We start from the raw sequence: 57671 nt of genomic DNA, 5'->3' as shown, positions 1-57671 counted from the left end.
CTCCAGACTGACTGCCGTGCCGCCCGCCTCGCCCTTGATGTCGGCCATGTCGTCCAGCTCCTTGCCCAGCATCTTGCTGACAAGCTCCACACGAGGCAGGTCCTCAATGACGTATTCCCCCACAAGCGTTCCGTCCCGGAGGACGGTGATCCGGTCGCAGACCTCATAGACCTGCTCCAGGAAATGGGTGACAAAGATAATGCCCACCCCCTTGGCCCGAAGATCCCGCATAAGTCCGAAGAGCTTCTGCACCTCCTGATCGTCCAGGGAGGAGGTGGGTTCGTCCAGAATCAGCACCTTGCACTCCATATCCACCGCCCGGGCGATGGCCACCATCTGCTGCACCGCGATAGAGCAGGTGCCCAGCTGCTGCGTGGGGCCGGCGGGGATGCCCAGGGATTTCAGGATCTTGCCCGCGCCCTGGTTCATCTGCTTCCAGTTGGTCATAGCCCCCTTTGTGCGGCCGATGTACATATTCTCCGCTACGCTCAGGTTCGGACACAGGGTGATCTCCTGGTAGACCGTGCTGATGCCCGCGTTCTGAGCGTCCTGGGGGGAACGGATGAGCGCCGCGCCGCTGACGCCCTTGATGTAGACCTCGCCTCCGTCTTTGGGATACACGCCGGTAAGCACCTTAATCAGGGTGGACTTTCCCGCGCCGTTCTCGCCCATCAGCGCATGGATCTCCCCCTCCCGCAGGGTAAAGTCCACATCCTGGAGAGCGCGCACGCCTGGGAAGTACTTGCAGATGCCGCGCATTTCCAATACCGCGCCTTCCTGCATAGGGATTCGCCTCCATTCTTCAAAATTCAACACGCGGCGCGGCTGACATGCCGCGCCGCGTGCCGGTCACATGATTCTGTGATTCAGATCTTCTGAATATCAGGTTCCGTAGGTGTCCACGTCGGCCTGGGTGATGGTAGCGGCCTCAAAGCCCTGCTCGGGAGTGTAGATGATCTTCTGCGCAGGGGCAGTGCCTGCCACCAGGTCCTTGATGATGCTGTCGACAGTCTCAGCCTGCAGGGGGTTGCACAGGCCCATGTAGTTCCAGCTGCCCTCCAGAACTGCCTCCATAGCCCACTTATCGCTGTCAAAGCCCATGACGATGACATCGCCATTCTTGCCGTGAGTGATGCCGGCGGCGTCCAGAGCGGCCACGGCGCCCCGGGCCATGCCGTTATTCTCAGCATAAATCACATTGAAGGGCTTACCGGAGTCGATGACAGACTGGGTGATGGTGCGGGCGGTAGCCTCGTCCCAGTCGGCGGTCTGCTGGGTGACATAATTCCAGCTGGCCTCGGCGCTGACCTTCTCGTCCAGAGCGCCGGTACGGCCCAGCTGGGCGTCAGAGCCCATGTGGCCCTGGATGTGGATGATGTTGTACTCACTCAGGCCCTGGGCGGCCAGCCAGTCAACGGCGGTCTTGCCCTCGGCGGGCATGTCGGAGACAACGGCGGCTACGTACATGCTCTCATCGGCCTCCAGCATACGGTCAAAGAGGATGATCTGGGTGCCGGCAGCCTGAGCGTCCTGAAGGACGCTGTCCCAGCCGGTGGTGGAGGCGGGGGACAGGAGCAGGAAGTCCACTTCGTCCTGGATCATCTGCTGAGCCGTGGCGATCTGCTGGGCGGCATCGTTGTTGTTGTAGAAGGTGGCCTTATAACCATTGGCCTCGGTGAACATTGCACGCATGGCCGCGTCGTTGGCGGTGCGGTAGCCGGACTCGTTGGGGTCGTTGTTGATGACGCCCACGGTAATCAGGCCGCTGTTGGTATCCCCGGCGGGCTGGGCGTCGGGAGTGGAGGCAGGGGTCTGGCTTCCGCTGTCGGCGGGAGTGCCGCCGCTGTTCCCGCCGCAGGCGGCCAGGGCCAGCACCATGCAGAGCGTCAATACGAGACACAAAACTTTTTTCATTGTTTCTTCCTCACTTTCTAATTTTGCGGACCCACTGTCCGGAGCGGTTGGGCATCCGGTGGTTCCATGCCTGCATTAAAGACGATTTCCGCTGCAAAGTCAATACATTTTTAGCTATTTTCACCATTTTTGTATGTATAAATAATACAATTTTTATGTATTATCACATAAATCAATACAAATTTTCAGAAATTTTGCGGCGCAATTTTTCCTTTTGTTTATTATTTTACGATTTGTTATGCTTTTTAGTTTGTTTTCTTCCTGTGCAAGACAAAAATAGGGCGTTTTTTTGGACTGGCAGGTTGCCCAATTCGGAGGAAATCGTTGATTTCCTTCCGGAAAAAGGTGAAAAATCTCCCATTTCTGCCTGGGATATTCCCAGGGCCGGCGGGAGATTTTTGCGTTTTCCTCTGGGAGATCCTCCAAAACTCAAAGAAACTTCAACCATTATTTTGGGCAATCCGCCTTCGCCGGCTGGTATAATGATGCTGTTAAGATCAACGACGCCGCCAGAGGAGGGATCGGAATGGCCATGAAATACCGGGTGCTGGCAGACCGGCTGCGGGAGGATCTGATCCGCGGCAGCGGCCAGCGGGGCTGCAAGCTGCCCACGGAGCTGGAGCTGACGCAGCAGTATCAGCTGAGCCGGCAGACCGTTCGTCACGCCCTCCAGCTGCTGGAGGAGGAGGGGCTGATCCAGCGCCGGCAGGGCAGCGGCTCCTACACCACGGGCCTTCTGCCGGGCACTGCGCCGCGGCAGATCGCGGTGGTCACCTCCTTTCTGGACGACTATATCTTTCCCGGCATCCTCCACGACACCTCCGAGGTCTTTTCCCGCCAGGGGTATTCCACCGCCGTCTACGCCACGGAGAACCAGGTAAGCGCAGAGCGGGAGATCCTCCTGCGGCTGCTGGAGGAACCGGTGAGCGGCCTTCTGGTTGAGGGCTCCAAAACCGCCCTCCCCACCCCCAACGCGGACCTGTATCAGCGCCTGCGCCAGGCGGGCACGCCCATGGTCTTTCTCCACGGCGCTTACAGCGAGCTGGGCCGCACCCCCTGCGTCGCGGACGACAACTACGGCGGCGGCTACCGCCTGGGCCGTTATCTGACTGACCGGGGCCACAGGGAGATTGCCGGCATTTTCAAAAGCGACGACATCCAGGGTCCCCAGCGGTATCACGGCGCCGTCTCCGCAATGCGGGACGGGGGGCTGACGATCCGGGACAGCCGCTTCGCCTGGTACGACACGGAGGACCGCCGCCGCCTGATGGAGGAGCGGGGCAGCCGCCTGCTGGAGGACTTTCTGCAAAAGCGGCTGGAGCGCGCCACAGCGGTGATCTGCTACAACGACGAAATCGCTTTTCACCTGATTCGGGCTCTGCTGGCGTCAGGCCGCAAGGTGCCGGAGGAGGTGGCGGTGGTCAGCTTTGACAACAGCTACCTCAGCCAAATCAGCCCCGTACCCATCACGTCTCTCAGCCACCGCAGCCATATGGGCCAGGAGGCCGCGGAGCAGATGCTCCGCCTGCTGCGGGGCGAGCCCGCCCACTCCAAAAATCTGGAGTGGGAGTTGGTCGTCCGCAACAGCGGATAGCGCTGAAAATGAGAAACCGCCGTTTCCCGCTCTTTGAAACCAAAAAAACCCGCGGAAGGCATAGGCCTTCCGCGGGTTTTTTTCGCCAACTTCACACAGGAAAAATTCTCTTATTTTCACCAGGCCTTGTTTGATAAATGGCAAAATGCGCAGCAGTGAGAGATTTTTTTCCGATCAAGGCGGTTTGACGCCGCCATACTTTGTGTATGGCAAGGAAAATCAACGCAGAGCGGCGGAAAAAGATCCCTCACTTGGGCGTTTTGACATTTTTCAAACAAGGCCCATTTCAGTATTTGCGGCTCTCGACAAAATCCGGTGTCAGCCGGTCCTGGGTGAAGACCCGCTCCTCCACGTAGCGGTGCTTCTCCGGGGTTCCGCCGGATTCCATAGTGCGGATGGCCTCCTCTACCAGCGGGCCCAGCAGCGGATTGCACTCCACAGCCAGGGAGATCCTCCCGTTCATGCAGTCCAGCAGCGCGTTCCGGGTGGCGTCGAACGTGATAACATCCACACCGCCCCTGCCGCAGGTATAGCCCCGCTCCTCCAGCGCTTGGATGGCGCCGAAGGCCTCGTTGTCATTTTCGCAGTAGACCACGTCAATCTCTCCCCTGGCAGGCAGACGGTCAAGGTACTCCGTCATCACCTCATAGGCCTTGGCCTGGGTGAAGTCTCCGTCCAGCTGGATCAGCAGCTCCCAGTTCTCATGGACTGCGGCGGCCTCCTCCAGGGCCGCCGTCCGCCCCAGCTGGGCTGTGGAGCCCAGGGTTCCCTGGATGTGGACGACGCGCACCGGTGCCCATTGATCCGGATAGGCCTCCGCCATCCAGTCCACAGCCGACTGCCCCTCCCTCCGGAAGTCTGAGCCGATATGGGCCGCGTAGAGTCCCTCGTCCTCCACGTCCACCATGCGGTCCACCAGAATGACGGGGATACCCGCCTCCCTGGCCTCCTGGAGCACAGAGTCCCAGCCTGTCTCACTGATGGGCATAAGGACGATATAGTCCACCTGCTGCTGGATGAAGCGGCGGATGGCCGTGATCTGATTTTCCTGCTTCTGCCGGGCGTCCTCGAACAGCAGGCGGTAGCCCCGCTCCTCCGTAAATACCGCCTTCATGGACTCGGAATTGGCCACGCGCCAGTCGGACTCCGCCCCCACCTGGCTCATGCCCACTACGACCAGCTCCCCCTCGGCAGAATCTCCGGCAAGATCCTGCCCGGCTCCGCAGGCGGAGCCGACGACGGCCGCCAATACCGCCAGCGCGGTTAAAAGGATCTTTTTCACGTCTCCGCCTCCTCTTTTCCGCCGCGCGGAATGCGCACCGTCACGGTGGTCCCCACGCCCTGGCGGCTGGAGAGCGTCAGCCCATAGGGCGGCCCAAACAGCAGCCGCAGACGCTCGTGGACCGTCACCAGGCCAAACCCTACCCGCTCCCCGGTCTCCAGGGCCCATTTCAGCTCCGCCAGCCGCTCCGCCGCCATGCCCGCGCCGTCGTCGGTGATCTGGATGAGGACATCCGCCCCCTCCCCCCGGCTGGTAACATAGATGCAGCCCTTACCCCGCTTGAGCTTGATGCCGTGATACAGGGCGTTTTCCACCAGCGGCTGGAGCGTCAGCTTGGGGAGCTTGGTCCCCTGTAAGCCGGAGTCGATGCAGATGGTGTAGTCCAAAATGTCCTTGTAACGGGCCTGCTGGATCTGGAGGTAGCTGCGGACGTGCCGCTCCTCCTCCCCCAGGGTGATGACATCCTCTCCGCGGCTCAGGGAGTGCCGGAAGAAGTCGGAGAGGTTGGAGACCATCTCCACCGCCGCCTGGGACCGGTCCGCCTCAATGAGCCAGATGATGGTATCCATGGTGTTGTAGAGAAAATGGGGATTGATCTGGGCCTGGAGCAGAGCCAGCTCCGCCCGGCGGAGGCTGGTCTGCTTCTGCGTAATCTCCTGGATCTGGGCGTTGATCCGGGAGATCATCTGCTCTATGCCCTCGCTGAGGGTGCGGATCTCATACGTCTCCGAGCGCACCGGCTCCCGAACCGCCAGGTCACCGCCGATGACGTCCTCCGCCCGGCGGCTGAGGTCCACCACCGGCTGCGTGACGGACCGGGCCAGCCGGACGCTGTACCGGGCCAGCAGAAGAACCAGGGCGGCCGTCAGAGCCAGCACCAGGAATATCTCCGCCGCGATCTGCCGGGAGATCTGCTGCTGGAGCAGATTCAGCTGGACAGACTCACAGTAGAGATAGTTGTACATGTACTCCTGAATCATGGCGGTGAGCACATAGATGTTGTTCTCCAGCTGCATCTGCCGGTCGTCGTAGTTTTGAGTCTTTTCGATCTGATAGATCTTCTCCTCCAGGTTCTCGCACAGGTCCAGCACGCTGGTGACGGCCCGCAGGCTGTCCTTCTGGCTGGTGGTGCTGAGAAGATCCCGGGCCAGCTCCTGGGCCGCCTTCACCTCCTCAATTGGCAGCCCCTCGGAGTACTGGCTTTCAATCACATAGTAGTACATCTTCAAGTCGATGTTCTCCTTGAAGTCCTGGTTGAACTCCGAGGCGGTCGTCACATTATAAAGAAGACCCGTGTACTGGCTGTTGTAGACCAGCACCAGCGCCAGCATGACCATCAAAATCGCCGCCAAAAACGCGCAGAAGATGGCCACCAGGCGGCGCATCCTGCTTTGAATGGAGTCCCGGCGGCTCATGGGCGCTTTCCTCCTCCCCGGTAATCCCGGGGCGTACAGCCCTGGGTCTTCTTGAAGAGGAAGCTGAAGTAATGCGGGTCCTTATATCCGACAGCCGCAGCCACCTCGCCGGAGCGCTTGTCCGTGGTGCGCAGCAAATTTTTTGCCAGATCCATCCGCCTGCCGGTGACATACTCGGTAAAAGTGGCGCCCATCTCCTGGCTGAACACCGCAGAGAGGTAGTTGGCGGAGATGTTCACCTCCCGGGCCACCTGGTTCAGGGAGAGGGTCTCGTCGGTAAAATGCTGGTCAATATAGGTCACGACCTGCTTGAGAAGGCTCCGGAACTGGCTGCTGGCCGCCCGGTCCCGCAGCTCCGCAGTCCGCAGCAATATGGCGGAGAGATAGTCCTTCAAATCCGCGGCCGTCACGTTCCGCCCCACCAGGCCCAGGCAGGCCAAAGGCGCGAACAGCTCCTGCTGAGACACCCCCAGGGAGGCGGCGAACCGGGCCGCCGTGAAGCGGACGGAGAGCATGAGATACTGGCAGAAGGGCTTGGAGCCGAGGGCCTCCTCCACACTGTGGATGTACTCATCGGCAAAGCTGGGAATCTCCTGGGCGCTGGCGCTCTGCATCACACCTGTGAGGATCGCCGGATCCACTTTGCCCGCGTCCAGCTGGTCCAGCTGGCAGTCGCTGCCGGTACCGGTGAGGAAGCTTACGGTATCCGCCGTCAGGACATGCTGCTGGGGCAGAATGTGCCGGTAGGCCCACAGGCGGGAGACCTCCTCAAAGCAGGCGGGCAGCGTGCTGAGCCGCTGGGTGGGCCGTCCCACGGCCACATACCAGCTCCGCTCCGGGGCATGGGCCTCGTACCGGCTGCGGACAGTATCCACACAGCGCCGGGACAACTCGTCCATCCGGGCGCCGTCCCCCTTCAGCAGCACCGCGTAAGTGGTCAGGTTCCACCGAAAGAGGACATACTCCGGATATTTCAAAAAATGCTCCAGCAGGGCGTCCCGCAGCCGGGCCCCCGGCTCCGAGTACCCCTCCGCCGAGGCGGAGCTCTCCGGCAGTACGGAGAAAAGGGCAATGGTGTAGCACTGGGCCCGAAGGTCAATGTCCAGTCTGCCTGCCGTCTCGTAGATCTGCCGCACCGACAGCTGTCCGGCCACCATCCTCTCAAAGAACACCCGGCGGGTATACTGCTCGTACTCCTCGGCCTCCCGGTGGAACTGGGCCAGATAGCTCCGGTTGGCCCGCTCCCCCTCAATCTTCTCCTTGATCTCCTCCAGCACGCCCAAAAGGGCATTTTTCGTGATGGGCTTGAGGAGGTACCGCTCCACGCCGATACTGATGGCCTGCTGGGCGTATTCAAAATCGTCATAGCCGGAGATGATAACGATCTTCATCTCCGGAAATTCCCGGCTGACCAGTTCGCTGAGGGCCAGCCCGTCCATAAAGGGCATTCGGATGTCGGTAATCAGCACGTCCGGCTCCGCCTGGCGGATCAGGGGCAGGGCCATCTCCCCGTCTCCGGCCTCCCCGGCGAAGGTGTAGCCGCACTGGGTCCAGGGAACCGTGTCCCGCAGGGTCTCCCGGATGATGCTCTCGTCCTCGACTAAAAATGCACGCAGCAAGGTGATTCCCTCCCCCACATGGCCGTCCCGCGCGGTTTCGGCGGCTGGGTCTTTTTTTAAGAATACCATAGACCGCCGCAAAATACTACAAAAGATTTTTCGGCGGGATCTGCCCTCTCAGGTCCTGCTTCGTCAGAGCGGAGATGGAGCCCTCCGGTATTTTCAACGCCTGTTTTTCCAATGGACAGAGGATTTCAAACGCTCCGCCTCACGCCCAGGTCTCCCGGCACAGGCGGATCATCGCCTCCATGGGCCGCGTCAGATACTTATTCCTGTGATAAAGCAGGCGGAAGCGCCGGGTAAACCGGATGCCCTCCACCCAGAACTGGCTCACGCTGCCTGCGTCCAGGGCCGGCCGGATCAGCGACAGGGGCAGCACCGCCACGCCCAGTCCTCCGCCACCCCGCTGACCAGGGTCTGGGTGCTGATGCTCTGCCACAGAGGCCGCGGCTCCACCCCGCCGGCTTTTAGGGTGGACTCCACAAGGTCCCGGCCGGCGCTGCCTCTCTCCCGAAAGAGAAAGGATTCCCCGTTCAGCTGTCCGGCGGACACGGACCGCCCCGCGAAGGCATGCTCCGGGTGACACAAAAACACCAGCTCGTCCCCGCCCAGCAGGATGTCCGCCAGCTTCCCGTGATGGCACTCTCCCTCGATCAGCCCCAGGTCGATCCCGTTGTCCAGAATAGCGGCCTCCACAGTATCGGAGTTCCAGATCATCACCTCGATCCGCAGCTTCGGATACAGCTCCTGGAGCCGCGCCGTGATTCCGGGCAGCTGCACGGTGCCGATGGTAATGCTGCTGCCCAGCCGCAGGGTGCCGGTCTCCTCCCAATCCTGGGAGCGGACCTCCATCTCGTCCAGCAGAGCTACAATGTGCTGGGCGTAGGAGCGCATCTGCTCCCCGGCGTCAGTGAGGAACAGCCGCCGTCCGATCCGGTCGAACAGGGTGACGCCGTAGTGGCTCTCCAGCTCCCGAATCGCCACACTGACGGTGGGCTGGGCGATGTACAGCTTTTCCGCGGCGGCGGTGGCAGATCCCTCCCGGCACACCGCCAGAAAGATCCGCAGGTGGCGCAGGGTCATGTTCCTCCCCCCTCTTATAAGAAAATCACTATATTTTTTATTATATCATAGTATTTCCAAAATGCAAATTTATGGTGTAAACTGGAGACAAAGGAAGTGAGAGACATGGGAAAGATCTGTTGGAAGCTGTTTACCTCCATGCTGGCCCTCAGCGGCCTCACCTTCGGGGGCGGGTTCGTCATTATCCCCCTGATGCAGCGGCGGTTCGCGGATGAGCTGGGGTGGCTGACCCAGGAGGAAATTCTGGACATGACGGCCTTCGCCCGGGCCTCCCCTGGCGCGGTGACCGTCAACGTAGCGGTACAGGTGGGCGCACGAATGGCAGGGGCCGCCGGGGCGCTCTGCGGCGTATTGGGCACCATTCTCCCGCCGCTGGCGATCCTCTCCGCCCTCTCCCTCTGCTATGAGGCGTTTTCCGCCAGCCCTGTTATCGCCGCGCTGCTGTATGGCCTGCGCCTGGCGGTGGCTGTGGTGGTGGCGGACGCGTCGGCCGCCATGGCGATGGAGATCCTCCGCGGAGGAGACCGCCTGCGGCGGGCGGTGATGGGCGCGGTACTTCTGCTGTCCCTGACCACGGGCATTGGGACCATCTGGCTTCTGGCGGGAGGCGCCCTCCTGGGCTGGCTGCTGGCGGGGAGGAACGCATCATGACGGCGATGGCGCTTCGCTTTTTTTACATCGGGCTTTTCAGCATCGGCGGGGGGCTCTCGGCCATCTCCCTGATCCAGGCGGAGATTGTGGACCGTCTGGGCTGGCTGACGGCGGAGGCACTGGTGGACCTCATGGCCATCGCCGAGATGACTCCGGGCCCCATCGCCGTCAACGCCGCGTCTTTTGTGGGCATGCGCCTCCACGGCATCCCCGGCGCAGTGACGGCCACCTGCGCCTGCATCCTGCCCGGATGCCTAATCTCCTTCCTGATCTTGCGGGCAAACGACCAGCTGCGGAAAAACCACCGCTGGCAGTATACATTAAAAATACTGCGGGCGGCGGTGACCGGTGTAATTGTAAACGGCGGGGCGGTAATCGTGAAAAACGCGCTGTGTTCCGGCGGGTCCGGTCTTGTTCTGTTATCCGCGGTCCTGTTCTGCGGAGGTCTGGCAGTCTACCGGCGCCGGAAGCCCTCCCCTATGGTCTTTATGCTGGCCATGGGAACGGCCTGCGGCATTCTGCGGCTGGTTCTTTCCTGGTGCCTGGCATGACAAGCGTTTTCAATTTTTTTTCAGAGGAGCAGACCGATCTCTGCTCCTCTTTTTTCACTGGTTTGAGCGCGCTGTAAAATGCAATCAAATTTTTGCTATTTTATGAGAAAATAATTGTTAAATTTTTATGAATTAGCAATTGATTTTCAGGCACTGTCGTGCTATCCTGTGACCAGGTGTTTCACCTGCAAGTTACAAAGAAAGGTCGAGTTGAAAATGAAGAAGAAACTCCTTGCCCTGCTGCTGGCGGCATTCATGCTGCTGAGCCTGTGCGCCTGCGGCGGCTCCGGCGACGACGCCGGCACCACACCCCCGCCTGCCAACACCAGCACAGGCGATACCAACGAACCCTCTGAGCCCGCCGCCACCGGCTGGACCCCCAGCGAGCCCGTGAACATGATCGTGGCCTACAAGGCCGGTTCCGGCACCGACAACACCGCCCGCGTCCTCAGTGCCTACGCCGACAAGTTCATCGGCCAGACCATCGTGATCGACAACCAGGAGGGCGGCTCCGGCTCCATCGGCTGGACGGCCCTGTCCCAGGCCAAGCCCGACGGCTACACCCTGGGCTTCGTGAACCTGCCCACCCTGTGCTCCAACATCGTGGAGGGCCTGGGTGATTACACCATGGAGGACTTCGTGCCCATCTGCAACCACGTCACCGAGACCTCCGTCATCCTGGTGGCGGCCAACAGCCAGTTCGACACCCTGGAGGACCTGGTGGCCTATGCCAAGGACCATCCCGGCGAGCTGAAGGCCTCCACCAACGGCAACAAGGCCTCCAACCACATCGCCGCGCAGCTGCTGGCTACCACCGCCGGCTTTGAGTACACCGCCATCCCCTACGGCGGCACCGCCGACCAGCTGCTGGCCCTGCGCCAGGGCGAGGTGGACTTCTCCTCCGCCAAGCTGGCCGATTTTGCGGCCTTCACCTCTGAGGTAAAGGTCCTTGGTGTCTTTGACACCAAGCGTCTTGCTGAGTATCCCGACGTTCCCACTCTGGGCGAGGCGGGCTACTATGACCAGTGGTACGGCTCCGCCCGCGCCATTGTGGCCCCCAAGGACACCCCCCAGGAGATCATCGATTTCTACGCCGACGCCTTCAAGCAGACGATGGAGGATTCCGCCTATCTGGACGCTGCCGTCAAGGCCAGCGTTACCACTGAGTACATGGATCCCGCCGCAACCGCCGCCCTGCTGGACGCGCAGTATGTCTTCTGCACCGACACCGTCTCCTCTATTTGGGCCGATTAATTCCATAGAGCTGCGCGGGGCTTCACGCCGTGAAGCCCCGCGTCCTTTTTCACGACTGAAATGTGAGGTTTGAGAGATGAAGAAAACCGATATTGGCGTTGTCGCGTTTATCTACGCGATCTGCGCTTTGTTTTTGGTGATGACCCTGCGCCTCCCTTCCGCCGCCCAGACCTACCCCCTGTTCATCATCATCCTGCTGGCAGCCCTGACCACCTTGTATGTGGCGCAGATGGTTCGAGGAGCGAAAAAAAGCGGCGTCACCACCGGCCTGGAGGATTTCAAGGGATTCCTCCCCAAACAGTTTTTCCCCATCCTGGGTATGGTGGTGCTGTACCTGGTGGTGATGTACTTCGCCGGCTTTTACATCGCAACACTGGTATTCATGGCGGTATGCCTGCTGTTTTTGAAGGTTCCGAAGTGGCAGATCCTGCTGTCCACCGTCGTAATCCTGGCGCTGGTCTACTGCGCGTTTACCCTGTTCCTCAAGGTCAAACTGCCTGTGGGCCTGCTGTTTAAGTAAAGGGGGAGGACGACAATGTTAGAAACGTTAGCCCTGATGGGCCAGGGATTTATCAACGCCCTTGTCCCCGTCAATCTGCTGGCCATGGCCGCCGGCACCACCATCGGCATCGTCATCGGCTGTCTGCCGGGCCTGTCCGCCGCCATGGGCGTGGCATTGCTGCTGCCCATGACCTTCACCATGGAGGCCTCCACGGGCCTGATTATGCTGGGCGCCATTTACTGCGGCGCCATCTTCGGCGGGTCCATCTCCGCCATCCTGATTCACACCCCCGGAACCCCCGCCTCTGCTGCCACCGCCATCGAGGGTTACCAGATGACCCTCCAGGGCAAGGCCGGCAAGGCTCTGGGCACCGCCTGCATCTCCTCGTTCTTCGGTGGACTGCTGTCCTGCATCTCTTTGTATTTCTTTGCCCCTCTGCTGGCCCAGCTGGCTATGAAGTTCGGCTCCCCGGAGTACTTCTGGCTGTCCATCTTCGGCCTGACCATCATCGCCGGCGTCAGCTCCAAGTCCATGGTAAAGGGACTGATCTCCGGTGCGCTGGGCCTTTTGCTCTCCACCATCGGCATGGACCCCATGGAGGGCGTGAAGCGCTTCATGTTCGGCCAGTCCTCCCTCTATGAGGGCATCAACACCACCTGCGCCCTGATCGGCCTGTTCTCCATGAGTCAGGCGCTGATTCTGGCGGAGCAGAAGATCACGCAGCGGGCCCGGGCCACCAAGTTCAGTGACAAGATGATGCTGAACAAGAAGGAGTTCAAGCAGATCGCCCCCACCGTGGGCCGCTCCTGGATCATCGGAAACCTGATCGGCATCCTGCCCGGCGCTGGCGCCTCCATCGCCTGCTTCCTGGGCTATAACACCGCCCGCCAGTTTTCCAAGGAAAAGGAGAAGTTTGGCCACGGCAGCATTGAGGGCGTGGCCGGGTCCGAGGCCGCCAACAACGCCGTCACCGGCGGCTCATTGATCCCCATGCTCACCCTGGGCATCCCCGGAGAGAGCGTCACCGCCGTGCTGATGGGCGGCCTCATCATCCAGGGCCTGACCCCCGGCCCCGACCTCTTCGTGGGCGAGACGGCGAAAATGACCTACACCTTCTTCGCTGGCTTCGTGCTGATCCAGTTCTTTATGCTGGGCATCGGCCTTCTGGGCTGCCGGGGCTTCGCGCAGATCTCCCGCCTGTCCGACGCCATTTTGATTCCCGCCGTCTCCGTCCTCTGCGTGGTGGGCTCTTACGCCATCCACAAGAACTTCGTGGACGTGGTTATCATGATGATCTTCGGCGTGCTGGGCTATCTCTGCCGCAAGTTCGACCTGAACACCGCCGCCATTGTGCTGGCGCTGATCCTCGGGCCCATCGGCGAGAAAGGCCTGCGCCGCTCCCTGGCCCTCTCCGGCGGGAATCCCGCCATTCTCTTCTCCACTCCTGTCTGCTGGGTGCTGATCGCTCTGTGCGTCTTCGGCATCCTCTCCCCCATCCTGATGAACCGCATGGAGAAAAAAGCCGTAGAGCAGGCCGGCGGCGACATCCCCGGCGAGACCGGGGACGACCCCGTCCGCACCCCCGACTGACAGCAGATCTCCATTCAAAATCCCCGCTGTACTGCAGATACAGCGGGGATTTTTTTAACTGTCAAAGCCCCCTCTGGCGGGAAGAAAACGCCGGAAAGCATCCGCGTCCGCTCCTCAGTCCTTCTGGTCCTTCTCCATCATAATATCCAAAATGACCTTATCCGTCTCCACCATCCCCGGCATACTGACCCGGCCCATACTGCGGATAACCTCCTCCGGCGTCGCGGCGCAGATACCGTCCGTGGACTGGAGGACTACGTTGTCCATAGCCAGACAGGCGCACATCAGCGCGGCGTTGGCGGCAGTGGCCAGCTTCAGCGCACATCCGATTTTGCCTCCGTCGCAGACCATACCAGTGAGGTCGCCGCTCATATTGATAATGGCTCCGCCGATCTGCTCATCGCCTCCCCCCATCAGCCAGACCATGGCGGCGGAGGCGGCGGTGGCCGCGGAGACGCCGCAGCCGCAGGTGGCAGACAGCTTCCCGGTGAAGAGCTTGATGTAAACATTCAGCGTGTGGGAAAAGGCCAGGGCCTTCACCAGGCGTTCCTCAGAGGCGCCCAAGTGCCGTGCCATCTCCGCCACGGGGATGACGGCGGTGATGCCGTGGTTGCCGCTGCCCGCGCTGCTCATGACCGCGTAGGGACAGCCGCTCATGCGGCCCTCGGCGCTGCTGGCCACCCGGGTCATGATCCGGCTGAACAGATTCTCCCCCATGACGCCGGAGCTCATCTGCCGGTTCAGCGCGCCGGCAATACCGATGCCGGGGTCGTGCTCCAGACCGTAATCCGCCAGGCCCTCGTTCATCTTCACACCCTCCAGCATAAAGGCCAGCTCCTCCTGGGAGCACTGCTCCACCAGCTCCCGAATCTCCGAGACACGCATCGCTTTCAGCCCCTCGTGAAGCGCGTCGCCGTTCCCGGCGGACCAAGGCTTTTCCATCAGCACCTGGTTGTTCCGCTTGGTAAAGACAATATTGGAATGGGTGCCCCGGATGACGCTGACACCAACGCCGGCGGTGGTGATGACCTCCGCCCGGGCATAGAGCTGGACCTCGTCGTGCTTGATGGTCACGGTGACATGGCGGTCCTCCACCAGCGCAATGGCCTGGTCGGAGACCGCCTCATTGAGGTCCTCCAGGAGCCGCAGTCCCTTCTCCGGGTTGCGGAGACAGGCCCCCAGGGCAGCGGCGTATCTCAGCCCCACCCGGGAAAAGCCGGGAATGCCCACGCTCATACCGTTTTTGTAGATGCCGGGGTTGACCTCCAGCTTCACGGTGACGATCTCACCGCCGATGGCGCGGCAGGCGTCCGCGGCGGCCAGAGCCGCACACACCGGCTCGGTGCAGCCCAGGGCGGGGACCACCTCCTGGCGCAGCAGGGTCAGCAGTTCTTCCTTTGTAATCATATGGGATACTCCTCTCTGGTAAGTTGGTTTTGAAATAGATCCATTTGCTTCAGCTATTTAACAAATTTCATGCCAGGTTTTTTCCCGGGAATTCCCTTGCAATTCGCTATCATTTATGGTTAACTGGTCAAAGAAACTGGTCAAAGGAGACGCTATTGTGATGTCTAAAAAGAAAATCTCCGTCATCGCCCTGGACCCCAGAGCGGCAGAGTCCTACCGGGCCGACATCGCCGGATTGTTCGCGGACGCGGCGGACATCTCCGTCTTTTCCATGCTGGACGGCAGCGCCGCCGGAGTGCTGGACCGGGCGGACCTGTTTGTGGCCTCCACCGACGCCTACGGCTCCCCGGAGGAGCTGCTGCGGCACATCCCCATCGACAGCCAGACCATGGCGGTGGAGGTGTCTTTCCGCTGGAGGGAGCTGCGCAGGCTCAAGGAGCTGCCCGCAGGAAGCAAAGTGCTGTTCGTCAACATGACACAGACCATGGCACGGGAGGCCATCGCCCAGCTGGAGCAGTTCGGAATCACCCACGTCCAATGGGTCCCCTTCTATCCCGGCGCGCCGGAGGTTCCGGACGCCCAAATCGCCGTCACGCCGGATGAAGTCCGCTACGTCCCGCCGGGAGTGGAGACAGTCATCGATCTGGGCCAGCGGGTCTGCACCTCCGGTATGATGATCGAGATCGCCCTCCGCCTGGGGCTGGAGGACCTGCTGGAGGGACCGGCTTTCCAGGAATACGTTCAGGAGGTGGCAACCAGCAACTACAGCTTTGACCGAATGTTTGCCAGGTCCATCCGCCTGGAGAGCCAGTTCCATATTTTGATGGAGAGCCTTGAGGACGGCGTGGTGGGCGTCAACGAAAAGGGGGAGATCTTCGCGTGCAGCCGCCACGCCGAGGAGATGACCTGTGTCAGCGCCGCCCTGGTCCAGGGGCGGCGGTGTGAGGAGGTGTTTCCCTACATCCCCTTTGTCCAGTGCCTGCAAAACCGCCAGATCCTGCCCGCCAGGGTCATGAAGGTCAACGGCGTGGATCTCAGCGTAGAGGTAATCCCAGTCATCCGGCAGAACGCCTGCATCGGCGCCTTTGCCCTGCTGCAGCGCTTCAACGATGTGGAGGTCCGGCAGAACGATCTGCGGAACCAGCTCTTCCGCAAGGGCCACTATGCCAAATACAGCTTCGCCGACGTCGTCGGCCAGTCCAGCGCCATCCAGAAAACCAAGGAGACCCTGGGCCGCATGGCCCGCAGCGAGAGCCCCATCCTGCTGATCGGCGAGACGGGCACCGGCAAGGAGCTGTTCGCCCACGCCGTCCACCGGGCGTCCCTCCGGTCCGGCGGCCCCTTCGTGCCCATCAACGTGGCGGCCTTTCCGGAGAATCTGCTGGAGAGCGAGCTCTTCGGCTATGAGGAGGGGGCCTTTACCGGAGCCAAAAAGGGCGGGCGGCCCGGCCTTTTTGAGCTGGCCCACCGGGGCACCCTCTTTTTAGATGAGGTGGAGGGTATGAGCTCCGCCCTCCAGATCAAGCTCCTTCGGGCGCTCCAGGAACGGGAGGTCATGCGGGTGGGCGGAAACCGGATCATCCATGTGGATGTCCGCATTGTGGCCGCCACCAACGAGGCCTTGGAGCGAAAGGTCCGGGAGGGTACCTTCCGCCGGGACCTCTACTACCGGCTCAACACCCTGCCGGTGCTCATTCCGCCCCTGACAGAGCGGGGCGACGATATGTTTCTTCTGACGGACCACTTCCGCCGGGAGCTGAACGGCGCCTTCCGCCTGACGCCGCAGGTGGAGGAGTTCTTCCGCCGCCACACCTGGCCGGGGAATATCCGCGAGCTGCGGAACGCGGTGGAGTACTTCATCTATACGGGCCATGAGGACATCACCATAGAGGACCTGCCCCCCACGCTTTTCCTCTCCAGAGAGACCGCTCTCCCTCCCGCCGCTCTCCCCGTCCCCGCAGAGGCGGACTCCTCGGACACCTTTCGCTTTGTTCTGGCCCAGCTGTACGCCGCCTCCGAGGCCGGAATGCCCATGGGCCGGGACAAGCTGCTGCAAAAGGCCCGGGAGGCCCATATCCCCCTCTCCCAGCAGGAGGTCCGCTCCATTCTCTCCGATATGGCCGCCCGGGGGCTGGCCCGGGTCAGCAGAGGCCGGGGCGGCAGCCAGCTGACCCCCAAAGGGCGCTCGCTGTGGGAAAACGGTCAAACTTGATTCCAATTAACCAATTCAACCATTTTATTTACCAAAAGCTGCGGAAATACCTGTATCATCCCCCGTGATTCCGCAAAATGTCCGGCGACGGCATTGGCAAATTGCCAAAACCGCCCCCGGACATTTTGTACTTCCACCCAAATTGATTACCGCTTTTTGCTGTCCCCGTTTTTTCTTTTTAATTTGGCACAATATTTGCTGCTATCTCATAGCAAAGACCCAAGAAAACAAACCGTGAAAGGAACTGAACGCCATGCAGTACAATTTCGATCAGATCGTGGACCGCTCCGGCAACCGCTCCGCCAAATACGACGAACGCGAAAAGAAGTTCGGCACCGAGGATGTGATCCCCCTGTGGATCGCGGACATGGACTTCAAAACCGCCCAGCCCATTATTGACGCCCTCACCGCCCGGGCCCAGGAGGGCATCTGGGGATACACCGCCCGCCCGGACAGCTACTTCCAGGCCATCCGGGACTGGCAGAGCCGCCGCAACGGCTGGAGCCCGGACACAAACCTGATGAGCTTCTGCCTGGGAGTGGTTCAGACCCTCAGCGCCATGGTGCAGCTCTATACCCCCCAGGGCGGCAACGTACTGATCCAGACGCCGGTATACGGCGAGTTCTACGATATGACCGAATTCGCCGGACGGACGGTCATTGAAAACCAGATGGCAGAACAGAACGGCAAGTGGACGGTGGATTGGGAGGACTTCGAGGCAAAGCTCCAAATCGCGGACCTGTTCCTGCTGTGCAATCCCCACAACCCCCTGGGAATCGTGTGGACGGAGAGCGACCTCCGGCGGATGATGGAGCTGTGCCTGAAATACCACGTCCTGGTGGTCAGCGACGAGATCCACTCCGACCTCATTTTCCACGGCAAAAAGCACATTCCCACCGCCACCTTGTCCCCCGAGATCGCCGCAAACGTGGTCACCGGCATCTCCGGCACCAAGACCTTTAATCTGGCGGGCCTCCAGGCCAGCACGGTGGTGTTCCCCAACGCCCATATGAAGGAGACCTTCGACAAATTCTGGATGAACATGGACATCCACCGCAACAATGCCTTCTCCCTCACGGCCATGGAGGCCGCCTTCCGGGAGGGAGAGGAGTGGCTGGAGCAGCTCCTTCCCTACCTCAGCGAAAACTTTGACTTTGTGGTGGACTACTGCCAGCGGCGCATCCCAAAGATCAAGACCTACGCTCCGGACGCCACCTACCTCATGTGGCTGGACTGCCGGGACCTGGACCTGAGCAATCAGGAGCTCCACGACTTCATGATCCAAAAGGCCGGCCTGGGTCTCAATGACGGGTACGCCTTCGGCAGGAGCCTGAGCGGATACATGCGGCTCAACGCCGCCTGCCCCCGGAGCGTGCTGGAGCAGGCCCTCCAACAGCTGGAGGCCGCCGTCAACAGCCTCTGAGTCCCCGCCGGCAGGAAAAGAAGAGATACAAAAGAAACGAGAAATGGAGATATTATCATGGCTACACAAAACGGACAGCAATCCCTTTGGCAGCAGTATAAGACCCCCATCCTCCTTCTTGGCGGCATCGCCGCCGGCTCCCTGATCGGCGTGATTTCCCCCGGCCTGGGCCAGACCCTGAAGCCCATCGGCGACATCTTTTTGAATCTGCTCTTCACCATTGTGGTGCCTCTGGTCTTTGTGTCCATCACCTGCGCCGTGGGCAGTATGGCCAACATGAGCCGTCTTGGAAAGATTCTCGGGGGAACAGTGGCCACCTTCCTGGGCACCGGAGCAGTGGCGGCCGCCTGCGTCCTGATCTGGGTGAATCTGTTCAGCCCCTCCGCCGGCACCAGCATCCAGCTGGCCTCCGCCGAGGTGGGCGAGGCCCAGACCGCGGCCCAGATGATCGTGGGCTCTCTGACAGTTAGCGACTTTCCGGAACTGTGGAGCAAGTCCCACATGCTGCCCCTGATTATCTTCGCCATCATCACCGGCTTCTGCGTAGCCTCCTGCGGCGGGGAGAACAGCCCCGTGGGCAGACTGCTGGCCAACCTCAACGACATCATCATGAAATTTGTGGGTGTCATCATGACCATCGCCCCCCTGGGCCTGGGCGCTTACTTCGCTAATCTGGTGGGCGAGTTCGGTCCCCAGCTGCTCAGCGACTATGGCCGCTCCATGGTGGTGTACTATCCTCTGTGCCTGCTGTATGTAGTAATCTTCTTCCCCCTGTACGCCCTGTTCGCCGGAGGAAAGACCGGCCTCAGGCGGATGCTGAAGCACATCTTCACCCCCGCCGTCACCGCTTTCGCCACCCAGAGCTCCGCCGCCACCCTGCCGGTAAACAAAGAGGCCTGCGACAGCATCGGCGTGCCCAAGGATGTCAGCGACCTGGTGCTGCCCATGGGCTGCACCATGCACATGGACGGCTCCGTCCTCAGCTCCATTGTAAAGATCGCCTTCCTCTTCGGCATCTTTGATATGCCCTTCACCGGCGCAGGCACCTACGCCATGGCAATCGCTGTGGCCATACTCAGCGCCTTCGTCCTCTCCGGCGCCCCCGGCGGCGGTCTGGTAGGAGAGATGCTGATCGTCAGCATGTTCGGCTTCCCGGCGGAGGCCTTCCCCCTGATCGCCACCCTGGGCTTCCTCTTTGACCCCGCCGCCACCTGCCTCAACGCCGCCGGCGATACCATCGCCTCCATGATCGTCACCCGTCTGGTGGAGGGCAGGGACTGGCTGGAAAAGAAGATCGCCGCCGGCCAGCTGCAATAAAAATTCCATCCAAATATGAAAGGACTTGATTCACATGAAGGTACTGGAAACCAAGAGTGCCCCCGGCGCCATCGGACCCTATTCCCAGGGCTGCGAGGTAAACGGCTTTGTCTTCACCTCCGGCCAGATCCCTGTAAATCCCGCCAGCGGCGAGGTTCCCGCGGGCATCGCCGCCCAGGCGGAACAGAGCTGCAAAAATGTGGGCGCAATTCTGGACGCCGCCGGAACCGGCTTTGACAAGGTTCTGAAAACCACCTGCTTTTTGGCCGATATGGGCGACTTTGCCGCGTTCAACGAGGTATACGCCAAATTTTTCACCTCAAAACCCGCCCGCTCCTGCGTGGCCGTGAAGGACCTGCCCAAGGGCGTCCTCTGCGAGATTGAGGCCATTGCCGTCAAGTAATTTCTGCAAATCATTATCCAGAGCCGTTTGAATCTTGGAGGGACGGCCAGCGGCGGGAGATCTTTTCGCTGGACAAAGGAAATATTTCGGAAACCCTTGTGCATTTCAAAAATCTCTATGGCGGCACAGCGGAAAACGATCTGTCGCTTTGGCATTTTGTCATTTATCAAACACGGCCGAATTTATAAAGGAGATCTTATCATGAAAATCACTGTTGTTGGTAGCCATCTGTGCCCTGATACGCTGTATGCCTTAAACCGTCTCAGCGAGGCGAAGGCGGAGGTCGAGTTCAAGAACCTCTCCGCCAGCCTGTCCGATCTGAAGGCCTATCTGGCCCTGCGGCAGGACAGCCCCGTCTATGCAGACATCCGTGAAAACGGCGGCATTGGGATTCCCTGCTTTATTCTGGAGGACGGAACCGCCACCCGGGATCTGGACGCGGTTATGCGGTAACTCGGCCGCGCCCGCTCCGACCAGGCCGCCCAAGGGGCTCCTGCCTTGAACGGTCACGGAAACGAATCCGCCAGGCGCATACCAAAGCCGCGGAAATCCAATGGATTTCCGCGGCTTTTCTTTTTGCGGCAGCTGCACTTCGACGCCCGCAGTTCCCAGCCCAGCGCCGCGCCCGCTCTGCCTTTGGCAGGAGATAGATCTGCCGTGTGCAGTCCGGCTCCAGGCCGCCGCGGGTACGCCCGCCGATTTGTCCGAATCGCCTCCTCAAAGGACCTCTCCGGCGTTCAGCGGAGAACCTCGTACAGGACCCGATAGAGCTTATCCACCTCCACCGGCTTGGCCAGGTGTCCGTTCATGCCGCATTCCACCGACTTTTTCAAGTCCTCGTCAAAGGCGTTTGCCGACATGGCGATGATCGGAATGGTGCGGCAGTCCTCCCGCTCCATGCGCCGGATCGTCCGGGCGGCCTCCAGGCCGTCCATCACCGGCATCATAATATCCATCAAAATCACATCGTAGGTGCCCGGCGGCGTCGCGCGGATGCGCTCCACAGCCTGCGCGCCGTCGCCGACGCACTCCACCTCAAAATTCCGCTCCTCCAGCAGGGACTGCGCAATCTCGGCGTTCAGCTCGTTGTCCTCCACCACCAAAATGCGGTACCCGTCAAAGGAGATCTCCTCCGTCCTTGCTCCGGCCTCCACGGGAGCTCCGGCGGGCAGGCGGACGGCAAAGCTGAATGTACTGCCCTTGCCGGGGGCGCTGTCCAGCTGGATGCCGCTCCCCATCATCTGCACCAGACGGCTGCTGATGGAGAGCCCCAGCCCGGTGCCCTGCTGCTTGGAGGGATTGGCGTCGGCCTGCTCAAAGGCGCGGAAGACCCGCTCCTGCTCCTCTTTGGCAATGCCGATGCCGGTATCGCTCACCGCGAAGCGGACCAGAGCCTCTTCTCCGCCGGCGCTGTCTTCGCGCACGCTCAGCGTGACCCGCCCCCGTTCCGGGGTGAATTTCACGGCGTTGCCCAGAAGATTAATCAGCACCTGGCTGATGCGCATCCCATCCCCCAGAAACCAGCAGCGGGTCAGGGAGATGTCCTGCGTGAACTCGATCCTCTTGGCCTCCGCCTGGGGCGCGATCAGCTCCCGGACAGTGTCCAGCATCTCCCGGATGTCAAAATCACAGGGCTCCAGCTTCATCTTGCCGCTTTCGATCTTGGACATATCCAGAATATCATTGATGAGCCCCAGCAGATAATCGGAGGAGGACCGGATCTTTCGCAGGCAGTCCATGATCCGCTCCGGGCTCTGCTCCTTCTGGAGGGCGATGGCCGTCATGCCGATGATGCCGTTCATGGGCGTGCGGATCTCATGGCTCATCCGGGAGAGGAACTCGGACTTGGCCTTGCTGGCAATATCGTGCTGCCGCTGGTTCACCTGGCCCTGGACGACCCGTCCCAGCTCCGCCAGGTCCTGATACGCCTCGGGGTCCTCCAAAATCTGCCGCGGGATGTCCAGAATACAGATATTTCCCATATAGCTGCCGCTGTCGTACATGGGCAGAACCGCTCCCTGCTGGCCCGGCAGCACGTTCAAAAAGCACTGGAGAATCTCCTGACGGCTGTCCTCCGCGGAGAAATACCGCACCTCTCCCTGGCCCAGCCAGTTGAAAAACGCCGTCTTCTCCTCCTCTTTATATTTCCTGACGCTCTTTACGACGTCCTCTCCGTTTTGGTGCCACTGGTAATTCAGGTAGTTGGAGTTAAAATCCGCCCGCAGCAGGGACACCAGAACGCCGCCGGCCTGATAATACCGGCCGATCTTCCCGATCATCAGCATCATCTGCGCGGGGAAGTCGCCGCCCTTGCCAAAGAGGTTCAGCGCCACGGACACCAGGCTCATGTCCTCATCGTATCCCACAGTGTTGATTTCATGGGCCTGCAGCGGGGGCAGGGCGGCACGTTCCGCCTCCGGAATCTCCTCATAGAAAAGGGGTCGGCCCGCAGCGCCGGGGCGCAGGGCGTTCCTTGCGGATTTCGCCATGCGGATCAGCTGCTCCGTGCTCCGCTCCCGGTCCGCCAGGGCAAGGCCGGCCCGCGCCGGAACAGAGAGCGCGGAAAAACGGGCGGCGTACGCCTCCAGCAACTCCCTTGCGAATTCCGCCGCCTGGGCCTTTGTCTGTCCCTCCAGCCACAGGACGATCTCGTCCCGGTTCAGCCGCAGGGCAGCGGCACGGCGCCCGGTTTTCTCCGCCAGCGTCTGGCAGCGCTCCCGCACCAGCTCGCCTAGCTCCTCTAGGATTATGTCCCCAAAAATGATTCCGTTTTCCTCACTGATCTGTTTCATCTGGTCCAAAACCAGACTGACCATGACGCCCTCCGGCTGCTCGCTCCGGTACTCCGCCAGCTTTTTCAGGCCGGCGCCGCAGGCGTACAGACCGGTGACTCCGTCCACGGTGTTTTTCCGAAGCTGTTCAGCCTCCCGCTCCTTCTGCTCCTGGATGTCGCGGATGCTGCCCACCAGCTTCCACCGCCGGCCATCGGTATCATCGACCATCTTCCCCGTGATGGCGGCCCAGCGAAATTCCGCGTCCTTCGGCCATTTCAGCCGGAATTCCGCATACAAGTCGTCCATCCTGCTCCGAAGCGTTTGGACAGCCTGGGCCCGGTCCTCCTCGTGGATACAGCCGGGATCGATAAAGCAGCCCCCAAAGCCGCCGCACTGCCACTGACCGCTCATCGTCGGGTGGTTGACCACGTCCAGCGTCTCGCTCCGCAGGTCATAGGAGAAGAAGATGTCCTTGGAGGATTCCAGCGCCAGCTTGTAGCGCTCCTTCTCCTCCAGCAGGATGTTTTCCGATTTCCTCTGCCGTTCCGTCAGGCCGACGATCACATCGTACAGCCCGTCGATCTCCAGAATATTGGAGAGCTTAAAGCTCTGAAGGCCCTCCGAACCCCCGCTGATGCACCGCATCAGCTGCTGGACCGGCCGCGTCAGATGCCTCACCACCGGATAGATACCCAGCACGCCGACGCCCAGGCCCAGCAGAACGGCCGCCACCATCCAGATATAGAGACGGCGGCTCATGCCGAATAAGTCCTCCTCCGTGTCCAGGCCCACCAGCGCCCACTCGGTATCCTCATAGGGCACATTTGTGCTGTACAGCCGCAAGGGGCACGACACGGCATAGATGCCCTGGCTGTTCAGTGTGACGCCCTCTATCCGGCAGAGGTCCTGATAAGCGGTCTCCTGCAGAAGAAATCCGCCGCCTGCGGAGCGGACCTGCTCATAGAGCATCCCCTTGCCTACCAGGGGCATATAGCCGCCGTCCTCCTTCCGGACGGCCAGCAGATACCCGGACTGCTGCGAGTCGTTCAGCTCCGCCACCGGGAAGTAGTCATACAGGCTCCTGCTGGAAATCTCCACGCCCAATACGCCGTAGGTCACCCCATCATACCGCAGAGGCAGGGAGTAGGTAATCATCTCATGGGGGTCCGCCCGGTCCTTTTCCAGGCAGAAGGGCAGCGCCCAGTAGCCCAGGTCCGCCGCATCCGCGTCGGGAAAGTCCCGCCCAGCCCGCCAGGGCTCATAGAAATAGCGGTCCGCCGTATTCATCTCCCGGCCATCCATATGGAACCGGGTGGTCCAATTGGTGTCCAGCGGAATATTCCAGGCCCTGGAGAGCTCTTTGCTCCCCCGCTCCAGCAGCAGATCCGTGTAATTGACAGGATTGGCACCGGGGTCGGAATCCCGGATAAAAAATCCCTCGTACTCCCCCGCCGTCCCGTCGTCCGGCCCCGTCAGGATCAGAAAAATGCCGTTGGTAAAATTGTTCTGCAAAATATCCAGACACTCCGGAAACAGCAGCTCCAAAAGACCGTCCCGCATCTCTCCGGAGCGGAGCAGCGTCTCCACTTCCACACCCCGGCTGTCCAGATATTGTTCCAGAAGACCGTTCATCAGCGCCTCCTGCTCGTGAACGGACGCCCAGCGCTGGTTCATGTCGTTTTGCAGGATCACACCCCGGTTTTCCACCAGACGGCTCATCATATTGCCGGAGTACTCCTCCAGCGTTCCCGTGATCCGCCGCACCACCAGCGTACCGATGGTAATGGCGCCCTGGAGGAGCATGATGGCGATCAGGGGAACCAGGAACATGCGGAAAATCGTCCGCTTTTTCCGTTTCTGAACAACGTCTTTCATCATATGCCTACTTGCCGGCAGCGGTGCGCAGCGCCTCGCAGAAGGCGCCGTACCACTCCTCAAAGGCGCCGTCTGACACATAGTCCGCCGACGCCTCCTCCAGACTCTCGCCCCGGGCGATGGCCTCCAGCACCTCCGCCCGGTCCGCCGACGCCTGGTCCGCCAGATGGTATTCCAGCACCCTTCTGGCGGCGGAGCCGTTCTGAAAGCTCTTGTTGGTATAGAGGTTCATCCCCTCCATTTCGCTGAAAATCGTGGTCAGGCAGTCATAGGTCTTCGGAGACACCGTCAGTCCCTGGTCCGCAATGACCTGATCCAGCTTCTCGGCGCTGTTGGCCTCCTTCAGCACCGGCAGGTAACCGGAGACACAGCCGAAGCGCAGGTTGTTCTCCGCCTGGGTGAACCACTTCAAAAATTCCACAGAGGCATACTCATGCCGCTGGTCCGACCTGCTGACCACCATGCCCGCGCCCTGCTGTACGGCGCAGGCCCTCCCGCCCTCAAACACCGGGGCGGGCATCACGATATAGTCGATGGGGCGGCTGCCCTCATCCAGCTCCACCTGGTCGGGAAAGTACATGGCAGAGGACGTGGAGCCGGTATAGGCCAGAATGTCCCCCGTTTTCACATCGTCGGAGCGGAAGGAGCCATAGGCCCCGAAATATCCCCTGACCATGGGGACATAGTAGTTCTCCCACAGGCGGCGCAGCTCCTCCCGGGGCGTGTGCAAAGTCATCTCCCCGCTCTCCACCTGGAAAATCTCCACCCCCAGCTGCTGCAGCCCGATGATGAAGTAATTGGCCAAAGCGTCCCGGCCGTAAAAAGCCCTGCCGTCCTCCGGCACGTCGGGGGTAAGGCTGTCCGTCCACTCATAATATGTCCCGGCCACAGCCGCGACGCCCTCAATGGTCCGCAGATCCTCCAAAGAGACGCCTGCGGCCGCTGAAAACTCGTCCCAGTCCGTCTTGTTCAGCATCATGATCTCCGTGGACTTTGCCGTGGGGAAGATCCGGAGAGTGCCGTCGGCGGCGATGCGGCCCTCCTCGATGTAGGAGTCCACATACCTCTCCAGCTCCTCCTGGCTGAGGTAGCCGGACAGGTCGGCCAGGGCGCCGGCCTGCTCCACCTCGTAGGCGGTATCCGCGTAGGAGGAGAAGATGTCCGGCATGGCGGCCGCTCCCACCTTGCCGCCGATGGCGTCCCGCACGGCCGACTCCAGGTCGGACACCGAGCCCTGAGAATAGCTCTCCACATAGATCCCCAGCTCCCGGCCTGCCGTGTCGTTGAACTCCTCCACCAGCGCGTCGAAGGCCGCCTGCTGAGAGCCGTTGTAATAGTGCCAAACTGTCAGGGACACCGGGTCCTCTGGGTCCAGGGGACCCTTGCCGCCGCACCCCGCCAAGGCCGCCGCCAGCGCCGCCGCCAGACATATCAGACCGATTTTCTTCCCTGCTCTCTCTGCGATCTTCACAGGTTATCTCCCCCTTGATTCTTAAAAATCACCGAATGGATTCCCGCGCACATCCTAATTTTACTAGTTTACCACAGATCTGCCGCGTTTTCAAGACAGCGATACGTCCTTTTGCCCGTTGTTCCGCCGACGCCGGAGCCGCCAGAAGCAAAAAGGGGGGACGCCCGTCCCCCCTGCCGCAGATCTGTCAGCCCGGCGGCCAGGTCATGTCCCGCCCTGCCAGCACATGAAAGTGTAGATGGGGCACGCTCTGACCCGCCTGCTCGCCGATGTTGGACACTACCCGGTAGCTCTCAATACCCTTTTCCGCCGTAACCTTGGCAATGACCTCAAAGATGTGCGCCACCGCCGCGCTGTTTCCGGCGTTCACACCGGAGACAGAGGCGATATGCTCCCTTGGGATCACCAGGAAATGGGTGGGCGCCTGGGGGGCGATGTCCTGGAAGGCATAGCACACTTCGTCCTCATAGACCTTGGCGCTGGGAATCTCTCCCGCGGCAATTTTGCAGAATAAGCAGTCAGACATTTCAAAACCTCCTCTGTTTTTCTTGAGTACCGTTCAAAATAAGACACAGTGTGGATTCCGAACAAATTTTACCGGAAAGCCGTACATTTGGCCCATCATGCCCTAGAGCCTGTTCTAAGGCCGCCGAAACGCCGGATTGAGACGGATTTTTCGCCGCCGTTTTCAGTCGCAGTCAATATGCAGCAGATGCTTTCCGCAGTGGAGACACTGAAACAAATAGCCCTGGAGGCTGCCGCCATTGGACAGACCAGTCAGATTTTCCTTGAACCAGGCATCCAGGCCCGGGTCCTCCGATACTTCCGCCGTCAGGCCCATCTCCTCCAGCTCCCTCCAGCCCACACAGCCCAAAAAGGCACAGTAGTCGTCACAGTGGGCCCGCCAGTATTCCTGCTGCCAGCCGCAGTAGCCGGGTGTGCGGCAGGTCAGCTCCTCCAGCTTTTCTGGGTCGCTGACCTCGTCTGCAGACTCGCTGTCCTGAAACGCTCCATCGAACTTTTTCGCCGCCGCGCCGCTGGCAATACACCCAGGGCACAGGTTTTCCACTTCCTCCACACTGTAAAAGGGCCCCTCATAGGTGACGAAGGTCTCCTTTTCACAGCAGGGGCAGACCACCGCCGCATCCCGCCTCTTGAAAATCTTCGTCTTAAACGGGTCCGGGTGGTACTTGAACACAGGAAATGGCACGAAAACGCCTCCTTACCATTACAAGGATTTTTAGGGTTGTTGGAAAAAGGTCCGCCGTTTGGGTTTTCGCCATGAAGCAAACAAGGCCTGCCGCAGTCAGGGCCAAAACACACCGCCAAACGTGCACGGGAGACGCGGCTCTCACACAAATTGGTTCCGTCCTGCGTCGTACTCGTAATTCAGCGCCGCCAGTGTCTCCCGCAGCGCCGTCTCATCAGCGTCCAGCGACGCGCACAGCTCCGCGAGACTGGGATACTCGTCCCGCAGCCTGGTGTTCAAAAAACTCAGCAGGATGAGGGGATCTTTGGGAAGCGTCATTGCTCCGGCACCACGGCGAAGAACGTCAGGTCCTCCCCGCCCTCCGGGCTGTCGTTAATCAGGCTGTGCTCATGGCCCTTGGGGCAGTAATGGCAGGAGCCCGGGCCCAGCGGCTCATATGTCCCGTCGCACAGCACCTTGCCGGCGCCGGAGAGGATGTAGATGATCTCACTGCTGGTCTCGTGAGTGTGCAGGCCGATGGAGGCCCCGGGGATCAGCGTACCCCGCATGATCTTCCCCAGCGGGTCCGCGTACATCTTGGCGGAGACCTCCTTCTCGCCGCCCCGCAGATGGGGCATGACAGTGGTCTCCATTTTATCGAATTCAATTAACACAGAATCGTTCTCCTTTCCTTATCATGGATGCACCTGCATGGCGTGGGTAAACCAGTTGAAAATATGATCCCGCGTAATCGGCGACTGGTCGTACATCTCCCCAAAAAACGGCAGGGCACGGATCTCCTGATGCCAGCGGACCATCTCCTCCGGCGGCTCCGCCTGGACGGCCCTGCTCCGGGCGGCGGCCTTCTGCCACTTCCGCAGTTCCTCCCAACGGTCCGGATTCTCCTGGGCCAGCGCCTCCAGCTGAGGCAGAACACACTCCGCCAGCCCCTGCCATTGGCGCAGCTCCGAGGAGGGGAGCTTGGGAAAAATCGTCTCGTAAAGGGGCAGAATGTCCCGCTCGATCTTCTCCGCCAGCTGTTTCAGGGCATCGTCCAGAAAGGCCGTCCGGTCCTGCTGATAGAGGATGTCCTCGTAGTCTTCCACATTCCACAAGCTGCGCCGCCAGGGGTCTCCGGTGGTCCAGGCGTACCAGTCCGGGTTATAGCCACGGCCCGGAGGGCCGACGCCGAGATAGCCCCGCCGGCCGGCCTGGTACTCCTCAAAGGTCCGGCCGATCAGCAGGTAATCGTAGAGGCGGCCGGGATTCCGGCGAACAAAGCCATAGGTGTTCTGCCATTCGTAAGTAAACAGGAAGTCGGGGAAGCGGGCCGTTATCATAGCGCTCAGGCGGCGCTTGACCGAGACGCTGCGGGGGGTGGACATGGGGTCTCCTCTCCTCTTCCTATTGGTTTCCTCTGCTGCCTGGGGGCTTGTTGTTTTGTCAATGCGGCCTGCAATTCGCTTCGCTCTTGCAGGCTTTCGCTATTTTCGCTTCGCTCCGGGAAACCCAGGGGGCGCCGCCCCCTGGACCCCCGCAGCCTTTGAAAAGGCTGGCGAAACTTTTATCCGCGGCTTCGCCGCCGCTTTCAGCCCAGCTTTTCGGCCACGTAATCGTCCACGCTGGCCAGCGCGTCATCCAGCTTCAGCATATCCGTGCCGCCGCCCATGGCGCTGTCCGGCTTGCCGCCGCCCTTGCCGCCGCAGATGGCGCAGACGTTCTTCACCAGCTCCCCGGCCTTGATGCCCTTGGCTACGGCCTCCTTGCCGCAGACGGCCAGGAAGGAGATCTTCTCCCCGTTGACGGAGGCCAGCACAGCCACCACGTCCGGGGCCTTATCCCGCAGGAAATCGCCCATCTGGCGCAGGCCGTTCGCGTCCAGGCCGTTGCGCACGGCGGTGAGGACCTTCAGTCCGCCCACGTCCTTGGCGGCGGTGAGGAACTGCCGCGCCTCACCCAGGGAGGCCTCCGCCTTGAACTTCTCCAGCGCCTGCCGCAGCTCCTTGTTCTCCGCCGCCTGCTGGCTGATCTTGCTCTCCAGCTCGCCGGGGTTGGTTTTCAGCAGCTGGGCGGCATGGAACAGCATCTGCTGGTTGCGGTTGACGGTCTCCAGAGTCAGCTTGCCCACGGTGGCCTCAATCCGGCGGACACCGGAGGCCACGGACCCCTCGGACTTGATGCGGAAGGGGCCGGCCTTGGCCGTATTGTCCAGGTGCGTGCCGCCGCAGAACTCCATGGAAAAATCGCCCATCTCCACCACGCGGACCACGTCGCCGTACTTCTCGCCGAACATGGCCACGGCGCCCTTGCGCTTGGCCTCCTCAATGGGCAGGACCTCCGTCACTACCGGATAGCCCTCCAGAATGGCGTCGTTGACCAGACGGTCGATCTCGGTGAGCTGGTCCGGGGTGATGCTCTCAAAGTGGGTGAAGTCGAAGCGGATGCGGTCCGGCTCCACCAGGGAGCCCGCCTGGTGGACGTGGTCCCCCAGGACCCTTTTCAGCGCGGCGTCCAGCAGGTGTGTGGCGCTGTGGGCCCGGCGGATGGCCTTGCGGCGTTCGGGATCGATCTGGGCGCAGACGGTGTCGCCCACTTTCAGCACGCCCTCCGTCATCCGGCCGGAGTGGAGGAATTTGCCGCCCTTGTTCTTCTGCACATCGGCGACCTCAAAACCGGCCTTGTTGGCGCAGATCACTCCGTGGTCCGCCACCTGGCCGCCCATTTCGGCGTAGAAGGGGGTTTTATCCAAAACGACGGCAGCCTCCACGCCGGAGACGATCTCGTCCACCATCTCTCCCTCGGCCACGATGGCGACCACCTTTGCATCCGTGATGCGGTCGCTGTCATAGCCCACAAACTCCGTGGCGGGCACGTCGCTGCCGAACTCGATGCCAGCCCAGCCCAGGTCTCCCAGGGCCTCCCGGGCCTTCCGGGCCCGGAGGCGCTGCTCCTCCATCAGCCTGTCAAAGCCCTCCCGGTCCACGCTCATGCCCTCTTCCTCCACCATCTCAATGGTGAGGTCGATGGGGAACCCGAAGGTGTCATACAGCTTGAAGGCGTCCGCGCCGGAGAAGACCTTCTCCCCCTTGGTCTTGTGGGCCGAGAGCAGCTCGTTGTAGATCTTCATGCCGCCGTCGATGGTCTTGGCGAAGTTCTCCTCCTCCGTGCGGATGACCTTGGTAATATAGGCCTGCTTCTCCCGCAGGTCGGGGTACGCGGTCTCGTTCTCGCGGACCACGGTGTCCACCACCTCGTGAAGGAAAGGACGGTCCACCCCCAGGAGCTTGCCGTGGCGGGCGGCCCGGCGCAGCAGGCGGCGCAGGACGTAGCCCCGGCCCTCATTGCTGGGCAGCACGCCGTCGCAGATCATCATCACGGAGGAGCGGATGTGGTCGGTGATGACCCGGAGGGACACATCGGTCTTGTGGCTCTCGCCGTAGTGCGCGTTTGTGATCTCGCTGACCTTGTTGGTGATGTTCATCACCGTGTCCACGTCAAAGAGGGAGTTCACGTTCTGACACACGCAGGCCAGCCGCTCCAGGCCCATGCCGGTGTCGATATTCTTGTTCTGCATCTCCTCGTAGTGGCCCTCGCCGTCGTTGACGAACTGAGAGAAGACGTTGTTCCAGACCTCGATATACCGGTCGCAGTCGCAGCCCACGGTACAGCCGGGCTTGCCGCAGCCGTGCTCCTCGCCCCGGTCATAGTAGACCTCGGAGCAGGGGCCGCAGGGGCCGGCGCCGTGCTCCCAGAAATTGTCCTCCTTGCCGAAGCGAAAGATCCGCTCGGCAGGGATGCCGATATCCTTGTTCCAGATCTCAAAGGCCTCGTCGTCGTCCAGGTAGATGGAGGGATACAGCCGGTCCTCCTCCAGGCCCACCACCTTGGTGAGGAATTCCCAGCAAAAGGGAATGGCATCCTTTTTGAAGTAGTCGCCGAAGGAAAAGTTGCCCAGCATCTCAAAGTAGGTGCCGTGGCGGTCGGTCTTGCCGATGTTCTCAATGTCGCCGGTGCGGATGCACTTCTGGCAGGTGCACACCCGGTCCCGGGGCGGCTCCTCCTCCCGGGTGAACCAGGTCTTCATGGGGGCCATGCCGCTGTTGATGAGCAGGAGACTTGCGTCATTGGCCGGGGGAATCAGGGAAAAGCTGGGCAGCCGCAGGTGTCCCTTGCTCTCAAAGTAGCTCAGGAACATCTCCCGCAGCTCGTTTACGCCGTGATAGGGGTGTGACATATGTTTCTTCCTCCAATATATAATTAGGCCCTGTTTGAAGAATGTCAAAACGCCCAGCCGACGGATCTCTTTCGCCGCTCCGCGTCGAGCTTCCTTGCCATACACAAAGTATGGCGGCGTCAAATCGCCTTGATCGGCAAAAATATTCTCTCGCCGCTGCACATTTTGCCATTTATCAAACAAGGCCTAAGTTTTATTTCGTATCTTCCATAAAAATTCCGGATTCCGCATGCAGGATATCCCGTTCCGCAGCACCAAAAAAGCCTCCGCCCCAAACATAGGGGCGAAGGCCTTCTTCGCGGTACCACCCTAATTATCCCCCCGGGGAGACATCTTAGCCATCTGGTAACGGGGATGACCCGGCCCGCTCCCCGCGGGACGCTCCAAAGTGGCTGCCTCGCGGCGTGGGCTGAGGGCTCGCACCATCTCCCTCTCGCTGAGAGCCGGTTTCGTGAGGCTGGCTTTTTCACTGCGTTTTGCTTTATGAACAGTGACATTATATCCCTTCTCCGGGATTTGTCAAGAAGCTTCCCGCTCTTTTTTGTGCTTCTCCGCCGCCTTTTTCGCCTTCTGGCGGTTTTTAATCAGCACACACTCCCCCGTCCGGATACACTCCCCGCAGCCAATGCAGGGAGTGCTGTCGTTTTTCCCGCCGTACAGGATTCCGCAGATCACTCCCGGCACCGCCAGGACCGCGATCAAAAACAGCCAGCCATACCATGCCACAGGCCTCACTCCTCCCGTCCTTTTGTTTTAGAGCGGTTCCCAAAAATACCGAGAAAAGTTCAGCGGTCCGGGAATTGCATGACTGCGTTGTCGTCCTTTGCGGGCGTCAGCCCGCCCGCGTCCTCCGCCTTGTCCTGTAATCCCTGTCCTCGCTTCCTTTTTTCTCATTATTTTCGGGAACTGCTCTAGGCCATGTTTGAAAAATGGCGGAATGCCCAACGGCGAGAGATTTTTTCGCCAATCAAGGCAAATTTTCGCAGGCGGGCTGACGCCCGGCAAGAACATTTAACGCAGAGTGGCGGATAAAGATCCACCGTTTGGGCGTTTTGACTTTTTTCAAACAAGGCCTAGTTTACCACAGAACGGGAGACTCTTCCAGTGGCATAAGCAACAGCCGCAGCCCCAGCAGGGGCAGCAGCTCCTCCGGCGGTCCCGGCAGGGATGGCAGGGGGAACTCCTGGGGCTCAATCACCGCGCCGTCGGGCCGGGGGAGGCTCCGCTGGACGCACAGCACCGGCTCCGTCAGGCTGGAGAGGGTCAGGCTGTCCCGGGGGGACAGACCGCAGGTAATCACCGTCTCCGCGCCAAGCGGCGGCGGAGCGTCCCCGGGAATCAGCAGAATGCGGCAGAAAATCTCCGCCCTGCCCAGGGCCGCACGGCCCCGCCGGGTCAGCGCCAGCAAATCCCAGGTCCGTCCCGTCAGCCCCGCCGGGGACTCCGCCCCCAGAACGCCGGGGGGCAGATGCTCCTGCCACTGGGCCGGACAGTCAAAAATCGCTCCCTCCATCAAACCACCTCGCAAGTAGTATGGTTGCCCGTGAAAATTTTACTCGTTTTTTTGTCCGGGAAGTGCTATACTGTCTTTCAGAGCCTGCTCAGGATCTCGGAAAAAGGAGGCGGGGGCCGTGGACTTCTGGGGCCATCTGAAAACCGTGAATCATCATCGGGCGCTGGTGCGGAAATACTGCTTCCGCCTGGGGCTGTACTGGCAGGGGCTGACCCACGATCTCAGCAAGTACTCCCCGGTGGAGTTCTGGGCCGGGGTGAAGTACTTCCAGGGGGACCACAGCCCCAACGACGCCCAGCGCAAGGCCAGGGGGTACAGCGCCTCCTGGATGCACCACAAGGGCCGCAACCGACACCACTTCGAGTTCTGGACGGACTACGGTCCGGAGGGCATCCAGGGCGTGGAGATGCCGGCAAAATACGTGGCGGAGATGTTCTGCGACCGTCTGGCCGCCAGCAAGGTCTACCGGGGGGCGGACTTCGACCCCGGCGACCCCTACAAATTCTTTCTCCGGGGCCGGGACAAGCGCCTCCTGCTCCACCCCGCCACCTCCGCCCTGCTGGAGACGATCCTGGTCAAGCTGCGGGACGAGGGCGAGGACGCGGCCTTTGACTACATCCGGCGGGAGGTCTTGAAAAAAAAGGCTTGACACCGTGGCACGGCTGTGCTATTTTTGAAAATACAGACTGTCGGTCTGTTTAAGAGGGGGAGCGTCCAGTGGGACGAAACAAATATCCGGAGGAGACCATTCGGAAGATTCTGGACACGGCGGAGCGGCTGTTCATTGAAAAGGGCTATGACCACGCCTCTCTCCAGGAGATCATTGATGAGACAGGTCTTTCCAAGGGAGCCATCTACCATCACTTCACCTCCAAGGAGGACATCTTCTACTCCGTCTGCGACCGCATCGGCCAGCGGAACGGAGAGATTCTGGCGGAGGTCCGGGACAATCCCCATCTCAACGGCCTGGAGAAGCTGCGGACCATTTTCAAGGTCTCCATGCAGCCGGAACGGCAGGCCAAGATGTTCTGCATGATGCCCTACCTGCTGGACAACGCCAAATTTCTGGCCACGGAGATGCGGAGCATTTTCTTTGAGGTCGCTCCCTTTTTCATCGAGCCCATCATCCGCCAGGGCATGGCCGACGGCACCATTCGCACAGACTCTCCCAGAGAGCTGGCGGAGGCCATGATGCTTCTGTCGGGCATCTGGATCAATCCCATCGTCCGCCCCACCGCACCGGAGGAGATTGTGGCCCGGTGCGCCGTGTACAACTGTCTCTTCAACAGTTTCGGCATCTCAGAGCTGATCGACCGGGAGATTATCGACACCCTGGTACACTATGCGAAGATGGCCCATCCCCCCTCTCCGGGGACAGATCTCTGCGACTGAGAAGAAGCTGCCGCGCGCGGGCAGTTTCTTTTTGGGAATATAAAAACCGACGGTCGGTTTATAAAAGGAGAACGACTATGGAAACAACCTCTCTGTTCCGCCGGGATTTCACCCTGGTGGTGATCGGACAGATCATATCCCTCTTCGGCAACGCCATCGTGCGCTTTGCCCTGCCGCTGTACCTGCTGCGGCAGACCGGGTCCGCGGCGCTGTTCGGCGCGGTGGGAGCGGCGGCGTTCATCCCCGCCGTGCTGTGCTCCCCCATCGGCGGCGTGGCGGCGGACCGGATCAACAAGAAAACCATCATGGCCGCGCTGGACTTCTTCACGGCAGGCCTGATCCTACTCTTCGCCCTCCTCCTGGAACGGACGCCGCTGGTGCCCCTGACGGCGGCCTGCCTCATGCTGCTCTACGGCATCGCCGGGGCCTACCAGCCGGCGGTCCAGGCCAGCATCCCCCTTCTGGCGGAGCCGGAGCAGCTCACCAGCGCCAACGCCGTCATCAATATGGTGCAGACCCTGTCCGGCCTCCTGGGACCGGTGGTGGGCGGCGTGCTGTTTGGGGCCTTCGGCATCCGGCCCATTCTTTGGGTCAGCATCGGCTGCTTCTTTCTCTCCGCCGTCATGGAGCTGTTCATCCGCATTCCCCACCGGCCCCAGGAGGCCGCGGGAAGCGTGCTGTCCACGGTCCGGCGGGATCTGGGGGATGGCTGGCGGTTCATCCGGCGGCAGCGCCCGGTGTTTCTCTCCGCCATGCTGGTGCTGGCTCTTTTCAACCTGGTGCTGTCCGCCGCCCTGATCGTGGGCATTCCCGTGGCGGTGGTCCAGGTGCTGAACATGAGCGACAGCCGCCTGGGAATCACCCAGGGGGCCATGGGCCTGGGCGGGCTCTTCGGCGGCGTCCTGACGGCCTTTCTGGGCGCGCGCCTGCGGCTCCGGCGGGGCGGCCTTGTGTTGCTGGCGGCCAGCCTGACGGCGGCAGTCATGGGTCTGGCCCTTCTGCCGGGTGTCTCTCCCTCCGCCGGCTGGTGGGCGGTCACGGCCATGAGCTTCGCCGTCATGGTTCTGTCCACCATGCTGGTGGTGGTGCTCAGCGCCGCCGTCCAGAGCCAGACGCCGCCGGACCTGCTGGGAAAGGTGATGGCCTTCATCATGGCGGTGTCCAACTGCGCCTCACCCCTGGGCCAGGCGGTCTACGGAGCATTGTTCGAGGGCTGTCCGGCCTGGGCTGTTCTTCTGGGAGCGGCGGCCGCCGCGGCTTTGACGGCAGTCTACTCCGGACGGGTCTTCCGGGCGCTGGACAGCGGCAGCGCGGCGTGACGCCGGGCGAGCGGCTCCTCCCTCTCGCCCAGGTCTCCCGGCACAGGCGGGCCATCGCCTCCACGGGCCGCGTCCGGCATTTGTTCCGGCGGCAGAACAGCCCCCTCGCCTCAGAGCTGCCCCGGGTCTCGCAGCAGCCAGGCAAAGCCGTTGGGCCAAAGCTCAACGCTGTGGATGTCATGATATTTGGTATTGTACATCAACTCCGTATAGCTCCCCGTCCGGTCCACCCCGGCGCGGACGAACTCCCCGCTGAAATTGAACAGACACACCAGCTCCCGCTCCCCGGACCGGCGGCACAGGGCCAGCGCCCGGCGGTCGCCGCTGTCCTCCACCCATACGTCGGCGCCGGCGTCAAAGCAGGGCTCCTGGGCCCGGAGGGCCTCCAGCCGCCGCAGGCCCTGGAACAGCCTGCCCTGACAGGTTTCAGGGTCCTGCCGCAGCTCAGCCAGCTCCCACTGGAATTTCCCCCGGTGGAGGTAGCGGCTGTCCTCCCGCCGGTCCGGGTCGTCGTGATAGGTGTAGTCGTTGAGGCGGCCCGTCTCGTCCCCGCTGTAAATCACCGGAATGCCGCTCTGGGACAGCATCCAGGCGTGGAGGGTCAGATCGCAGGCCAGAGCCCGCTCCAGCTTGAAGGGGTCCTGCTCATACTCGGCGGCCTCCAAACCGCAGAGGGAGGCGGTGGTGCCGCACAGCCGGGCGTCCCCCAGACGGGGATCGTCGTTGTACAGCTCTCCCCGGGCGCAGCTGCCCGGGAATTTTCCGGTGAACCAGTCGTTGAGATACCGCTTGTGGGCCACTTCGTCGATGCCGAAATTCCGGGCCAGCCAGGGGTAGTCCAGTCCCCAGCCGATGTCGTCGTGGCAGCGCAGGTAGTTCAAGAACAAAAAGTCCCTGGGCAGGGCGCACACCGCCTCCATCTGCCGTTTCAGCAAAGAGGCGTCCCCAGTGGCCAGGGTGTGCCAGGTGGTAGCCATGGTGGTGACGTTGTAGAGCATATGGCACTCCGGTTTTTCAGGGGTGCCGAAATAGGGGGCTACCTTGGCCGGCTCCATCACCACCTCCCCCAGCAGCAAAACGCTGGGGCAGACAATCTCGCACACCATGCGCAGCATCCGGGCCAGGGTGTGGACCTGGGGCAGATTGCGGCAGTTGGTGCCCAGCTCCTTCCAGATGTAGGGGATGGCGTCCAGGCGGATGACGTCGATTCCCCGGTTGGCCAGGAAGAGGAGATTCTCCGTCATGTCGTTGAACACCATGGGATTGGCGTAGTTCAGATCCCACTGGTAGGGGTAGAAGTTGGTCATGACGATCCGGCCGTCCTCCAGCTGGGTGAAGCTGCCCGGCGCGGTGGTGGGAAACACCTGGGGCACGGTCCTTTCAAACTCCCGGGGAAGGTCCCAGTTGTCATAAAAGAAATACCGCTCCTGATAGCCCGGCTCTTTTGCCCGGGCTTTTTTTGCCCACTCATGGTCCTCGCTGGTGTGATTCATCACAAAATCCAAACACAGGCTGATCCCCGCCCTCCGGCAGGCGTCCGCCAGGGCCTCCAGGTCGTCCATGGTCCCCAGCTCCGGCTGGACCGCCCGGAAGTCGGAGACGGCGTAGCCGCCGTCGCTGCGGCCCTTGGGAGACGCCAGCAGGGGCATCAGATGGAGGTAGTTCACTCCGCACTCCTCCAGATAGGAGAGCTTCTCCCGCACGCCCCTCAAATTACCGGCAAAGGCGTCCACATAGAGCATCATGCCCAGCAGGTCCCGGCGGCGGTACCAGTCCGGGTCCGCCTCTCTCCGAGCGTCCTGGTCCCGGAGGGCCTTTTTCCGCCCCTTCCAGCACCGCTCCAGCATTTCCGTAAAATAGCGGAAAGCCCCCTCATCCCGGTACAGCTCAATATAGAGCCATTTCAGTTCGTCATAGTGGCGCGCCAGACGGCGCCGGAACAGATCTGTCATGTTTCTGCCTCCTCCGGCCAAAGTTTTGGCATACTATATCACACCGGGCCCGCCGGGCGCAAGGGGAAATTGCCGCCGTGGAAGCGCGCCTGATCCTCCCCGCCCAAAAACCTGCATATTGCCATATTGTTTTATGAGCATAATCTATCTCCCCCTTATAAAATCCGGTGTTTTTATGTTTTATACAAAATAAAATCAACCGAATTGTGCGCAAAGTCGAATTTTTGCGCAAATATACCAGGATGTCGCCCAATCTGTACCAAAAGCGTTCTATATCACATTCTGATATATTTCAAAAAATACAATCTATTTACACGCGGGCGGAAACCGTATTATGATTTGTTCATAGTTACGTAACGTTTTCCGAGCGCGACAAAAAAGCAGAGGAGTGGAGTTATGAAAAAGATTCCCCGCGCCGCCGCCCTTGTCTTGACCATAACACTGCTGCTGTCCCTGTGCGGGTGCGGAGCGGCAGACGGCAAGACGCATCTTACCTTCCAGATCTGGGACGTGGCCCAGCGGGACGGTATGCAGGCCATTTGCGACGCCTACACCGCCCAGAACCCCGGCGTGGTCATTGAGGTTCAGGTCACCAGCTGGAGCGAGTACTGGACCAAGCTGGAGGCCGCCGGCGAGAGCAATACCATGCCGGACATCTTCTGGATGCACACCGACCAAATCCTGTACTACGCCGACTTCGGCATCCTGGCCGACCTTACCGACCTCTACGCCGGCGAGGACCCCAACTTCTGGACAGAACACTATTCCGATATCTCCATCGGCAACGCCAGCGGCTCCGACGGCCGGATGTACGGCGTGCCCAAGGACCGTGACAACGTGGTTCTGGTATACAGCCGGGAGATATTCGACGATGCCGGCGTGGCCTATCCCGACGAGAACTGGACCTGGGACGACATGATGGACGCCTCCCAGAAGATCTATGATGCCACCGGAAAATACGGCTACATGGCCTATAACGACGAGCAGCTGGGCTACTGGAACTTTGTCTACCAGAACGGCGGCTACATCCTGGACCCGGAAACCAACATCCACGCCGGCTACACCCAGCCCGCCACCGCCGACGCCATCAAATACTATGTGAATATCCAGAAGAACGAGTGGTGCCCCGACCAAACCTTCTTCGCCGAGACAACCCCCGGCACCGCCTTCTTCTCCGGCATGGGCTCCATGTTCTATGAGGGCTCCTGGAATCTGCTCTCCGAGCTGAAAAACTACCCCGATATGGTGGGCAAGTGGGACATCGCCCCTCTGCCCAAGTGCCCCAGCCCCGCCTCCGGCGACGGCGCCGGCACCATCTCCAACGGCCTGTGCTACTCCACCGCCGCCAACGGCAAAAACCTGGACATCGTCAAGGACGTGCTCCGCTTCTTCGGCAGCGAGGAGGGCCAGCGCATCCAGGGCGAATCCGGCGCGGCCATTCCGGCCTATCTGGGCCTGGAGGACTCCTGGACCACCGAATTCGCCAAGTTCGACTATCTGCTGGACGTCCAGGTCTGCTACGACCAGTTCGAGACCTGCGTGCAGTACATCAACAACGCCACCCGCCGCAAGTGGAAGTCCAACGTGGCCGATGAGATGGTCAAGGTCTACAACGGCGTGGACATCGACGCCCAGCTGGCTGTCATGCAGGGGATTGCGGACAGCTATGTGACGGACTGACCGAGAGAGGAGGCATATTTGTGAACAACAAACTTTCCCCCGCCGCCCGGCGGGAAGAAAACTGGGGCTGGATCATGGTCGCGCCCACCATCACCGGGCTGGTTGTACTGAACCTGTGGCCCTTTGTCCAGACCATCTACACCGCTTTCTGCGAGCACCTGGGCTTCGGCCACTATCAGTTCGTGGGCCTGGACAACTTCGTCCGGATGTTCCAGAACGCCGAGTTCTGGCGGGCCACCTGGAACACCATCCTGTTCTGCATCCTCACCGTCCCCGTGGGACTGTTCCTGTCCCTGCTGGTGGCCATGCTTTTGAACGCCAAGATCAAGTTCAAGGGCGGCTTCCGCACCATCTTCTTCCTGCCCCTGGTGTGCGCCCCCGCCGCCGTCACCATGGTGTGGCGCTTCATCTTCAACGGCGAGTACGGCATCCTGAACCAGATCTTCGGTACCCACATCGGTTGGATCACCGACCCCAAGTTCGTCATGATCTCCTGCGCCATTGTGGCCATCTGGAGCAACATCGGCTATGACGCCGTCCTCCTGCTGGCGGGTCTCCAGAACATCCCCAAGACCCTGTACGAGGCCAACAGCATCGACGGCGCCGGCAAGGTAAAGCAGTTCTTCACCATCACCCTGCCCATGGTCTCCCCCACTCTGTTTGTGGTCATGATTATGCGGCTGATGTCCGCCGTCAAGGTCTACGACCTGATCTACATGATGGTGGAGGACACCAATCCCGCCGTCACCAGCGTGCAAAGCCTGATGTACCTGTTCTACCGCTCCTCCTTCGTCGCCGGCGAGCGCGGCTACGGCTCCGCCATCGTGCTGTGGACCGTCCTGCTTATCGGTCTGGTCACCGTCATCCAGTTCTACGGCCAGAAGAAGTGGGTCAACTACGACGTGTAAGGAGGAAGAGAAATGAAAAACAGTTCTTTAGAGGCCTCCCAGAAGCGGATGACCATTCTCACCTACGTGGTGCTGATCGCCGCCGCCCTCCTCATGGTCTTCCCCTTCATCTGGATGATTCTCACCAGCTTCAAGACCGTGGCCGAGAGCAACGCCACTCCTCCCGTCATCTTCCCCAGCGCCTTCCGGTGGGAGAACTTCCGTGACGCCGTCACCAGCCTGCCCTTTATCAAGCTGTACATCAACACCGCCCTGATGATCTTCTTCCGGGTGATCTGCGCCGTGGCCTTCAGCTCCATGGCGGGCTACGCCTTCGCCATGCTGGAATTCCGGGGCAAGAAGCTGCTGTTCGGCATCGTGCTGATGCAGATGTCCCTGCCCTCCCAGATCTTCATCATCCCCCAGTACCAGATGGTGGCCCACATGGGGCTTGCCAACACCATCTTCGCCCTGGTCTTCCCTGGCATCGTCAGCGCCTTCGGCGTGTTCTTCCTGCGGCAGACCTACATGGGCATCCCCAAGGAGATCGGCGAGGCCGCCTACCTGGACGGCTGCACCCAGTGGCAGACCTTCTACAAGGTGATGTTCCCCCTCACCGGCACTTCCGTGGCCGCCCTGACCATCTTCACCGCCGTGTTCGCTTACAGCGACCTGATGTGGCCCCTGGTGGTCAACTCCGACCTGAACATGATGACCCTTTCCTCCGGCCTTGCCACGCTGCGGGGTCAGTTCAGCACCAACTTCCCCGTGCTGATGGCCGGCTCTCTGCTGGCCATGCTGCCCATGGTGGTCCTCTACCTCATCTTCCAGAAGCAGTTCATCGAGGGCATCGCCTCCACCGGCGGAAAGTAATGAAAATGATGTCTTGAATTTTTGAATCAAAAGGAGGAAAATAGATATGGCCGCCTTGAATTTGAAAGGTATTACGAAAATATATCCTCACAGCGGAGATCAGAAAAAAGCCAAAAAGAAGAAGGGTGAGCCCGAGAAGAAGACGAACCTGCAGGTGACCGACCAGGGCGTCGTCGCGGTCCAGTCCTTCAATCTGGACATCGCCGACAAGGAGTTCATCGTTCTGGTAGGCCCCTCTGGCTGCGGCAAGTCCACCACGCTGCGCATGGTGGCCGGCCTGGAGGAGATCTCCGGCGGCGAGCTGTACATCGACGGCAAGCTGGTCAACGACGTGGAGCCCAAGAACCGGAACATCGCCATGGTCTTCCAGTCCTACGCCCTGTATCCGCATATGACGGTATATGAGAACATGGCCTTCCCCCTGAAGCTCCGCAAAACCCCCAAGGAGGAAATCGACCGCCGGGTGAAGGAGGCCGCGGCCATTCTGGACATCACCCAGTACTTAGACCGCAAGCCCAAGGCCCTCTCCGGCGGCCAGCGCCAGCGGGTCGCCATCGGCCGGGCCATCGTCCGGGAGCCCAAGGTCCTTTTGATGGATGAGCCCCTCTCCAACCTGGACGCAAAGCTCCGCAACCAGATGCGGGCGGAGATCATCAAGCTGCGCCAGAAGATCAACACCACCTTCATCTACGTCACCCACGACCAGACCGAGGCCATGACCCTGGGCGACCGGATCGTCATCATGAAGGACGGCTTCATCCAGCAGATCGGCACGCCCCAGGAGGTCTTCGACCACCCCGCCAACCTCTTTGTGTCCGGCTTCATCGGCATGCCCCAGATGAACTACTTCAACGCGAAACTGGTCAACGAGGGCGGCAAATACGCCGTATCCGTGGAGAACTGCAAGGTGGTGCTCTCCGAGGAGAAGCAGAAGAATCTGGCCGCCCACAACGCGGCCCCCCAGGACATCACTCTGGGTGTCCGCCCCAGCCACATGGTGCTGGCCAGGCAGCCCGGCAACACCCTCTCCGCCACCATCGACGTATCCGAGCTGATGGGCAGCGAGGTCCACTTCCACGCCAACGCCAACGGCAAGGACGTGGTGGTGATCGTGCCCACCATGAACGCCGACGGCGAGCGCATTGACTCCTTCCACGCAGGCGACAAGCTGAATCTGACCTTCAGCGGCAATGTCTGCCATATCTTCGGCAAGGACGGCAGGAACCTGGAATTCTAAAATCGATCCCACACACATCCGCGCCGCCCCGTGCCCGCTCCGGGGCCGGGGCGACGCGGATGCAAACCCGGCTGCGCACAAAGCCGGCATTCTGCGTTCTGACACAGGAGCGACAACTGAGCGAGGAATCCCTATGATCGTTTTGGACAAGGAAAACCGGGTGTTCACTCTGCACACCCAGAACACCACCTATCAGATGAAGGCGGACCAGCACAACATCCTGCTGCACACCTACTACGGCCCCCGAATCAGCGGCGGCGACCTGTCCTACCTCATCCAATATGCCGACCGGGGCTTCTCCCCCAATCCCAACGAGGTGGGGGACGAGCGGGACTACTCCCTGGATACCCTGCCCCAGGAGTACTCCTCCTGCGGCGTGGGGGACTTCCGCATCCCCAGCATCGAGTTTGAGCCAGAGGACGGCAGCCGCCTGGCGGACCTGCGCTACGCGGACTATGCGCTGCATCAGGGCAAATACAGCCTGGAGGGCCTGCCCGCCTTCTGGGGCGGCGAGGAGTGGGAAACCCTCGTCATCCGCATGCGGGACACGGCCGCGAAGATGTCGGTGGAGCTGTACTACGGCGTACTGGAGGAGCGGGATTTGATTACCCGGGCCGTCCGGGTGGTCAACCAGGGGACGGAGACTGTCCGGCTCCAGCGCTGCGCCTCTTTGTGCCTGGACTTCCAGCGGGACGATCTGGACTTCATCACCTTTGACGGCTGCCACACCATGGAGCGCTGCCCCAGCCGCGCCCCCCTGCGCCCCGGCATTCAGAGCGTGAACAGCCTGCGGGGCACCTCCAGCCACCATCACAACCCCTTCGTCATTCTCTGTGACCGCGGGGCCAACGAGGACTACGGCCTGTGCTACGGGGCCATGCTGGTGTACAGCGGCAACTTCCAGGCGGCGGCGGAGCGGACCCAGCTGGAAAACAACCGTCTGGTGCTGGGCATCGACCCCTACAACTTCTGCTTCCTCCTGGCCCCGGGAGAGTCCTTCACCGCCCCGGAGGCCGCTCTGGTCTGCTCCCCCAAGGGCTTTGGCCAGATGAGCCGCCAGTTCCACCGCGCCCTGCGGGAGCACCTGATCCGGGACCCTTACCAGGGGAAGCGCCGGCCGGTGCTGATGAACAACTGGGAGGCCACCTACTTCGACTTTACCGCCGACAAGCTGGTGGACATTGCCAAAGGCGCACAGGGCCTGGGTATCGAGCTGTTCGTCATGGACGACGGCTGGTTCGGCTCCCGGGACACTGATCTCAGCGGGCTGGGGGACTGGTCTGTCAACCTGAAGAAGCTGCCGGGCGGCCTGGAGGCCCTGGTTCCCCGCATCCAGGCGCTGGGCATGGGCTTTGGCCTTTGGATTGAGCCGGAGATGGTCAGCGAGAACAGCCAGCTTTACCGGGAGCATCCCGACTGGGCCCTGGGTGTCCCCGGACGGCCCCAGACCCGGGGCAGAAGCCAGCTGGTGCTGGACTTCTCCCGCCGGGAGGTCCGGGACTATATCTACGAATCCATACAGAAGATCCTGGACGGCGCCGACATCACCTATATTAAATGGGACATGAACCGGAGCCTCTCCGACGTCTGGTCCGCCGCCCTGCCCGCAAACCGCCAGGGGGAGGTCTACCACCGCTATGTGCTGGGCGTGTACGACATTCTGGAGCGGCTGCGCCGGGACTACCCGGAGCTGCTGATCGAGGGCTGCTCCGGCGGCGGCGGCCGGTTTGACGCGGGGATGCTCTACTACACCCCCCAGATCTGGTGCAGCGACAACACCGACGCCGTGGACCGCCTGCGCATCCAGTACGGCACCTCCTTCTGCTATCCTGTCAGCGCCATGGGGGCCCACGTCTCCGTCTGTCCCAACGAGCAGAACGGCCGCGTCACCTCCATGGAGACCCGGGGCGCTGTGGCCATGAGCGGCACCTTCGGTTACGAGATGGACCTGAGCCGGTGTACGCCGGAGGAGCGGGAGATCATCAAACAACAGACGGCCTTTTTCAAAGAGCACTACGACCTGATCCAGCAGGGGGATTACTACCGCCTCAGCGACCCCTTTGCCGACCCCTTTACCGCCTGGGAACAGGTCTCCCCCGACGGCCGCGAGGCCCTGGTCTCCCTGGTCACCGGCCCCACCCAGGCCGCCGCCCCCTTCCGCAGCCTGCGGCTCAAGGGGCTGGACCCCTCCCTGCGCTACGCCGTGAACGGCCAGGGCGCCTTCCCCGGCGACGTGCTGATGGAGGCCGGCTGGCCCCTGCCCATGCCCCAGGGAGATTATCAGTCCATGCAGCTGTACCTGTCCGCGCTGTAGGCCGTGTCTGAAAAATGGCAGAGCGGCGGATCTTTTTCCGCTGTGCATTCCGCCATTTACCAAGCAATGCCCAATCAGGAACTCCCGCCCTCAGCAAGTGAGGACGGGAGTTCTGCCTGTCACATAGACGAAAGGAGCTCACGGAATATGACGCAGTACGAGAGAATGCTGGCGGGCCTCATCTACGACCCCGCCGACCCGCAGATCCTGTCGGAACAGGCGGGCTTTGCGGAGCGCCTCTGGGCCTTCAACCAGCTGCGGCCCGGCGACGCCGCGGAAAAGGAACGGTATATGAAGGAAGTCTTCGCCTCCTGCGGCGAGGGCTGCTGGATCGAGCTTCCCTTCCGCGCCAATTGGGGCGGGCGCCACGTCCATTTCGGCCATCGCGTCTACGCCAATTTCAACCTCACCCTTGTGGACGACGGCAATATCTTCGTTGGTGACAACGTCCTCTTCGGCCCCAATGTCACGGTCGCCACGGCAAACCATCCCATCGAGCCGGGCCTGCGGAGCAGAGGCCTGCAATACAACCGGGATGTCCATATCGGCAACGACGTCTGGATCGGGGCCGGGGCCGTTCTCGTGCCGGGCGTGCGCATCGGGGACGGCAGCGTGATCGGCGCGGGGAGCGTCGTCACCAGGGACATTCCCGCCGGCGCCGTCGCTGCGGGCAATCCCTGCCGCGTACTCCGCGCCATCGGGGAGCGCGACCGGGAGTTCTTCTTCCGGGGCGAGAAAATCGATTGGGAGAACCTGTGAGGATCTATTTTTTCTGCTGCTCCTCTGCCCGCCACTGTCTGGGGGACACGCCGTAGCGCTTCTTGAACGCGCGGGAGAAGTGGAGCTGATTCGGATAGCCGCAGCCGGCGGCGATGTCCCGGATGGAGTTCCCCGACAGCTTCATCATCTCCGCCGCCTTGGAAAGCCGCAGGCGGATCAAAAACTCCTGGGGCGGACAGCCCATGATCTCCTTGAACAGCTTGCTGAAATAGCTGCGGTTCAGCCTGCACACATCGGCGATCTCCTCCACCGTGAGATCCCGCTGATAATTGTGCTCCATGAAATTGACGGCCTCCTGAATGTAGAAGTCCTTGAGCTTTCCGCCGTGGAGCGTCTTCCGGGTGGAGGAAGAGCGGATCAGCGCGTCCAGAAAGAGGCACAGGTGTCCGATCAGGTGGAGCGGCGCGGCTTCGGCGTGCCGGGCGATGTAGAGCATGGTATCCCGCAGCTCGTCCCCCTGAGACGGGAACTGCGGATGGTAGATGGGCTGAAGGGCGCTCAGCCCCGCGCCGTCCAGATATTCCTCCACCCGCAGGCCGTCAAACTCCAGCCAGGTGTACTCCCAGGGGTCCGTCTTGTGGGCGGCGTAGGTGTTAATCTGCCCGGGACAGATGAGGAACCCCTGCCCCGGGCCCAGTTCATACCTGCGGTCCGTTCCGTCCGGGCCGGTGGAATCCAAGGTCCCCTGCCCGGAGATGATATAGTGGAACAGGTAGTGATTGCGCACAAAGGGACCGAAGGAGTGCAGAGGCCTGCACTGCTCCCAGCCGTATTGGTACAGGCGGAAATCCAGGAAATTCTCATTGGGGAAAATGGAGAAGGAATAGTTGTTCATGGACAGGCGCTCCTCTCTTGACGGCCTCCGCTCTCCGCGCGCTTTTCCTGTCCGGGGAGTTTACAGCTGCCCGTTTGGTACACTATATCAGATTCTTTCCCAAAAATCCATACAAAACTGCACAAATTCCCGATGTTTTCCGCCATGAAACAGCCCTTGCTGCCGTGTAGTTATTGACATAATTAGATCTTACCAGTATAATTGAAATAATTTGGATCATCGAGAGGAGACGACAGCGTGAAACAATTTATCGGTATGAGTGTGCGCGGAAATCTGGAGGAGGCAGTCAGCGGACTCCGCGCCCCACAATTCATTATGCTGTTATCAAACAACTCCCAGTTTGAAACCCACGTAAAAGCGCTGGAACAGCGGTTCCCCGGCGTCCCCAGCATCGGCTGCATCGGCATGTGCTATCAGACCGGCGTCGTGGAAAACGGCGTGGGCGTCATCGCCTATTCCGACGGCGTCTCCGCCGCCGCCAACGTGCTGGAGGAGGTATCCGTCATGCCCGTGAAGTACATCCAGCGGCTGGAGCGGGATCTGCGCACGGTGGGCGGCACCGGCAACGATACCGTGTGCATCGACTTCTGCACCGGAAACGACGCCTGCGTACTGACCACCATCCACACCTCCCTGCACAAGCACGGCATCTCCCTGGTGGGGGGCACCGGCGGCGAGGGCCGGATCTCCGCCAACGGGCGGGTCTATCAGGACGCCGTGGCCTATGCCGTGGTGCGGAACCTGGGCGGCCGGGTGAAGACCTATAAGGAGAACATCTACCACCAGTTTGGAAACTACCGCTTCATCGCCTCCAATACGGACCGGGCCAATTACATATTGGGCTCCCTGAACGGAAAGCCCGCCAAACAGGTCTACCAGAGCATCCTCCACGTGACCGACGAGGAGATCCTCACCCGCACCTTCCAAAACCCCTTCGGCAAGATCAACGGGGACGACACCTGCATCATCTCTATTAAAGAGGTCAACGGCAACGCCCTGGCCTGCTTCCGCCAGGTGAACGACTCCGACGTTCTGATCCTCCTGGAGCTGGGGGACTATCAGGCCATCACCCGGAACACCATTCAGCAGATTCAGCGGGAGTTCCCCAAGCGTTCCGCCGTCTTTTCCGTGAACTGCCTGTTCCGGTATAAGCTCTTCTCGGAACGGGGGTATATGCAGAACTACCTGCGGGAGATGGCCTCCCTGGGCTGCCACGCCGGATTTGTCGGCTACGGAGAGCACTACAACAACCGCTTTGTCAACCAGTCCATGACCTGCGCGGTCTTTGAGTAAGGGAGGGGATTCGGAATGATTTTTTCGGGAAAGAACCGGAGACAGCAGAATGAGCCCGGCGGGGAGAAAAGCCTCTATCCGGTCCTGCACGTGGCGGACAGCCTGAAAGAATACCAGAAAGAGCTGGTGAAAAAGGAGGTCGCCTCCCTCTCGGAGCTGGGCATGGTGGGCAGTTCCTTCTCCGGCGTGCTGACCGAGGCGAACAATTTCCAGGAAAAGCTCCAGGAGCTGGGCCAGTCCTTCTCCAGCATCAACCAGACCGCGGGGCAGTTCGGCCAGGTCCGGGGCGAGATCGCCCAAATGGTGTCGGAGGCCCAGGGCCAGCTGGAGGAGCTGGGGCAGACCTCCGCGCGGGTACAGCAGTCCTACGAGGAGATGACGGAAATTTTCTCCAAGCTCCAGGCCGCCATTCGGGAGATTCAGCAGTGCATGGGAAAAATCGTGTCTATCGCAGACCAGACAAACCTCCTGGCCATCAACGCCTCCATCGAGGCCGCCAGAGCCGGCGTGGACGGCCGGGGCTTCGCAGTGGTGGCCGCCCAGGTAAAGCAGCTGGCTGAGGAGATCAAGGTCCTGGCCCAGGACGTAAATATCGGCATCTGCGACGTGGAGGAGCGGGCCGGCGAGCTCAGCGGCAGCATCCGCACATCCCAGGAGACGCTGAGTCAGGGCGCCGGCGCCGTCGCCCAGACGGGCGAGAGCTTCCGCAGGATCACGGACGCCGCCGAGGGCGCCGTGGCTGTTCAGACCGAGATTTCCGGGGTCATCAGCACCTCCCAGGGGGAACTGCAGTCGCTGTGCCAGTTCTTCGACCAGATCCGGAACCTGTACCAGGAGGTGGTCAAGCACATTGACCAGGCCAGCCGTCTGGGTACCACCAAGAGCGCCATGTTTGAGGACATGGACAACATGATCTCCCAGCTCCCCCCCATGGTCAAGGAGCTGGAGCAGCAGAGCTGACAAGGGCCCGCCTGATGAGAATACAGGGCCGCCGGAACCAGGAGATTCCAGCGGCCCTCGGCGCATTTTTGAGGCGGTCCTCTCCCCCTTCCCCGGGGAACGGTCCTGCCTGTTCTCCGCAGGAATTGGATGAAGGGCAAATTTTTTTCAAAAGAAGGCTTAATTTCCGCGGAGGCCTGCCGATAAAGCTATTGAACGGATTCGGCGGCGGCTGAGTCCTGGAAGGTTTCACCCGGTCCGCGCGGCCGGCTGAAATAGCGCACCGGCGTCTGAGGGCCCGGGCAGTCCGGCCGGTTGCCCGAACCGGAAGACGTCACCACATCTGCGGACGGACGCAAGGATGAGCGTCCGGGAATAACGATAAGGAGATAGAAACATGCGTATTCAGCACAATATTATGGCGATAAACGCCTACCGCAACTACAACACCAACACCTCCGCTCTGAGCAAGAACCTGGAGAAGCTGTCTTCCGGCTACAAGATCAACCGCGCCGGCGACGACGCCGCGGGCCTGGCCATTTCCGAGAAGATGCGCGCCCAGATCACCGGTCTGCAGGCCGCTCAGAAGAACGTCAAGGACGGCATCTCCCTGGTGAAGACCGCCGAGGGCGCCATGCAGGAGATCCAGGACATGCTCAACCGCATGGACTACCTGGCCACCCAGTCCGCCAACGGCACCTATGACGACGAGGTTGACCGCTACAACCTGCAGAAGGAGGTTGACCAGCTCAAGAGCGAAATCAACCGTATCGCCGACAGCGCCAACTTCAACGGCATCAACCTGCTGGACGGCAGCCAGGACGGCGGCTCCAGCAGCACCAGCATGACGAATGTTACCGTAACCGTTGAGGGCGACTCGGTGAAGCCCAACGAGGAGACTCGGAAGGGCATCTACGCTGTCGACATGAAGAACTTCAAGTTCACCGCCGCCAGCACGGCTAAGGGCACCGTGAACATCAAGGTTGCCGGCAAGACAATTGCTACCGGCACGGTTAGCGCCAGCGGCGGCAGCATCTCCGCTGCTGATCTCACCGTGAAGTCGGGTGATATTACTATCGGCGGTGTGACCTTTACAGTTGGCGGGGACGCTACGGGCGAGATCACCCTGACTATGAAGAACGATCCCACGAAGGATTTCACCACTGCAATGCCGGTGACCGTCGACGGCGTCACGCAGGCTTCTGTTCAGGCTGATGCTGTCACTAATTTGGGCAACAACGGCCTCAGCGACACCGTCCGCGTGAAGCAGGACGCAATCTATGCGCCTGAGCGTATCTATGCTACCGCTAAGTTTGATCTCTCATCGGTCTTCGCCGACGGCATCAAGGACGGCGACCAGCTCCAGATCGGCAACGAGACCTACACCTTCTCCGTGGGTGCGGACAGCAAGTTCAAGAGCGGCAAGAACATCATCGATCTGACCGCCTTTACAGAGGGCAGCGACAAGCTCACCGCCGCCGCCGCCCGCCGCCTGACCGCCGCCGCCTCCGGAAACAAGATGTTCAAGGTCACCACCACCAATAAAGATGGTGTGATTCATCTGACTGAGCTTGACGGCGCTGTCGACTACACCAAGAACGACCTGCGCGGCGACACCACAACCGCCAAGGACGGCAACTGGACCGGCCTGGTGAAGAAGGGCAACGCCGCCACCAGCGGCGGCGGCAAGGGCCTGACTCTGCAGATCGGCGACACCAGCGATTCCTACAACCAGCTGAGCGTCTCCATCGGCGACATGCACACCTACGGCGCCATGGCCATCGACAGCATCGACATCAGCACCCGCGATGGCGCTTCCGCCGCCATCGACACCATCAAGAACGCCATCAACTACGTCTCCGGCATCCGCGGCGATCTGGGCGCCACCCAGAACCGTCTGGAGCACACCGCCAACAACCTGAGCGTCATGGCGGAGAACATCCAGGACGCCGAGTCCACCATCCGCGACACCGACGTTGCCGAGGAGATGATGGCCTACACCAAGAACAACATCCTGGTTCAGTCCGCCCAGGCCATGCTGGCCCAGGCCAACGCTGTTCCTCAGGGCGTGCTGCAGCTGCTGGGTTAATCCCCTTAAAAGCGGCATAACGCACCTCCGTCCCCTTCTGAAAGGGGCCCCGCGAAAACCCGGTGACTGCGCAGCCCGCGGCGGCTTTGCCGCTTAGGGATGCGGCGCCCCCTGCGGGTGAGCGGGTTTCGTGGTGGAAGGACTGCGCCCGCAGAGCGGCTCTCAGGCGGAGTTTTCTCCGGTGAAGAGTGTTTCGCGGCTGCCGGAATCAATCCGGCAGAGACAAAACTGCAACCACAGCACTTTTGCGGGGGCGGGCCCTTGGCCCGCCCCCCGTTCTCTTGTGAGGAGGAACGAAGATGGAGGCAATCGAAATCGCCAGAAAGCTGGCGTCACTTGGCAGCGCCGCCGAGGCGCAGGACGCTTACGGGCTGGTGATCCATCAGAGCGGCAACCCGGCGGAAAAGCTGGAGGCGGCGGTCTACATCCTGCACTCCGGCGGAAATTATAAGGTCTCCTACACCTGCTTCCGGGACCTGTATAATCAGGGTCATTTTCAGGAGCAGATCCTGCCCCTGATGGCCGGGGCCTTTTATGAGCCCAATGTAAAGGAGCTGGAAAGCCGCTACCAGCAAAACTGCAGGCTGCTGAAAAAATACCCGTACCTGTTCAGAAAGGACTTTCTGCCCTTTGAACAGCTTCCCATTCTCTTTTTCCCCTATGATGAAAACGGCTATGTCCCCTTCTTCCCGGACCGGCGGCGGTTCGGCGATTATATCAACTTCAAAAATCCTGTGGTCAGCCGGAACTTTTTCAGAGACCTGGAAAAACCCATCCTGGCCGACGACGTTTACAGCCAGTACGAACTGGAATATCTGAACGACAACGTGCGCAGAAGCGAATACATCGGCCGGGAGAACCATGTGTATCTCCATTACGCCGACTGGGGAATTTTCTGTGCGCATTTACAGTGCCTGGATCTTCACCGCCTTTTGAAGGATGAGAAGCTCATTTTTCTGATCGGCGGCGACATCCAGCGCTATCCCATTGACTTCAAGGCGGAATACGGCATTGACTACAGCCGCTGTCCCCTCAAGCCGGTGGGAGTGCGGGAGATCAACCGCCTGATTTGGCACACCCAGCTCTCCGCCCATAACGGCGGCGACTTCTTCAACGAGGTCTTTGACGCCCACCCGAATATGCTGGTTCTATCCTCGATCATGATGGAGGAGCTGACGGGCAGCATTGACGCCATGAAAGAGAAGATGGACCGGGCGAAGAGCCTGCGGGAGGCGCTGGAGCTCTTTCCGGACTGGCCCGCCGCCCGGGTGGAGGAGCTCTACCGCATAAAGGGACGGCAGGAGAAGGACTTTGCCGCCGCGGTATTTCTGGAAAACCCAATCAGCAGCGCGGGGCAGGACTGGTCCTCCCGCATTGCTCCTGCGGTGTTTTTGCAGCCCCACTTCCCCCGCATCGTCTATAACCTCTATGTGGAGCGGGGAAGCGGCCGCACGGTATTGGAGTCGGAGGACTATGAGACGGTACAGAATATGCCGCTCTTCCGCCAATTCAAATACATCAAGACCTTCACGCCCATGCGCCGCTTCACCACCAGCTACTGCGGCTCGATGCGCTTTATTTACTACAATGTCAAAACCGGCGGAACGATTTCAAGGGACACCAACTGCCAAAATGTAGTCAGCGATATGATTAGTGAATATATCGCCAACCGCAGCTTTATGGTCGACCCGGAGGACCGGCTGTATCAGGACAGCATTCTGGTCCGCTTTGAGGACGCGAAGCTGAACCCGCTGGCGACCTTTACCGCTCTGGCAGCGTTTCTGGATGTGCCCTACGCGGAATCCATGACCCGCTGCACGGAGGGTGGAAAGGATTTCTGCACCCCCGGAAATGTGAAAGGGTTTGACACGGCCTCGGTCTATCGGACCTATGACGAATTCGCCAATAACAGCGAACGCTGTTTTATCGAGTATTTTCTCCGGGACGCTTACGCGTATTACGGCTATGATTTCCACTACTATGACGGAACGCCGATGGACGATGACCGGGTACAGGCGCTGATTGACGATTTTACCACGCTGGACCATTACATACGCTGGAGCTGGGAAAAAGCCTTCGACTCCCTGCGGACAGGCGAAAACGGGGAGCGCACCATCTCGGAGGAGGAAGAAGAAGGCCTTGAGAAAATTCTGGAGGACGTGATGCGCAGCACACGGGAGAGCCGGATCAAGAACGCAAAAATTTTGATGCGCGACCTCCGTTTTGTCAACAAAAATGGACGGGCGCTGCAGATGATGAAAAAGCTGGAGCCGAACCCCGCGCTGCTGGAGCAGCCGCTGTATCACTGAGGCCATGGAAGATCTGACAATGGCCGACCTGGACCGCGCGCAGTACCTGTTAGAGCGAATGCTGGATCTGGCGGAAGCATCTGCCAAAGACGGCTGTACAGACGCGCGCCGGACCGTATTGCAAAAAGGATTCACCTTTTTACAGGCGGAGGTCCTGGAAATTTTGGACAAGACCAACGAGGAGGACATATAGGAGTGGAAAAAAAGGGAACGGTCTACTTTTTCACCGGCCTGGCCGGAGCGGGAAAGACCACCATCGGCGGACTGTTTTATGCGCGCTTAAAGGCGCGGAGCCCGGAGACAGTCCTCCTGGACGGGGACCAGATTCGAGGTGCGGCCGGCCACAGCTCTCCGGTAACGGGGGCGGTGCTTCTGGAGGACAGGTATACGACCGCGGCGAGGAAAGCAGGCGCCTGGCCCTTGTTCCAGCGCTGCCGGGATCTGGCGGACCAGGGGAAAGACGTGGTTTGCTGCAGCATCTCGATGTACTCCGACATCCGCCAGTGGAACCGGGAGAATATTGAAAATTATCGGGAAATTTACATCAAGGTCACCCGGGAGACCCTGTATAAGCGGGATCAGAAGAAGCTGTACTCCTCCAGCGCGAAAAACGTGGTGGGCGTGGACCTGCCCTACGACGAGCCGGGACATTCCAGCATTGTCATCCAAAACGACGGAGACGAGACTCCGGAGTCCATTGTTGAGCGGCTGATCCGCTTTTTCAACCTGAATGAACCGGTGTGAACAGGAGGTATGGAGAATGAGCCTTCGCGCAGATCTGCATACGCACAGCACTGCCTCAGACGGACAGTACACACCTGCGGAAATTGTAAAGCTGGCCAAATCCAAGGGGCTGGAAATACTCGCGCTCACCGATCATGATACGCTGAGCGGCCTCCGCGAGGCCGGAGAGGCCGGAGAGGCCCTGGGGCTCCGGGTCATTCCGGGAATCGAGCTGAGCGCGGACGATTACCTGAATCTCCACATCCTTGGCTACGCCTTCCCGCCCGACGCCCCCAACCTGCTGGAGATGACAACGGGAATGAAGGCCGGACGGGACCACCGCAAGTACCGCATCGCGGATTTTCTGCATAAGCACGGCGTGGACATTCCCCTGACCGAGGTGGAGGAAGCCGCCACAGGCGGCGTGATCGGCCGTCCCCACTTTGCCCAGGTCATGCTGCGGCACGGCATTGTCGCCACGCGAAAAGAGGCATTTGACCGCTATCTGGACACGCCGGAATTTCAGGAGATCGAAAAGGGCACCAAACCCAGCGCCGAGACCTGCGTAAAGGCCATCAAAGCGGCCGGCGGAAAGGTCTCTCTGGCTCACCCGTACCAAATCGTACTGGGAGATGACAATCTGGAACACCTGGTCCGGCGCCTGGCCGGCTATGGACTAGACGCCATCGAGTGCTATTACCCGCAGCATACGCCGGAGCAAACGGCGATGTACCTGAGCCTTGCGGAGAAATTCGGCCTCCATGTCACCGGCGGCAGCGATTTTCACGGTGAGAAAAACAAGCCGGACAATCTGCTGACAGCCTGGGAGCTGGAGCTGAACTGGCTGCTTTGAATGGAGGTCAATATACTATATGGAAATGTACAGTACACTTGAAGAATACCGCAAAGTGTATGAGATGCTGGCGGATGAAGAATCCCGCGACATTTATCTAAACAAACTGAATTGGCTGATTTCCGGAAATCAAAAGTACATTGACGCCATCGTAGTTAAATATCTGCCTGGGGTCCCTTTGCTTAAAAAAGCAGGGGTTGCTGAATTGAAAAAATCCATGCCCCAGGATCGAGAAGTCGTTCTCTATGGGGCGGGATCAATTGGCAAGATTCTTCTTCGTTATTGGCAGGACGATGATCGTTTTGTTGGCTTTTGCAGCCAGACCAAAGAAAAGCAGAAAAAGGGCTATTGCGGCTGGCCAGTTATAAGCCCGGAACAATTGCTGGCGCAAAAAGATATGAGCGTACTGATTAGTACGACTCGGTCAAATAAAGAAATCAGACAGATCTTAAAAGAGGGCGGATACCCTCAAGATCAGATTTATTCCTGGGCTGAATATGACTATGAAGATCCGGGACAGTATTTTGCACCGGATTTTATGGTATATGGAGACGAAGAGGTATTCATTGACGCGGGTTGTTGTGATTTGAATTCAACTTTGCAGCTGCGCAAGTATTGTAAACATCTGAAAAAGGTTTACGCTTTAGTGTCAACGCCAATTTGAAATTGTAAGAAAACGCCGAAGAAATTTTGTAGTTTTTCGGCGGGGGGGGGGTAACAGAATCAGTTATTTCCTTGCAGGAAAAGAGTATTTACGATTTGCTGTTTCTGGCGCATAAATTCCTTGCGCTCCTTCAGGCGGTAAGACTCACCCTTGATGTTGATAACGGTGCAGTGATGCAGTACACGATCCAGGATGGCGGAGGCGATGGTGACGTCGGCAAAGACCTCGTTCCACTGGGAGAAGGTTTTGTTGGAGGTGAAGACGGTGGATGTTTTCTCGTACCGCCTGGCAATGAGCTGAAAGAACAGGTTTGCACCCTGGATGTCCATGGGGAGGTAGCCGATTTCGTCGATGATGAGCATCCTGTACTTGGCCAGAACCTTGAGCTTGTCCGGCAGACGGTTCTCAAAATGGGCCTTCTTGAGCTGTTCAATGAGCTGGTGGCAGTTGATGTAGTAGGTGGAGAAACGGTGCTGTGCCGCCACCAGGCCCAAAGCGGAGGCCAGATGGGTCTTGCCCACGCCGGGCGGGCCGAGGAAGACCACATTCTCCCCGTTTTCCAGGAAGCGCATGGTAGCCAACTCATCGATCTGGCGCTTGTCGATGGAGGGCTGGAAAGAGAAATCGAAGTCGTCCAGGGTTTTCTTAATGGGAAAGCCAGACATCTGGATCTGCTTCTCATAGGCCCGTCTCCGCTTGGATTTGGCTTCTTCTGAGAAAATGTGATCCAAAACCTCCACAATGTTGAGCTTGTCCGCCACCGCCCGTTCCAGGTAGTTGTCCAGAATCTCCAGGGTGTTTTTCATTTTAAGGGCTTCCAGGTTTTCCCTCAGCCTGTCCATAGTAAATTCAGTCATACAGCACCTCGTCATATCTGGATAAATCGGAGGGCTTCAAGGGGAAATCTATTACTTTGCCCTGTTCCAGCAGAACATTTTCCGCATCTATTGTCTGTTTCAGCGTAATCCTTCTATAGTGCTGAGGATTGACAACCATGTCCTTCCTTTGATACGATATTCGATGCAGAGCGATCTGCTTTCCCTCATAGTAGGCGGCCAGCATACTGTCGAGGGCCACGACTGCCACATCTTTGCCGATGTACTCCGCTGGCACGGAGTACTGATTCCCGGCGTATGAGATGAGGCAGTCTTTTTGTACCCGCCTAAGGTTGATCTTGTCGATGATGTACTCACGGGAAAGAGGACTCAGCCCCTCTTTTTGCAGCCGTTCAAAGGGAATCTCGTTGGTGGTGGCATGGACTTTGCCATTGACCTTATTACACCAAGCCAAGGCTTGTCCATTCAAATCTGCCAGGCTGTTGTACTTGATCCCGACCATGAAGTTGTCCCGCACAAACTGCACCGTCCGCTCCACTTTTCCTTTCGTCTGACCACGATATGGCCGGCACAGGATGGGTTTGAATCCATAGAATCCCGCGAAGTCCTCAAACTGCCGGTTTAGTGTGGAGTCCTCCTGCTTCAAAAGCCGCTTGATGACTACCTGCTTCATGTTATCGTACAGAATCTCCTCCGGGTAGCCTCCGAAATACCGAAACGCGTTCTGATGGCACCGTATCAACGTGTTTGTGCTCATATCTGTGACAAATTCGATGTACCGCATCCTTGAGTACCCCAGAATCATGAGAAAGCAGTACAGCTTCTTCCACTTTCCGTCCTCGTATACCAGGTGATCCTCGAAGAATCCCCAGTCCATCTGCCCTTGCTTTCCTGGCATCGTCTCAAACCGCACCGTTGCTTTCTCATTCAAGTCCATCTTCCGGCTGCTCACATACGCCTTGACAATACTGTAACCTCCGTCAAACCCCATCTCCCGCAGCTTCTCCAGTATCCGCAACGCTGAATACGGCGCCTCTTCCAGCCACTCGTCCACGATCTGCTTGTACGGGTCCATCTTTGTTGGCTTGGGTTCGCTCAATGTGTACTCCGGCTTCTGCGGCGATTCCGCGTACCGCTTTGCCGTCCGCGGGTCCATGTGGTACTTCCGTCCCAGCTCCACATAGCTCAGCCCTTTTTGTCTGTCGCTTCGGATATCCATCCACTGTGCTCCTTTCATTTTCTGACTCCCTTTCCGGGCTCTTTCTCGCCCTGATTGGGAGTCTATCTTTTTCCCTTCACCTCCGCCACTAAACTACATTTTTTCCTCGGCGTTTTCTTACATTTTATCACTGGCGCTGACAATCTGACCACAGAGCCGGAGCGTATCTACACTTTAGCGGACAAGCTCTCCCGGAACAGCGTT

Annotated in this window: 49 protein-coding genes and 1 pseudogene (1 of these 50 running past the window's edge); 29 read left to right on the top strand and 21 right to left on the bottom strand. The window is 60.3% G+C overall.

Annotation, left to right across the window (positions count from 1 at the left end; genetic code table 11):
• Both C816_RS12890 and C816_RS12885 read right to left on the bottom strand, forming a co-directional pair.
• Nucleotides 1–783, bottom strand: partial view of a sugar ABC transporter ATP-binding protein gene (locus tag C816_RS12890; protein ID WP_016322835.1) — the 5' portion only. It extends 735 nt beyond the left edge of the window; the window shows 783 of its 1518 coding nt (coding positions 1–783); the start codon lies at nucleotides 781–783; its stop codon lies beyond the left edge, outside the window.
• Between the two features lie 99 nt (nucleotides 784–882).
• Entirely contained in the window at nucleotides 883–1914 is a 1032-nt protein-coding gene (locus C816_RS12885; protein ID WP_016322834.1) for a substrate-binding domain-containing protein, read from the bottom strand.
• Between the two features lie 47 nt (nucleotides 1915–1961).
• Here C816_RS12885 and C816_RS23730 point away from each other — a divergent pair, with 47 nt between their 5' ends.
• Both C816_RS23730 and C816_RS12880 read left to right on the top strand, forming a co-directional pair.
• A complete protein-coding gene (locus C816_RS23730; RefSeq protein WP_155979010.1) occupies nucleotides 1962–2450 on the top strand; it encodes a hypothetical protein in 489 nt (162 codons plus the stop codon).
• Nucleotides 2441–3508 carry a GntR family transcriptional regulator gene (locus tag C816_RS12880; RefSeq protein ID WP_016322833.1) on the top strand — a complete coding sequence of 356 codons (1068 nt, stop codon included), beginning with the start codon at nucleotides 2441–2443 and terminating at the stop codon, nucleotides 3506–3508. Before C816_RS23730 ends, C816_RS12880 begins: the two co-directional genes overlap by 10 nt.
• Nucleotides 3509–3794: 286 nt before the next feature.
• Here the strand turns inward: C816_RS12880 and C816_RS12875 are convergent, their stop codons facing one another.
• The 4 genes and pseudogenes from C816_RS12875 to C816_RS12860 form a co-directional block, all read right to left on the bottom strand.
• Nucleotides 3795–4790, bottom strand: a complete 996-nt coding sequence (locus C816_RS12875; RefSeq protein ID WP_016322832.1) for an ABC transporter substrate-binding protein — start codon at nucleotides 4788–4790, stop codon at nucleotides 3795–3797.
• Nucleotides 4787–6205 carry a sensor histidine kinase gene (locus C816_RS12870; protein WP_016322831.1) on the bottom strand — a complete coding sequence of 473 codons (1419 nt, stop codon included), beginning with the start codon at nucleotides 6203–6205 and terminating at the stop codon, nucleotides 4787–4789. The genes C816_RS12875 and C816_RS12870 overlap by 4 nt, the downstream gene beginning before the upstream one ends.
• Complete coding sequence (locus C816_RS12865) at nucleotides 6202–7893, bottom strand: response regulator (RefSeq protein ID WP_016322830.1); 1692 nt, start codon at nucleotides 7891–7893, stop codon at nucleotides 6202–6204. The genes C816_RS12870 and C816_RS12865 overlap by 4 nt, the downstream gene beginning before the upstream one ends.
• Before the next feature lie 139 nt (nucleotides 7894–8032).
• Nucleotides 8033–8907 (bottom strand): annotated as a pseudogene (locus tag C816_RS12860) (LysR family transcriptional regulator).
• Nucleotides 8908–9012: 105 nt separating this feature from the next.
• Here C816_RS12860 and C816_RS12855 point away from each other — a divergent pair.
• The 5 genes from C816_RS12855 to C816_RS12835 all read left to right on the top strand — a co-directional run bounded on the left by C816_RS12855 (nucleotide 9013) and on the right by C816_RS12835 (nucleotide 13455).
• Entirely contained in the window at nucleotides 9013–9558 is a 546-nt protein-coding gene (locus tag C816_RS12855; RefSeq protein ID WP_016322827.1) for a chromate transporter, read from the top strand.
• Complete coding sequence (locus C816_RS12850; RefSeq protein WP_016322826.1) at nucleotides 9555–10109, top strand: chromate transporter; 555 nt, start codon at nucleotides 9555–9557, stop codon at nucleotides 10107–10109. Before C816_RS12855 ends, C816_RS12850 begins: the two co-directional genes overlap by 4 nt.
• Nucleotides 10110–10325: 216 nt before the next feature.
• A complete protein-coding gene (locus C816_RS12845; protein ID WP_016322825.1) occupies nucleotides 10326–11363 on the top strand; it encodes a tripartite tricarboxylate transporter substrate binding protein in 1038 nt (345 codons plus the stop codon).
• Nucleotides 11364–11439: 76 nt separating this feature from the next.
• Nucleotides 11440–11883, top strand: a complete 444-nt coding sequence (locus C816_RS12840) for a tripartite tricarboxylate transporter TctB family protein (RefSeq protein ID WP_016322824.1) — start codon at nucleotides 11440–11442, stop codon at nucleotides 11881–11883.
• Nucleotides 11884–11898: 15 nt separating this feature from the next.
• Nucleotides 11899–13455 carry a tripartite tricarboxylate transporter permease gene (locus tag C816_RS12835; protein WP_016322823.1) on the top strand — a complete coding sequence of 519 codons (1557 nt, stop codon included), beginning with the start codon at nucleotides 11899–11901 and terminating at the stop codon, nucleotides 13453–13455.
• A 114-nt stretch (nucleotides 13456–13569) separates the two neighbouring features.
• On the opposite strand, the gene C816_RS12830 is transcribed toward C816_RS12835, so the two are convergent.
• A complete protein-coding gene (locus tag C816_RS12830; RefSeq protein ID WP_016322822.1) occupies nucleotides 13570–14862 on the bottom strand; it encodes an L-cysteine desulfidase family protein in 1293 nt (430 codons plus the stop codon).
• Nucleotides 14863–15022: 160 nt separating this feature from the next.
• Between C816_RS12830 and C816_RS12825 the strand changes: the two genes are divergently transcribed.
• From C816_RS12825 to C816_RS12805, 5 genes are all read left to right on the top strand, one after another.
• On the top strand, nucleotides 15023–17074 hold the full coding sequence (locus tag C816_RS12825) for a sigma 54-interacting transcriptional regulator (RefSeq protein WP_016322821.1): 2052 nt from the start codon (nucleotides 15023–15025) through the stop codon (nucleotides 17072–17074).
• A gap of 253 nt (nucleotides 17075–17327) precedes the next feature.
• Complete coding sequence (locus tag C816_RS12820; RefSeq protein WP_016322820.1) at nucleotides 17328–18497, top strand: MalY/PatB family protein; 1170 nt, start codon at nucleotides 17328–17330, stop codon at nucleotides 18495–18497.
• A gap of 57 nt (nucleotides 18498–18554) precedes the next feature.
• Complete coding sequence (locus C816_RS12815; RefSeq protein WP_016322819.1) at nucleotides 18555–19814, top strand: dicarboxylate/amino acid:cation symporter; 1260 nt, start codon at nucleotides 18555–18557, stop codon at nucleotides 19812–19814.
• A 34-nt stretch (nucleotides 19815–19848) separates the two neighbouring features.
• The gene (locus C816_RS12810) at nucleotides 19849–20217 is read left to right on the top strand and encodes a RidA family protein (RefSeq protein ID WP_016322818.1); all 369 of its coding nucleotides are present in this window, start codon (nucleotides 19849–19851) and stop codon (nucleotides 20215–20217) included.
• A gap of 201 nt (nucleotides 20218–20418) precedes the next feature.
• Entirely contained in the window at nucleotides 20419–20670 is a 252-nt protein-coding gene (locus C816_RS12805) for a hypothetical protein (protein ID WP_016322817.1), read from the top strand.
• Between the two features lie 284 nt (nucleotides 20671–20954).
• Here C816_RS12805 and C816_RS21885 read toward each other — a convergent pair whose 3' ends face one another.
• The 10 genes from C816_RS21885 to C816_RS12755 form a co-directional block, all read right to left on the bottom strand.
• On the bottom strand, nucleotides 20955–24869 hold the full coding sequence (locus tag C816_RS21885) for an ATP-binding protein (RefSeq protein WP_051147082.1): 3915 nt from the start codon (nucleotides 24867–24869) through the stop codon (nucleotides 20955–20957).
• A 4-nt stretch (nucleotides 24870–24873) separates the two neighbouring features.
• Nucleotides 24874–26337, bottom strand: a complete 1464-nt coding sequence (locus C816_RS12795) for an extracellular solute-binding protein (RefSeq protein ID WP_016322815.1) — start codon at nucleotides 26335–26337, stop codon at nucleotides 24874–24876.
• Nucleotides 26338–26524: 187 nt separating this feature from the next.
• Entirely contained in the window at nucleotides 26525–26863 is a 339-nt protein-coding gene (locus C816_RS12790) for a histidine triad nucleotide-binding protein (protein ID WP_016322814.1), read from the bottom strand.
• 162 nt (nucleotides 26864–27025) lie between these two features.
• Nucleotides 27026–27547 carry a CbrC family protein gene (locus C816_RS12785; protein ID WP_016322813.1) on the bottom strand — a complete coding sequence of 174 codons (522 nt, stop codon included), beginning with the start codon at nucleotides 27545–27547 and terminating at the stop codon, nucleotides 27026–27028.
• A 141-nt stretch (nucleotides 27548–27688) separates the two neighbouring features.
• On the bottom strand, nucleotides 27689–27865 hold the full coding sequence (locus tag C816_RS12780; RefSeq protein ID WP_016322812.1) for a DUF4250 domain-containing protein: 177 nt from the start codon (nucleotides 27863–27865) through the stop codon (nucleotides 27689–27691).
• Nucleotides 27862–28200 carry a cupin domain-containing protein gene (locus C816_RS12775; protein WP_016322811.1) on the bottom strand — a complete coding sequence of 113 codons (339 nt, stop codon included), beginning with the start codon at nucleotides 28198–28200 and terminating at the stop codon, nucleotides 27862–27864. Before C816_RS12775 ends, C816_RS12780 begins: the two co-directional genes overlap by 4 nt.
• A 21-nt stretch (nucleotides 28201–28221) precedes the next feature.
• Nucleotides 28222–28911: a hypothetical protein gene (locus tag C816_RS12770; protein ID WP_016322810.1), complete on the bottom strand. Its 690-nt coding sequence runs from the start codon at nucleotides 28909–28911 to the stop codon at nucleotides 28222–28224.
• A gap of 203 nt (nucleotides 28912–29114) precedes the next feature.
• Nucleotides 29115–31760, bottom strand: coding sequence for an alanine--tRNA ligase (gene alaS, locus C816_RS12765; protein WP_016322809.1), 2646 nt, complete (start codon nucleotides 31758–31760; stop codon nucleotides 29115–29117).
• A 519-nt stretch (nucleotides 31761–32279) separates the two neighbouring features.
• Nucleotides 32280–32486 (bottom strand): hypothetical protein, encoded by a 207-nt coding sequence (locus C816_RS12760; RefSeq protein ID WP_016322808.1) that lies wholly within the window; start codon nucleotides 32484–32486, stop codon nucleotides 32280–32282.
• Nucleotides 32487–32838: 352 nt separating this feature from the next.
• Complete coding sequence (locus C816_RS12755) at nucleotides 32839–33273, bottom strand: hypothetical protein (protein WP_016322807.1); 435 nt, start codon at nucleotides 33271–33273, stop codon at nucleotides 32839–32841.
• Nucleotides 33274–33391: 118 nt separating this feature from the next.
• Between C816_RS12755 and C816_RS12750 the strand changes: the two genes are divergently transcribed.
• The 3 genes from C816_RS12750 (at nucleotide 33392) to C816_RS12740 (ending at nucleotide 35984) form a co-directional block, all read left to right on the top strand.
• Nucleotides 33392–33922, top strand: a complete 531-nt coding sequence (locus C816_RS12750) for a DUF5662 family protein (protein WP_016322806.1) — start codon at nucleotides 33392–33394, stop codon at nucleotides 33920–33922.
• 68 nt (nucleotides 33923–33990) lie between these two features.
• The gene (locus C816_RS12745; RefSeq protein WP_016322805.1) at nucleotides 33991–34665 is read left to right on the top strand and encodes a TetR/AcrR family transcriptional regulator; all 675 of its coding nucleotides are present in this window, start codon (nucleotides 33991–33993) and stop codon (nucleotides 34663–34665) included.
• Nucleotides 34666–34742: 77 nt separating this feature from the next.
• Nucleotides 34743–35984, top strand: a complete 1242-nt coding sequence (locus C816_RS12740) for an MFS transporter (protein ID WP_016322804.1) — start codon at nucleotides 34743–34745, stop codon at nucleotides 35982–35984.
• Between the two features lie 110 nt (nucleotides 35985–36094).
• Here the strand turns inward: C816_RS12740 and C816_RS12735 are convergent, their stop codons facing one another.
• The gene (locus tag C816_RS12735; RefSeq protein ID WP_016322803.1) at nucleotides 36095–37936 is read right to left on the bottom strand and encodes an alpha-amylase family protein; all 1842 of its coding nucleotides are present in this window, start codon (nucleotides 37934–37936) and stop codon (nucleotides 36095–36097) included.
• A gap of 396 nt (nucleotides 37937–38332) precedes the next feature.
• Between C816_RS12735 and C816_RS12730 the strand changes: the two genes are divergently transcribed.
• The 6 genes from C816_RS12730 (at nucleotide 38333) to C816_RS12705 (ending at nucleotide 45686) form a co-directional block, all read left to right on the top strand.
• A complete protein-coding gene (locus C816_RS12730; RefSeq protein ID WP_016322802.1) occupies nucleotides 38333–39616 on the top strand; it encodes an ABC transporter substrate-binding protein in 1284 nt (427 codons plus the stop codon).
• Nucleotides 39617–39636: 20 nt separating this feature from the next.
• Nucleotides 39637–40524, top strand: coding sequence for a carbohydrate ABC transporter permease (locus C816_RS12725; RefSeq protein WP_016322801.1), 888 nt, complete (start codon nucleotides 39637–39639; stop codon nucleotides 40522–40524).
• A 12-nt stretch (nucleotides 40525–40536) separates the two neighbouring features.
• Nucleotides 40537–41376, top strand: a complete 840-nt coding sequence (locus C816_RS12720; RefSeq protein ID WP_016322800.1) for a carbohydrate ABC transporter permease — start codon at nucleotides 40537–40539, stop codon at nucleotides 41374–41376.
• Between the two features lie 46 nt (nucleotides 41377–41422).
• Nucleotides 41423–42613, top strand: a complete 1191-nt coding sequence (locus tag C816_RS12715) for an ABC transporter ATP-binding protein (RefSeq protein WP_016322799.1) — start codon at nucleotides 41423–41425, stop codon at nucleotides 42611–42613.
• A 133-nt stretch (nucleotides 42614–42746) separates the two neighbouring features.
• Nucleotides 42747–44927, top strand: coding sequence for an alpha-galactosidase (locus C816_RS12710; protein ID WP_016322798.1), 2181 nt, complete (start codon nucleotides 42747–42749; stop codon nucleotides 44925–44927).
• A 147-nt stretch (nucleotides 44928–45074) separates the two neighbouring features.
• Nucleotides 45075–45686, top strand: coding sequence for a sugar O-acetyltransferase (locus C816_RS12705; RefSeq protein WP_016322797.1), 612 nt, complete (start codon nucleotides 45075–45077; stop codon nucleotides 45684–45686).
• 4 nt (nucleotides 45687–45690) lie between these two features.
• On the opposite strand, the gene C816_RS12700 is transcribed toward C816_RS12705, so the two are convergent.
• Complete coding sequence (locus tag C816_RS12700; RefSeq protein ID WP_016322796.1) at nucleotides 45691–46542, bottom strand: AraC family transcriptional regulator; 852 nt, start codon at nucleotides 46540–46542, stop codon at nucleotides 45691–45693.
• Nucleotides 46543–46779: 237 nt separating this feature from the next.
• Here C816_RS12700 and C816_RS12695 point away from each other — a divergent pair, with 237 nt between their 5' ends.
• The 8 genes from C816_RS12695 to C816_RS12665 all read left to right on the top strand — a co-directional run bounded on the left by C816_RS12695 (nucleotide 46780) and on the right by C816_RS12665 (nucleotide 55412).
• Nucleotides 46780–47835, top strand: coding sequence for an FIST signal transduction protein (locus C816_RS12695; protein WP_016322795.1), 1056 nt, complete (start codon nucleotides 46780–46782; stop codon nucleotides 47833–47835).
• Between the two features lie 15 nt (nucleotides 47836–47850).
• A complete protein-coding gene (locus C816_RS12690; protein ID WP_016322794.1) occupies nucleotides 47851–48795 on the top strand; it encodes a methyl-accepting chemotaxis protein in 945 nt (314 codons plus the stop codon).
• 376 nt (nucleotides 48796–49171) lie between these two features.
• Complete coding sequence (locus C816_RS25465; protein WP_016322793.1) at nucleotides 49172–50863, top strand: flagellin N-terminal helical domain-containing protein; 1692 nt, start codon at nucleotides 49172–49174, stop codon at nucleotides 50861–50863.
• A 299-nt stretch (nucleotides 50864–51162) separates the two neighbouring features.
• Nucleotides 51163–53172 carry a hypothetical protein gene (locus tag C816_RS12680; protein WP_016322792.1) on the top strand — a complete coding sequence of 670 codons (2010 nt, stop codon included), beginning with the start codon at nucleotides 51163–51165 and terminating at the stop codon, nucleotides 53170–53172.
• Nucleotides 53173–53176: 4 nt separating this feature from the next.
• Nucleotides 53177–53365 (top strand): hypothetical protein, encoded by a 189-nt coding sequence (locus tag C816_RS23725; RefSeq protein WP_155979009.1) that lies wholly within the window; start codon nucleotides 53177–53179, stop codon nucleotides 53363–53365.
• Between the two features lie 2 nt (nucleotides 53366–53367).
• The gene (locus C816_RS12675; RefSeq protein ID WP_016322790.1) at nucleotides 53368–53916 is read left to right on the top strand and encodes an adenylyl-sulfate kinase; all 549 of its coding nucleotides are present in this window, start codon (nucleotides 53368–53370) and stop codon (nucleotides 53914–53916) included.
• A gap of 16 nt (nucleotides 53917–53932) precedes the next feature.
• A complete protein-coding gene (locus C816_RS12670; protein WP_016322789.1) occupies nucleotides 53933–54748 on the top strand; it encodes a PHP domain-containing protein in 816 nt (271 codons plus the stop codon).
• A gap of 19 nt (nucleotides 54749–54767) precedes the next feature.
• The gene (locus C816_RS12665; RefSeq protein WP_016322788.1) at nucleotides 54768–55412 is read left to right on the top strand and encodes a nucleoside-diphosphate sugar epimerase/dehydratase; all 645 of its coding nucleotides are present in this window, start codon (nucleotides 54768–54770) and stop codon (nucleotides 55410–55412) included.
• Between the two features lie 59 nt (nucleotides 55413–55471).
• Here the strand turns inward: C816_RS12665 and istB are convergent, their stop codons facing one another.
• Both istB and istA read right to left on the bottom strand, forming a co-directional pair.
• Nucleotides 55472–56269, bottom strand: coding sequence for an IS21-like element helper ATPase IstB (gene istB, locus C816_RS12660; protein ID WP_016320839.1), 798 nt, complete (start codon nucleotides 56267–56269; stop codon nucleotides 55472–55474).
• Nucleotides 56262–57467 carry an IS21 family transposase gene (istA, locus tag C816_RS23720; protein WP_016320838.1) on the bottom strand — a complete coding sequence of 402 codons (1206 nt, stop codon included), beginning with the start codon at nucleotides 57465–57467 and terminating at the stop codon, nucleotides 56262–56264. The genes istB and istA overlap by 8 nt, the downstream gene beginning before the upstream one ends.
• Nucleotides 57468–57671 lie beyond the last annotated feature (204 nt).

The sequence above is a fragment of the Oscillibacter sp. 1-3 genome, assembly GCF_000403435.2.
Lineage (GTDB): Bacteria > Bacillota > Clostridia > Oscillospirales > Oscillospiraceae > Oscillibacter.
The sequence above is the reverse complement of the archived record's forward strand: the minus strand, read 5'-3'. Positions and strand labels throughout refer to the sequence as shown.

What these genes read in the sequence shown, in the direction of transcription:
- alaS (WP_016322809.1), bottom strand. Translation starts at nt 31,760, where the DNA reads ATGTCACACCCCTATCACGGCGTAAACGAGCTGCGGGAGATGTTCCTG.
- C816_RS12770 (WP_016322810.1), bottom strand. Translation starts at nt 28,911, where the DNA reads ATGTCCACCCCCCGCAGCGTCTCGGTCAAGCGCCGCCTGAGCGCTATG.
- C816_RS12830 (WP_016322822.1), bottom strand. Translation starts at nt 14,862, where the DNA reads ATGATTACAAAGGAAGAACTGCTGACCCTGCTGCGCCAGGAGGTGGTC.
- istB (WP_016320839.1), bottom strand. Translation starts at nt 56,269, where the DNA reads ATGACTGAATTTACTATGGACAGGCTGAGGGAAAACCTGGAAGCCCTT.
- C816_RS12865 (WP_016322830.1), bottom strand. Translation starts at nt 7,893, where the DNA reads ATGGTATTCTTAAAAAAAGACCCAGCCGCCGAAACCGCGCGGGACGGC.
- C816_RS12870 (WP_016322831.1), bottom strand. Translation starts at nt 6,205, where the DNA reads ATGAGCCGCCGGGACTCCATTCAAAGCAGGATGCGCCGCCTGGTGGCC.
- C816_RS12805 (WP_016322817.1), top strand. Translation starts at nt 20,419, where the DNA reads ATGAAAATCACTGTTGTTGGTAGCCATCTGTGCCCTGATACGCTGTAT.
- C816_RS12730 (WP_016322802.1), top strand. Translation starts at nt 38,333, where the DNA reads ATGAAAAAGATTCCCCGCGCCGCCGCCCTTGTCTTGACCATAACACTG.
- istA (WP_016320838.1), bottom strand. Translation starts at nt 57,467, where the DNA reads ATGGATATCCGAAGCGACAGACAAAAAGGGCTGAGCTATGTGGAGCTG.
- C816_RS12670 (WP_016322789.1), top strand. Translation starts at nt 53,933, where the DNA reads ATGAGCCTTCGCGCAGATCTGCATACGCACAGCACTGCCTCAGACGGA.
- C816_RS12790 (WP_016322814.1), bottom strand. Translation starts at nt 26,863, where the DNA reads ATGTCTGACTGCTTATTCTGCAAAATTGCCGCGGGAGAGATTCCCAGC.
- C816_RS12855 (WP_016322827.1), top strand. Translation starts at nt 9,013, where the DNA reads ATGGGAAAGATCTGTTGGAAGCTGTTTACCTCCATGCTGGCCCTCAGC.
- C816_RS12720 (WP_016322800.1), top strand. Translation starts at nt 40,537, where the DNA reads ATGAAAAACAGTTCTTTAGAGGCCTCCCAGAAGCGGATGACCATTCTC.
- C816_RS12740 (WP_016322804.1), top strand. Translation starts at nt 34,743, where the DNA reads ATGGAAACAACCTCTCTGTTCCGCCGGGATTTCACCCTGGTGGTGATC.
- C816_RS12690 (WP_016322794.1), top strand. Translation starts at nt 47,851, where the DNA reads ATGATTTTTTCGGGAAAGAACCGGAGACAGCAGAATGAGCCCGGCGGG.
- C816_RS21885 (WP_051147082.1), bottom strand. Translation starts at nt 24,869, where the DNA reads ATGATGAAAGACGTTGTTCAGAAACGGAAAAAGCGGACGATTTTCCGC.
- C816_RS12700 (WP_016322796.1), bottom strand. Translation starts at nt 46,542, where the DNA reads ATGAACAACTATTCCTTCTCCATTTTCCCCAATGAGAATTTCCTGGAT.
- C816_RS12680 (WP_016322792.1), top strand. Translation starts at nt 51,163, where the DNA reads ATGGAGGCAATCGAAATCGCCAGAAAGCTGGCGTCACTTGGCAGCGCC.
- C816_RS12820 (WP_016322820.1), top strand. Translation starts at nt 17,328, where the DNA reads ATGCAGTACAATTTCGATCAGATCGTGGACCGCTCCGGCAACCGCTCC.
- C816_RS12665 (WP_016322788.1), top strand. Translation starts at nt 54,768, where the DNA reads ATGGAAATGTACAGTACACTTGAAGAATACCGCAAAGTGTATGAGATG.
- C816_RS12780 (WP_016322812.1), bottom strand. Translation starts at nt 27,865, where the DNA reads ATGACGCTTCCCAAAGATCCCCTCATCCTGCTGAGTTTTTTGAACACC.
- C816_RS12835 (WP_016322823.1), top strand. Translation starts at nt 11,899, where the DNA reads ATGTTAGAAACGTTAGCCCTGATGGGCCAGGGATTTATCAACGCCCTT.
- C816_RS12810 (WP_016322818.1), top strand. Translation starts at nt 19,849, where the DNA reads ATGAAGGTACTGGAAACCAAGAGTGCCCCCGGCGCCATCGGACCCTAT.
- C816_RS25465 (WP_016322793.1), top strand. Translation starts at nt 49,172, where the DNA reads ATGCGTATTCAGCACAATATTATGGCGATAAACGCCTACCGCAACTAC.
- C816_RS12705 (WP_016322797.1), top strand. Translation starts at nt 45,075, where the DNA reads ATGACGCAGTACGAGAGAATGCTGGCGGGCCTCATCTACGACCCCGCC.
- C816_RS12845 (WP_016322825.1), top strand. Translation starts at nt 10,326, where the DNA reads ATGAAGAAGAAACTCCTTGCCCTGCTGCTGGCGGCATTCATGCTGCTG.
- C816_RS12850 (WP_016322826.1), top strand. Translation starts at nt 9,555, where the DNA reads ATGACGGCGATGGCGCTTCGCTTTTTTTACATCGGGCTTTTCAGCATC.
- C816_RS12825 (WP_016322821.1), top strand. Translation starts at nt 15,023, where the DNA reads ATGTCTAAAAAGAAAATCTCCGTCATCGCCCTGGACCCCAGAGCGGCA.
- C816_RS12815 (WP_016322819.1), top strand. Translation starts at nt 18,555, where the DNA reads ATGGCTACACAAAACGGACAGCAATCCCTTTGGCAGCAGTATAAGACC.
- C816_RS12885 (WP_016322834.1), bottom strand. Translation starts at nt 1,914, where the DNA reads ATGAAAAAAGTTTTGTGTCTCGTATTGACGCTCTGCATGGTGCTGGCC.
- C816_RS12880 (WP_016322833.1), top strand. Translation starts at nt 2,441, where the DNA reads ATGGCCATGAAATACCGGGTGCTGGCAGACCGGCTGCGGGAGGATCTG.
- C816_RS23725 (WP_155979009.1), top strand. Translation starts at nt 53,177, where the DNA reads ATGGAAGATCTGACAATGGCCGACCTGGACCGCGCGCAGTACCTGTTA.
- C816_RS12710 (WP_016322798.1), top strand. Translation starts at nt 42,747, where the DNA reads ATGATCGTTTTGGACAAGGAAAACCGGGTGTTCACTCTGCACACCCAG.
- C816_RS12735 (WP_016322803.1), bottom strand. Translation starts at nt 37,936, where the DNA reads ATGACAGATCTGTTCCGGCGCCGTCTGGCGCGCCACTATGACGAACTG.
- C816_RS12840 (WP_016322824.1), top strand. Translation starts at nt 11,440, where the DNA reads ATGAAGAAAACCGATATTGGCGTTGTCGCGTTTATCTACGCGATCTGC.
- C816_RS12715 (WP_016322799.1), top strand. Translation starts at nt 41,423, where the DNA reads ATGGCCGCCTTGAATTTGAAAGGTATTACGAAAATATATCCTCACAGC.
- C816_RS12755 (WP_016322807.1), bottom strand. Translation starts at nt 33,273, where the DNA reads ATGGAGGGAGCGATTTTTGACTGTCCGGCCCAGTGGCAGGAGCATCTG.